The sequence below is a fragment of the Nocardia sp. NPDC055050 genome (genome assembly GCF_053608345.1).
Genome location: NZ_JBSGVG010000011.1, coordinates 1 through 56,791, shown reverse-complemented (window position 1 = coordinate 56,791; position 56,791 = coordinate 1). Strand labels below are relative to the sequence as shown.

Sequence of the window (56,791 nt, the reverse complement as noted above, 5' to 3'; positions counted from 1 at the left end):
CTGCGCCGGGAAGAAGTCGCCCTGTTGGCCGGGATCAGCGTCGACTACTACGCGCGCATGGAACGCGGCAACCTCACCGGTGTCTCCGACGAGATCGTCCACGCCCTTGCCCGGGCGCTGCAACTCGACGACGCCGAAACCCAGCACCTCCAAGACCTCACCCGCGCCGCCAAGCCGGCCCCCGCCACCACCCGACGACCCAAACGCACCTCCGACCAAACCGTGCGTCCGACCCTGCAACGGTTCCTCGACGCCATCACCGGCACGCCCACCTGGGTCCGCAACCGGCGCATGGACTACATCGCCGGCAACGCCCTTGCTCGCGCACTGCTGTCCCCGCTGCTGACCGACCCCTCCAACGAAGCCAACAATGCCCGCTTCGCCTTCCTCAACCCCGCCGCCCGCCTGTACTACCCGGAATGGGAACGCGGCGCCGACGACATCGTGGCCACCCTGCGCACTTACGCCACGCAGAACCCCCTCGACAAAGGACTCACCGACCTCATCGGCGAACTCGTCACCCGCAGCGACGCCTTCCGCCACCGCTGGTCGGCCCACAACGTCCGCTTCCACCGCACCGGCATCAAACGAATCCATCACCCCGACGTCGGCGACCTCGAATTCGCCTACGAAGCAATGGAACTGCCCGACACCCCTGGCTGGACCATGTTCGGATTCACCACCGAACCCGGCTCCCCCAGCGAAGAACGCATGAAACTGCTCGGCAGCCTCGCCGCCACCAACACGAGCCAGGATTCGTCATAGTCCCCGAAGTGGCCAGCTGGTCGATTACGAGCGGTGATCCTAGATCGCATCGAGACCGGCCTGTTCGGCGGCGACCTCGGCCCTAACCGCGACTCCGCAGGTGTGGCGCTCGAGAACGCTGGGGTCGTCCCGCGATGGCACGACCGGCGACAGCTCAGATCAGATCCAGTCGACTGAAATCGGTGCTGTACTTGCGGATTAGCGCGGCTGACATGTGGGGAAGGTCGAGTTCGGCGGACTGAACGGCGGCACGGAAGCGGTCGGTGGGGAATTCGGGGCGGACGAGGGTTTCGCGAGTGTTGCCGAACGCCTGGAGCAGCGGCAGCAGTGAGTGTCGTCGCCGGCTCTCCGGCATGGCGCGGACAGCGGTTTCGAAGCGGGTGAACCACTCGTCGTAGTCGTCGATTCGCGCGATGGGGTGACCGGCATCGATGAGCCAGTCGACGACCACGTCGAGTGAGACACTGCGCGGATCGAGGACGTTGTAGGTGCGATAGCCCGTCACGGTGTACTCACTGAGTGCGGCGATGGCCGCGGCGGTGAAGTCGACGGGAAGGCCACCGTGGTGGGCGCGCCCTGCGTCTTCGGTCGGATAGAACGATCGCGGCGCGATACCGGTGAAGATCAGACTGAGCAGCAGGCGGGTGAAGACATCGGGCACGTTCAGCTGCCCCGAGTATCTGCTGTGCGCGAGGATCATGTCCGACCGGAACACCGAAACCGGCAGACCGCACCGTTCGTGTGCCGCACGCAGGAGCACCTCGCTCGCCCATTTGCTCGTCGAGTAGCCGTTGGCGTAGGTCCCGTCGAGTTCGCGAACCGGGCTGGCGAGCCGGATATCGGCGTCCTCGTCGGCGGACGCTGTTCCCGTGGCGACCACCCCCATGGTCGAGACGTGGCTGACTCGTTTGATCCGCGCGGTGAGTGCCATCCGGATCAGCTCGGCGGTGCCGATGACGTTGGGGCCGAACAGCTCCGGATACGGCAGAACGTGGTTGACCAGTGCGGCCGGGTGGACGATCGAGTCGACGGTGTCGGCCAGCCGGTGCCATGTCGGCTCGTCCAGGCCGAGGCCGGGTGCGCTGACATCGCCCGCGAGGACCTCGAGACGGCCTGCGGCCAGATCGTTGAAGCGGCGGACCAGGTCGGGGTCGCCCCGATCGAAGGCCGCAGCGAGCCGCAGGCGTGCGGTGGCGGCCGTTTCGCCACGGACCAGACAGATCACGGTGCCGCTCGTGCGTGTCAGCAACTCCAGGCACAAGAACCGGCCCAGGTAGCCGTTCGCGCCGGTGAGCAGCACGGTGTTCGTCGCGCCGCTCGGTGGCGGTAGGGCCCGTGCCGCGTCGAGGGTCGCGGTGTCGATGAACTTGTCCAACGTGAGGTCACTGGCCCGGACTCGGGTGCTGCCGGTGCCGTGCACTGCCGCGAACGTCGGCTGTCGCGGCCCGCCGGCCACAACCGTCTCGATGTGTCGCGCCAGTTGTCGAAGGTTGTTCGCGGGGTTGAGGACGACGCTCACCGGCACCTCGATATCGAAGATCTCCCCGAGTAGGCCGGCCAAGGACAGCGCCGACAGGGAGTCGCCGCCCAGGTCGGTGAAACGCTCCTCGCCGAGCAATTCGCCGCTCTCACCACCCAGCAACGCCTGAGCGGCCCGCAGGACGGCGTCGGCCACCGGCTGGTTCCGGCCGCCGCGACGCAGTGCGCTCAGCTCACCGGTCTCCCGTTCCGCCAGCTCGGTGTACATCCGCTCCAGGCGCTCGCCGTAGTGGTCTTTCATCTTGGGGCGCAATGGTTTACGGACGTCGGAGAGCAGGCCGTTCGCCGTGCTGAACGGCTCGGTCTCGATCAGGAAGTCGCGCGGGATCTCGTAGCGCGGCAGGTCCGCGTTCTTCGCCACTTCCCGCAACGATTCGCCGATCAGCGGTTTCAGGTCCGCTACGGCCGCGCCGACGCGGTCGAGCGCCGCCGAGGTCGGCACCACGACCGCGAGCGGATACGCGCGCTCGCTGTTGCCGTACACGAAGATCTGCCCGACCAGCGGGCTGGTGACGAACAGCGCCTCCAACCGGGCGATGGCCACGAACTCGCCGTTGGACAGCTTGAGCACGTTCGTGCGGCGATCGAGGTAGACCAGCTCGTCCGGCCCGATCTCGGCCATGATGTCGCCGGTCCTGTAATAGCCGTCGCGGTCGAAGATCTCCGCGGTGGCCTCGGGACGCTTGTAGTACCCGGGAATGATGGCATCGGTCTTGACCAGCAACTCCCCGCGCGGATACGGCGAGTCGGTGCGCGAATAGCCCAGTTCGGGTACGTCGACCAGCTTGTAGTCACGCACCGGCGGTCGGCACACCTTCCCGTTGACCATGATTCGACCCGCTTCGGTCGAGCCGAAGCCGTCCTGCAGCGGAAGGTCGAGACAGGATTCGACGAAGGCGGCCATCTCCGGCGACATCGGCGCCGACCCGGTGCCGGCCCACACCACGCGGCCGCCGAGGAACCGTTCACGTAGTTCCTCGCGCACCCGCGCCGCGGCCGCGACCCGGTCGCCGCTCGCGTATCGGTCCAGTTCGCTGTGGTACCGCTGGAACAGCATGTCGCAGACGCGCGGAACCAGCCGCAGTGTCGTCGGCCGGACCAGGGCGATGTCCTCGAACAGCGTGGACAGGTCGCTCGTCGCTGTGAAGTATCCAATGCCGCCTGCCGCGAGGGTGCCGGAGAACGCGGCCCGTCCCGACACGTGACTCATGGGCAGGCAGTGCACGCCGATAATCGGCAGTTCATCTGTCCCCGGCCAGAACCCGCGCCACGCCGGGATGACCATGCGGTCGGTGTACATGGCGCCCTTGGGTGCCCCGGTGCTGCCCGATGTGTAGATGAGCATGGCCAGTCGGTCACTCGCCGGATCGGCCTCGAACAGTGGTATCGGCGGCAGGGTCGCTCCGCGCGCGAGCACGTCGGCCAGTGTGTCGAGCGCGATCGGGCTGTCGGCCAGGCGTCGGCACGCGGCTTCGACCAGCTCGCGGTGCTCATCGACGGCCGCCTGATAGTCGAAGACCAGCAGGCGGCGCACCGACGTGCTCGCCAACGCGCACTCGACGGCAGTGGTCAGCTGTTCGAGGCTGGTGGCCAGCACGCGTGGCCCGGTCTCGGCGATGAGAGGCGTCAGCTGGTCAGCGGCGGCGCCGGCCGGTAACGGCACCGACACCGCGCCGAGCCGGACACAGCCCAGCTCGATGGTGGTGTAGTCGGTACTGGTGAAACCGACGACGGCGACGAACTCGCCCGCGCGTAACGGCGACCCGGGATGGTGGTGCCATTCGGTCGCCACAGCGCCCGCCCGCGACCAGAGTTCGCCATAGCTGATGGTCTCGAAGGACGGCAGCAGGCGAAGTGTCGTACGGCCGGTCGCCGGGTCGATGCTCGTCTCCCGCGCGCGTTCTCCAACGGCGGGCCGATCCGCGTAGCCCTCCATGATCGTGGCCACGATCCGCCCCAGCGGCAGCCCCGGCTTCCGGATCGCCGCGGTGACTGCGGCATTCGGCACGGTATCGCGGAACTGTCGGTCGGCGGCGTGTAACTCGGCGATACGGCGTGCGCGCCGAGCGTCGAGATCGCTGGTCTCCGAGCGCGAAACCGTCACCACTGCCAGCCTCCGTAAGCAATTTCCGTGTTCGCACACGCGACCCCGGGATTGGGACTATACGGCGATCAATGGATGCACATTCGGTGGTGAAAGTCGATAAATCGCTTTCCTATCGACCGATTCGTATACCCGACCGGACCACACGAGATCGGCTCTCTTCCTTAAGGTTTCGAATCAATAGAGGACGAATCAAAGGATTTGACGTGAATGAACTCGGAGCAGTGGAGGAACTGGAGGCGGCGGCCGCCGGTCTCACCGGGCTCACCGACTTCGGTCCGTCGGAGTACCGGGAAGGGCTCGGGGTGCTCCTGTCCTCCTATCGGGAGGAGGCCGACCTGAGCCCGCAGGGCATCCAGGCGGTTCAGGGCGAGCTGACCGGCATCCTCGCGTCCCGCCTGATCAGTCAGGCCCAGTGGGCGGCGCGGCCCGAATACGCCGAGGTCGCGATCGAGCGGCCGGTGTTCATCGTCGGCATGCCGCGCACCGGGACGACGACTCTGCACCGGATGCTGACCGCCGACCCAGCGCACCAGGGCCTGCAAATGTGGCTCGGTTACGCGCCACAGCCCCGGCCGGCGCGCGCGGACTGGGCGGCCGACCCGGTCTTCCAGATGGTGCAGAAGGGCATCGACGGATTCGTCGAACAGGTTCCCGGCTACCTGGGAATTCACAACCGCAGAGCCGACGAGGTCGAGGAATGCTGGCTGCTGACCCGGCAGTCGATGCTCTCGGCGTATTTCGAGTTCACCGGGAACCTGCCGTCGTATTCCGCGTGGCTGGCTGAGCAGGATTTCACCGAGACCTACCAGCGGTACCGTCGCAACCTGCAATTGATCGGGCTGCCCGACACCGGCAAACGCTGGGTGCTCAAGTCGTCGAGCCATCTCGTCTGCCTGGACGCGCTGCTGGCGACGTTCCCGGACGCGCTGGTGATCCAGACCCATCGTCGGCCCGCCAGCGTGGTGCTCGGCTCGGCGTGCAGCATGGTGAACAAGATGGTCGCGGGCCGGTCGGCCAGCTTCCAGGGCGAGGCGATCGGCCCCATCCTGCTCGAGTTCGCCGTTCGCTCGCTCGAGCGCTACGCCACGGACCGGGCCGAATACGACAAAGCCCTTTTTCACGACGTCGAGTTCGACGAGTTCACGGCCGACCCGCTGGCCGTCGTCACCGACATCTACCGGCGACTCGGGCGCGAGATCACCGACGAGGTCCGCACCGCGATGCTCGCGGTGGTCGCCGAGGACGACCGCCTTCGCTCGCACACCTACGACCTGACCGACTACGGCATCACCGCCGACGAGGTCGACGCCCGACTCAGCACGCTGATCTGAGGGGAACGACCATGGCGACGCAGTCCTCGGTCTCGGTATTGGATCGCTGGGGGTTCTCCACCTGGCTCGAAAGCGCTCGCGGGAGCGGCGAATTCATCACGCTGCCCGAGCTCGACGGCAGCAACGACGCGGTCGTGAGCATCGACGGCAACAAGCTGGTCAACTTCTCCGGCATCGGTATCCTGGGCTGGCAGCACGACCCGCAGGTGCGCGAGGTCTTCGCCGAGACAGCGACGGACTACGGCCTTGTCGTCGGTGGCTCGCGGATCATCCAAGGCGTCTCCCGGCCGCACCTCGAGCTGGAGACGCTCGTCGCCGAGATCACCGGCAAGGAGCGCGCGCTCACCTTCGCCACCGGAATGCTGGCCAATCTCGGTTTCGTGAACGCGATGAGTTCCCGGTTCTCGTTCAACAACAACCACGGCGTCGACAACACCGACACCGTGCTCGTGCTGGACCGGGAATGCCACTGGAGCATGTGGAAGGCCGCCGAACGATTCAAGTTCGGCCGCAACCTGATCATGTTCGACCACAACGACACCGCCAGTCTTCGACGCGAGCTGGAGCAGCTGGCGGGACGCAAGATCATCGTCGGATTCGAGGCCGTGTACTCCGCCGACGGGTCGCTCGCCCCGGTCGCCGAGATCCTCGATCTGTGCGAGGAATTCGGCGCGATCAGCTTCGTCGACGACGCCAACGGGTTCATGGTCTACGGCAACGGCGGTCACCGGTTCGCCGCCGAGTACGCGGCGCTGCGCCGGGCAACCTTCCTGATGGTGTCCTTCGGCAAGGGCGTCGGGCTCAGCGGCGGCGCGCTCGCCGGACCGGCCGACGCCTTGGATGCGTTCCGGTTCCTTTCCGGCACAACAGTTTTCACTACCAACATTCAGCCGCCGACCGTCGGTGCCATCGTGCACGTGCTGCGCCGGATGCGACGTGACCCGTCGATCATGGAGAACTATCTCGACCGGGTCGACCGGTTGCGGGAGCGGCTGCTCCAGATCGGTTGCACGATCAACCCGACACCCACATACGTGACCTCGATCCTGGTGGGCGCGAACGACACCGCCGTGCGTGTGCGACAAGAGTTCATCGATCGCGGCTACCTGGTCCCGATGTTCGGCTACCCGGCGGTGCCGAAGGACCGCGCGGTGATCCGCCTACTGATGAACAACCGAATCTCCGACGAGCAGCTCGACGGGTTCATCGACACCCTCGCCGAACTCCGAGAGAAGTACAGGTTCTGATCATGACCGCCACACCGGCGATCTCACTGCCGCCGGGTTCCCGACTACCCCGCTCGGCCCAGGGACTTCTCTACCTCAGCGGTCGCCGCCGGATGATGCGGCGCTCACGCCGCCGGTTCGGCCCGGTGTTCACGCTGGATCTGCCGGTGATCGGACCGTCGGTCTTCGTCGGCGACCCGGCGCTGGCCCGTCAGGTGTTCACAGCCGGCCCCTCGGTCGCGGGGAAGGCCGAACCCAACCTCGGTGCGTTGCTCGGCCCCGGGTCGGTGTTCAGTCTCGACGACGATCCCCATCGCCGACGTCGCCGGCTGCTGTCCCCGCTCTTTCACGGCAAGCGGATGCGCGAGTACGAGGCGCTCATCGAACGGGAGTATGCGGCCGAGGCGGCGACGTGGTCGGAGAACACCGAATTCCCGATCCTGCCCGCGACCGTACGCATCACCCTCAACATCATTCTGCGCGCGGTATTCGGCGCGGAGGGCGAGGAGCTCGCCGCATTGCGCCGGCTGATGCCGGCCCTCGGCGACGTCGGCTCGCGGGTGGCGACCGGCCGTGGGATCGGGTTCGGTCGTGGTCGCTCCGCACGGACTCGACTCGACGAGCACCGCGCCGAATACGACGCGCTGATCGCGAAGCTGATCAGCCGCGCACTCGCTGATCCGTGTCTGCCCGACCGCGAGGACATCCTCGCGCTGCTGCTGCGCAACCACTACGAAGACGCAGAACCCATGTCGCACAGTGACATCGCCGACGAGTTGGCGACCTTGCTCACCGCCGGCAACGAGACCTCCGCCAACACCCTGGCCTGGACGCTGGAACGCCTGCGCCGGCACCCGGCCGCGCTGGCCCGGCTGGTGGCCGACCTGGACGCCGGAAAAGACGAAGTGCTCCAGCAGACGATCTGGGAGGTGCAGCGCGTTCGACCGGTGATCGGCACGGTTTCCCGGCAGGTGAAGGCGCCGAGCTTGGCGTTGGGCGAGTGGGTGATCCCGCGCGGCCATCGGGTCATCGTCTCGATGGCCCTCATCCACGGCGACGAAGCGGTCTATCCCGACCCTGATGTCTTCGAACCCGACCGGTTTCGTGGAAGCCGACCCGACCTCATGTCATGGCTTCCCTACGGTGGCGGGAATCGCCGCTGTGTCGGTTCCGACTTCGCCGATACCGAGATGAAGGTCGTCCTCCGTAGCCTGCTCCGGGATTTCGAGCTCTTGCCGACAACCGCGGCCGGGGAGCGGATGCGCGATCGCGGCATCGCCTACATGCCGGGGAAAGGCGGCCGGGTGGCCTTGCGCCGGCGACAGTTCAGTCGAGCGAGCGGCACTGTTCGATGAATCCGACCAGTTCGTCGAGCCGGTCCGAGCGCACGTCGACCGCGCGGTCGACCACCTTCACCAGGTGCGCGTAAGCGGCGGTGTGGTCGTAGTCGGCGACATCGGCGATGCGCAGGGCCCAGCGCCAGTAGCCACGCATGGTGTCGGCCAACGGCATCCGGAATCCCTCGATGACCTCACGGATCGGTTCGACCACCGCGTCGCCGTGCACCCGCAGGTACCGGCTCACGACGTCGGCCATGAAGGTGAAATGCCTGGCCTCGTCACGGGAAAGGCGAGTCAGGACGGCGCCGAGGACCGGATCGGCGACCACATCGCGTAGCTGCTGGTAGTAGATCTGGGTCGCCTTCTCCTGCACCAGCGCGTAGGCGAAGAACTGCACCGGATGCCGGTAGGGCAGGTCGAACGGCTTGCGACCCTCGACCGCGAGATCGGTACGCAGCCCCGCGCGGTCGGCCATCCCGGCGGCCTCCTGATAGCGCGCGAGCGCCCGCGCGTGGGTGTCCTCCTCTGCCGCCCAGCGCACGGTGAAGTGATACAGCTCGCGATTGTGGACGAAGGTCGCGGCGTCGACCGAGTCGTCCACGGGGAAATACCGGTGATAGACGTCGAAGTAGCCGGGCAGGTGATCCTCGATATAGGTGATGAACTGCACGGCCGATCGCTGGCCCTCGGTGAGTCGGCCCGCGTCGGCGCGGGCCCAGTCGAAGCCGGTTTCCACGTCCCAGGCGCGCGCGGCCGGGGAGGCGGCGAAGAATCCGTCAACGGCGGCGGCGATATCGCCGGCCGGGATCATCTCGGCTCCGACGCGCGGGCGTTCGGTCGAAAGGTGCTCGGGCATACGCTTCTCGGACATGGGGGCTCCTCGCGGTCAGCGGGCATTGCGGCAGGTCAGGGCGTAGTGCTTGGTGGTGTAACCCCAGCCGGCGTTGGCGATTTCCAGATACCGCCGCAGCTGGGCCGCCAGTCCTGGCCTGTGCGTGTCGATCCGCTCGGCGGCCGCGTCCACGTTGGCGATCCAGTCGTCGATGGTGCGGCGGTAGTCGTCGGTGAGATCGTCGATCGAGTCGATGGCGAATCCGGCGTTCTCGGCACCGGCCACCAGCTCGGACAGCGGGCGCAGCTCGCCGAATCCGAAGATGTCGGAGCGGATGAACCGGGTGCCGGTTCGATCGTCGAACGCGGTTCGCGCCCGGGCGCTGCGAAAGCAGCTCTCCGACACGTAGAGCATGCCGCCGCGTCGCAGCGTGCGCCGGGCGCGGGTGAACGCGGCGTCCAGGTCGGGCATGTGCACGATCGACCCGAGCATCGTCACCGCGTCGAATGTGCGAGCGGGCAGTTCCAACTGCTCGAAGTGCGCGACCTGGGTCCGCACACGGTCGGTCAGGCCACGGGCAGCGGCCTGACCGGCGATGTATTCGTGCTGGCGCGGCGCGGGGCTGACGCCGACCGTCTGACAGGCGAATTCCTCGGCCATGAACAGGACCAGCGACCCCCAGCCGCAGCCGGCGTCGAGCACCCGCTCACCGCCCGAGAGCCGAAGCCGCCCCGCGACGAAACGCAACTTGTGCCGCTGTGCCTGTTCGAGGGTGTCGGTATCGGTCAAGTACCGGCCGGAGCTGTATTTGCGCAGCGGGTCGAGGAATTCGCCGAAGACCTCGGGATCGAGATCGTAATGCTGGTTGGTGTCGGCGACCTCGGTCACGCGGGCACCTCCGTCAACGCCGTGTGCACTACGGCCGCCACGTCGGCGAGAGTGGACATGCCGAACACGTCCTGGTCGTCGAGCTCGATGTCGTAGACGCGCTCGATGCGGGCCACCATGCGCAGCACGCGGACCGAGTCGACGCCTGCCACACCGCGCAGGTCGATGTCGGACCCCAATTCGGCGGCGGGCACGCCGATCTCGGCGGTGGCTATCTCGGTGACAGTGCGCAGGATGTCGGCGACGGCAGGGGTGCTCATGGATGAACTCCGTTCTGGGTTGACATGGCGTGCTCGAGCCGAGCGACGTCGGCGTCGTCAAGGGTGAGCAGGTGGCGGACCTCGCCCAGGGCGAACGGCCGGTAGGTGGCCGAGGCGGACGCGCAGAGCTCGTCGTCCACGTCGTGAATCTCCGCGCTCGCCGTGATGACGGCGGAGTCCGTGCGGGAGATGGTCGCGGTGCAGTGGTAGTCGTGGTCGACCCGAAGCGGCGTCAGGTAGCGGGTGCGCATCGAGACGGTGAAGGCCGGCGTCCCACGCTCGAACATGATCACGTTGGCCATCACCTCGTCGCAGATCACGCCGACCAGGCCACCGTGCAGGACACCGGGATACGACTCGAAGGACCGAGTCGGCCGGAATCCGGCTCGTAGACCGCCGGGGTGGGCGGTGAAGCGCAGCCCGAGCCCCGCCGGGTTGTGCGGCGAGCAGCCGAAGCAGTGGTAGTCCGGCACCGCCTCCCAGGGCAGCCGGACCGCGAGGTCGGGGGTGGCCGCGCGGGCAGGCTCAGGGACGCGCATCCGGCTCAGGCGATCGCGTCGGCCAGGGCGCGCCGCACCCGGGCGTTGGTGGACAGGTCGAGTCCGGTGATGCCGGCGAACGTGCGCCGAACCTTGTCGTGCAGTACCTCGAGCTCGCCTTCAGCGGCGATCTGTTCCAAGAACAGCTCGAAGCCGGTGTCGATGGTCTCGTGCTCGCCGAGTTCGGTGAGGCCGGATTTGAAAGTACTCACCGGATGCTTGATCTTGGCCTCGGAACTGTAGACGTACAGCGTTTCCAGCACCGACGGCAACTCCTCGGGGCGCTGGGTGAGACGCTGGGTGGTGTAGTGGATGAATTCCCGAGCGTGGCCTGCCTCGTCGCGGCTCGCGTTCAACAGCAACCCCTTGAGTACCGGCTCCCCCACCCACTGCGACACCGCGCGGTAGACGTGGTTGACGGTGAGCTCGGAGATGATGTTGGTGGCCAGAGTTGCCGACGGCGTCGTGCCCGGCGCGTACGGCTGACGCATCGCCCCGACCGCCGTGTCGTCGACGCTCTCGCCGACCGCGGCCAGCCACGCCCGGAAGGCGTAGTGGTGCTGCACCTCCTGGTATCCCCACACCACGGCGAAGGTGGAGAAGTCGTAGTCGTCGAATTCGTTGAGGAATCCGTGCACGGCGGCGATGACATTGGATTCGCCCATCGTCGCGCTCTTGGCGAGAGTCACGTACTCGGGCCGGACCAGTGCGGGGTCGATGGTGTCGAGGTCGAGGTCGGCCAGCCGCCAGTGCTGGCGCTCGTAGTGGCGGAAGACGTCGTAGCTGTGCATGGTTGCTCCGAATCTGTTTCGGTGGCGATCAGTTCCCTGGCGGCCAGCCGCCGCAGTTTGCCGCTGCTGGTTCGGGGGATGCTGCGCGGCGCGACCAGATACACCCGCACAGCGGCCAGGCCGAGCCGGGCGGTGATCCGTCCGGCTATGGCGGCGGTGAGCTCGTCGCCGGCGCTGTCTGCGAGTTCGGTTTCGGCGATGACCGCGATGGTGTCGCCGCCGTCGGGGTCGGCTGCGGCGGTGCAGCGGCCCTTGTAGACGCCGTCGAGATCGCGCACGACAGCCTCGACGTCGTGCGCGTAGTAGTTGACTCCGCGCACGGTGATCATGTCCTTGCTGCGGCCGGTCACATACAGCTCGCCGTCGCGCTGGTAGCCCAGATCGCCGGTCCGCAACCAGCCCTCGCTGAACAGCTCGGCGGCGGCCTCGGGATCGGCGGTGAGATAGCCGTCGGTCACGGACTCGCCGCGAATGAGGATCTCGCCGACCTCACCGTCGGGCACGGTCATGCGCGAGTCGGGATCGACCACGCGCAGCAGCAGGCCGGCGACCGCCGTGCCGACGCCCGCGATCGCACGGGCCCCCTCGGCTTCGGGGGAAACCCGCTGTGCCCTAGCGGAATCCGACAGCGTCACGCGGTCGACCCAGTCGAAGACGGGCTCGCGGCCGAGCGGCGGGAAGGTGACCGCGAGGGTGGCCTCGGCCATCCCGTAGACCGCGAACATGGCCGCTGGGTCGAATCCGGCCGGCCGGAAACGCGCGCAGAACTCTCGCACCACGTTGTGGGCAATGGGTTCCGCCCCGTTGAAGGCGATCCGCCAGTGTCGCAGGTCGTAATCGGCCGCGCGGTCCGGCGGCACGGCGGCCAGCAGGGCCTCGTAGCCGAAGTTCGGCATCGCGGAGATGGTCGACCCGCTGGCGGCGAACTCGCGCAACCAACGCTCGGGGTCCTTGACGAACGCCGTCGGCGACCACAGATGCGACGGGATTCCGCGCAGGATCGCCGACAGCGTGCCGATCAAGCCCATATCGTGGAACAGCGGCAGCCAGAACCCGCCCTGGTCAGCCGGACCCAGGTCGATCCCGGTGCGGATGGCAGCAAGCCCGGCCAGCACCTGCCGGTGGGTGAGACGCACGCCCTTCGGTGCGGCGGTGCTTCCCGAGGTGAACTGCACGACCGCGACATCGTCCGGATCGACCCGGGGCAGCCCCGTTGCCACCGGTTCGGCGAACAGGGTTGCGGTATCGAGGAATTCGACGTCCATGGCCGCTCGCAATGGTTCGACGATGGCGGCGAACTGCGGCGACACCAAGATGGTCCGCATGCCGGCGGCGTCGGCAATTCCCGCCAAACGCGCTGGGTAGGAAGCTAATTGGCGGGCCCCGGCGGGCAGCGGCAACGGGGTGGCCGCACCGCCCGCGGTCGTGGTCGCGAACAGGCCGATGAGGAACTCCGGCGCGTTCGGGCACAGCAGGCCGACCGGCTCGCCGCGCGCGACGCCGCGCGCGACCAGCGCCGTAGCGGCTGCAACGGACCGTTCCCGGAGTTCGGCATAGGTGAGCGTCGACTGCGACAATGACCAGAACGTGGTGCGGACCTGCGGGTGCGCGGTCGCGACCTCGGCCAGCCGCTGGTGCAGCGTCAGGCCCGGAACGGACGATGTCATTGCTGTATGACAAAGGCCCCGGGTAGCCGAACCCTGAACGATCAGTTAAATGCAGGGCTGCGATAACACAGTCCGCTCCGACAATAACAATAACGCGAATTTCCCTAATAACTCGGCTGAAAAGGGAATTCGGGTTCCGGGCCCGGAGCAGTCGACAGGACGACGGCTGATCAGGGTTTGGCGCCGAGGACAAGGTCGCCTCTGTCGACTCTGGACCTCAGTGCAGTGACGGCACATACCGATGGGTACAGACTTTGCTTGCCGCCGCTGCGCAGCGACCTACATCACATGATTGCTCGATTGTGGTCCCAGTCACCTGTATCCGTCGTGCGCGGTCGATCAGATAGGACTTGTAGGAAATGCTTGCAATGAAGCAGCACATGCGCCGGTCCGCCGTGGCCGCAGCGCTCATCATGGGGGTTGCCGTCGGGCACGGACTCGGAGCGACATCTGCTGGCGCGGAGCCCGGCGTGACCTCGGACTCGCAGTCGCTCGCCGACGCGATCACCGATGGACTGAAGCCACAACCTGACCTGGAGGGCGAAACACTGTGAGCCCCCGATGATCAGCCACACCGAACTCGGGTCGCCCGCGCAACTCTCGCCGGCGACCGACCGGATCGCGCACAAGATCCTCGAAACCATCCCGCGTCGCAGCCGACGAGGAAACGTTCTGCGCGAGGAGATCAGCGCCATCGTTGCCGACTGTCTGGTACTGGTGTCCGACACAGCCCGGACACACCGCGGCCTCGGGACGCCGCGTCTTCGTCCGGTTGTTGCGCGGTGGGCGAGCATCGGCGTCCCGATCGACACTGTGCAGCACCATGTTCACGCAGGGTTCCGGCTACACATGGACGATCTCGAAGCCCGCTGCGCGCCCTTCGACGAAGTGCGCCGACTGATGGATGCGTTGAGCTCGGTGACCGCCACGATATCGACGATCTATCTGGAGGTCGCACCGCCCAGCGGCGATCGCGGTGGGTATGTGGCGCGCACTCTGCTCAGGGGCCGGCATACGACGAGAGCTACCCGTGAGCACGGGGCGCCACCCGATAAGCGGTACACCGTGCTCGCGGTGGCCGCGGATCGGTCCGCGCGCGACGCGGTATCACCGCGCGACTTCCGGGCGATGCTGTCGACAAGCTTCGGGCAGCCGGTGCCGGGTTTGGAGTCCCGGTTCGGCGCGACGATTCTGGTGCCGGAATCATTTCCCACCGCGAAGATCCGCGGCACGGTCGGACTGACCGCACTCACCGTGGTGGGGATCGTTGCCGACCGAGATCGGATTCCCTCGGCCGCCGAGGAGGCGCACGAACTCTTGGATGTGGCGACACGACTCCATCGCCCGCCGGGCATGTACGAGATCGGAGACCTCGCTGTCGAGTACCAACTGACTCGGCCAGGGCCTGGGCGGGATCGTCTCGCATCGTTTCTCGATCCGGTTGCCGAGTTTCCGGACCTGATCAGCACGCTGCGCGCACATCTCGGCAACGGTCTCAATCGCCGACTCACCTCACGTGAAACCCATATCCATATGAACACCGTCGACTACAGGCTCCGGCGTATCTACGACCTCGTGGGGCTCAGTGCCCATGATCCAAAGCTCATTTGGTTGCTTCAGTCCGCACTGATCGTGCGCGACTACCAGTCGGCGGACCAGTCCGACACGGTCGTCCGGTAATCGGCTTCGCGATCTGCCTGACAGACCCAGGGCAGCGCTTCCCAACCTCGGCCCCGGCTGCGGACGGGCGGCGACCCGCACACACCGTGTCGGCGCTGCTGTTATGGGCGCGGTTCGCAAGCAGCGAGGTCACTGCTGCCAGAAAGGATCAGGACAAATGACGGTTCCGCAGGGACACAGCGTTTAGATTTGGAGGAATACGACGAAGGTGCCCGAACACAGACGGAAAGGTGCTTGGGAGGACAGGCCGATATCCACGACAGGAAGGGAAAAGATGGGAAGCGACGACCCGAGTGTCAAGGAGCTTGCTGTCAACGAAAGCTGGGCGCTACTCCGTACCGAGGAAATAGGCCGCCTCGCCGTGTGGGTGGATGACCATCCGGATATCTTCCCCCTCAACTACGCGGTCGATCACGGAACCATTGTGTTCCGATCCGCGCGAGGTACGAAGGTGTCCGCCGCGTTGTCCGATGCGCGCGTCGCCTTGGAAGTCGACGGTTACCTCCCTGAGTCTCACGAAGCCTGGAGCGTCGTGATCAAGGGGCGAGCCGAAGGGATCCGTGAGATCGGTGACCTGATGGACACCGTGGATCTGCCCCTCTCTCCGTGGCAGCCCGGGGAGAAGAACTTCTTCATCCGACTCGTACCCACCCTGGTGACCGGTCGCCGGTTTCCTGTTGCCGACCCCGGAGCTTGGCAGACACCCCTGTCCGGCGTGCGACGATCTCCTCCGGAGTGAGGAAACTCTTGCTGCGGCAACACTCTCATCGTCATGCGGACATGAACTGCGGCCGGTCGCCGACGACCCGGCGAAATTTCACAGTCACGCTTGACTGTGAACCATCGAATGGGTCAGGCTGGTCCGACCACGCGCCGACCACCTCCCCGTGAGCTGCCGTCCGCCGAATCGCATCCGAAGGGACCGTCGATGTCCGAGAACCGACCTCACGCAGGCCATCGTCCCGCCGGCTGGTACGACAATTGGACCGAAGGTCCGGACTCCCCGTGGCAAGACCGACCCGCGCCCGACTACGACCACGAGTACTCGACTCTCACCTACGAGCGCGACGGACGCATCGCCCGCATCACTTTCAACCGCCCGGAAAAGGGCAATTCGATCACCCCCGACACCCCACGTGACCTCACCCACGCCGTCGAGCGCGCCGATCTGGACCCGCGCGTGCACGTGATCCTGGTCAGTGGCCGCGGGAAGGGCTTCTGCGGCGGCTACGACCTGGACATGTTCGCGGAGAAGAGCTTCCGAACCGCCGAAGGCCCGGACGATGTCAACGGCACTGTGCTCGACCCGGTGGTGAATGCGCTCAACCACAATCCGTGGGGTACCTGGGACCCGATGATCGACTACGCGATGATGAGCCGCTGTAACAAGGGCTTCGCCAGCCTGTTGCACGCCGACAAGCCCACCGTCGCGAAACTGCACGGCTTCGCCATCGCGGGCGGCACCGATATCGCCCTGTTCAGCGACCAGATCATCTGCGCCGACGACACCAAGATCGGCTACCCGCCCACCCGCACCTGGGGTATTCCCGCAGCCGGTATGTGGGCCCACCGTATCGGCGACGCCCGCGCCAAGCGGCTGCTCTTCACCGGTGACAGCATCAGCGGCAAACAAGCCGAAGAATGGGGTCTGGCGGTGGAATCGTGCCCGGCGGAGGAACTCGACGAACGCACCGAGGAACTGGTCGGCCGGATCGCCCGCATGCCGGTCAATCAGCTGATGATGGCCAAGCTCGCTCTCAACTCGGCACTGCTGTCACAAGGCGTGGCCAACTCCGGCATGGTCAGCACCGTCTTCGACGGCATCTCCCGTCACACCCGGGAAGGCTACGAATTCCAATTGCGCGCCGCCACAGTCGGTTTCCGGGAAGCAGTGCGCGAACGCGACGAACCCTTCGGCGACTACAAACGAGCCCGGTTCGACCGCAGCCACACCGAGCAGGAATGAATCATGCAACTGCATGGACGAACCGCGGTTGTCACCGGCGGAGACAGCGGAATCGGCGCGGTGCCCGGGTGGATGTCGAGCCCTATCCGTCGGCGTCGCTGACGTGACCCACCAGGATGCGAATTGTGTCAGCCCACTGCTCGAGCACGGCGCGGTTCGCCTGATCTGAGAGCTGTAGTGCACGCGTGCCGGCGAGCCCCCGCAGGATGGCGACGGTCAGGTCACGGACGGCCGGATAACGCGGATGCGCCACGATCCCCGCCCCGAACAGCCCATCGATCACCCGGTGCAGATCGCGGCCCGCCTTGCGCTCGGCCACCCGCAGTGCGGCGGCAAGATCGGGATCGGTGCCCGCCGCAGCCCACAGCTCGAACTCGGCACGCGCGGGCGGTTGCGTCATCGCCGAGTACAACGCGGTCAGCGCGCGCTCGACCGGGTCCACCGTGTCGCCCAATTTCACCGCCGCCGCCTGCGTCGCCGCTTCGTTGAGCACGACCAGATTCGCCACCAGCGCCTCGGACAGATCGCGCGCTGTCGGGAAATGGTGCAGGAGCGCACCGCGACTCAGGCCCGCCCGCTGCTGCACGCCCACGGTGGTCAAGGCCGAATAGCCGCGTTCGACCAGCAGCGAAGTCGCGGCGTCCAGAATGCGCGCCCGCGTCGCGTCCTTCTGTTCAGCGCGTGTCGCCATCAGCGGCCCTTTCGTCTGCCCGACGACAATTTAACAGTCACGGGTAACCCGGCCCCACGAAGCTGACCGCTGGTCGCCGGTAGGCTCGCCCGGTGAGGAAAGAGCTTCGAGTCGCCGCCTACGCGATATGCGTTCGGGAGTCCCGCGGAGCGATCGAGATCCTGCTCGCCAGATGGGTGTCACCCGACGGTGACAGGCAGTGGACGCTTCCGGGCGGCGGAATGGAACACGGCGAGGATCCGATCGCGACGGCCGTCCGTGAGGTCACCGAGGAGACCGGGTACACCGTCGAACTCGTCGAACTCCTCGGCATCGACTCGATCAACCGCCGATACCCGCGCCCGCGTGGCGAATTCGCCGACTTCCACGGCTTACGAATCGTGTACGAAGGCCACATTCGGGCCGGCGAACTCCGCAACGAAACCAACGGATCGACCGACCTCGCCGCCTGGCATCCGCTCACCGACATCGAGCACCTCGACCGAGTCGACCTCGTCGACATCGGAATCGAGCTGTGGCGAACCAAACCGGCCACCGGTCGCGTGCGCGGTTGACCGTGATGGTCGCGTGGGACGCTCCGATCGTGGTGTCCTCGGTGGCCGATTCGGCGAGCCGGGTCCGCCATCGGACCGCCGTGGATACTTCGTGGCACTCGCCCGTCGAGGTGAGCAGGGAAGTGGACTGGTAATCGAGCAGTCGCGTGTCGCACGCTCGCACCATCGCTGAGACTCCAGGAGGTGCGCGATGGTTCGCAGAGGTGAACACGCAGTGGTACTCGGCGCGAGCATGGCAGGTCTGCTCGCCGCCCGAGTGCTGTCCGATTCCTATGACCGGGTCACCGTGGTGGAACGAGACCGTCTCGACGGTCAGTACGCCCCGCGTCGTGGGGTACCGCAAGGCAAGCACGTGCACGCGTTGCTGCCCAGCGGATCCCAGGCGCTCGAGCGGCTGTTTCCCGGCCTGCTCGACGAGCTCGTCCGCGCCGGTACGAAGGTGATCGAGGACTACACCGACTTCTATTTCTCGATCGGGGGCAACCGGCTCTCGGCCGCCGTCCAACCGGATGTCACGACCTATCTGCCGACCAGGCCGCATCTGGAAGGTCGTGTGCGGGACCGTGTTCGGGTGTTGCCGAACCTGCGGTTCGCCGACGGCAACGATGTGGTCGGCCTGGTCGCGGATGAGGCCGCGGTCACCGGTGTCAGGATCATCTCCCGCACGGCAGGCAGTGCCGAGGAAGTACTCGCCGCTGATCTCGTCGTCGACGCCATGGGCCGTGGCACGCGCACGCCGGCCTGGGTGGCCGAGCTCGGCTTCGACATGCCCGCCGAGGAACGGGTTTCCGTGCACATCGGGTACTCGAGCGTGGCGCTGCGGCTGCGCCCGGGGAGCGAACCGGAGACGCTGGTACTGATCGGCCCCGCCCCCGACCGGCCGATCGGGATGGCGTTGTTCGCGACCGAGGACGACACGTGGTTGCTTACCGCGACCGGGTATCGAGACCATCACCCCGGCACGAGTTTCGACGAACTGGTCGAGTTCGTGGCGCCGTTCGCGCCTCCGCACGTGCTCGACGCGTTGCGCGCCGCGGAGGCGCTGTCCCCGGTGACGACCTACCGGTACGACGCCAACCGCCGTCGCCGCTACGACCTGGTCAGCCGCTTCCCCCGGGGACTGATAGCGCTCGGTGACGCTCTGTGCGGCTTCAATCCCATCTACGCACAGGGCATGTCGGTGGCCGCGTTGCAGGCCATGGCCTTGCGCGAGTGCCTGCACACCGGCGGGGACGACGTGGAACGCCGGTACTTCCGTGCCTCTGCGATTCCGGTGAACGTCGCCTGGCGACTCGCTGTCGGCGCCGACCTGACGCAACCGCTGGTGGAGGGCACCCGCACCCTCCAGATCCGGCTGGTCAATGCCTACGTGCGTCGGCTGCTCGAAGTGGGCAGGCACGACCCCGCGGTCGCCGCGCGATTCCTGCGTGTCTCGGCATTGCTGGACCCTCTCTCGTGGCTGATGCGGCCGAGTACCCTCGCGCGGGTATCGGTCGGGGTGCGCAGACGCGGCGACTCGGTGGCGCCACCACCGCGGGTGCTCGCCCGGTGACGATCGCCAGCGGGCACCGTGGATGAACGGAACTGAGAGATGACTGACGACGCGAGGACCGTCGCCGACCGGCTCCGATCGGCGCGCAGGCGGCGGTTCGTCGGGCGGGCGGGCGAAGTGGAACTGTTCCGCACCGCGCTCGACGCGGACGAACCACCGTTCACGGTGCTGTTCCTGCACGGGCCGGGCGGCATCGGCAAGTCCGCGCTGCTGGCCGAAATGCTCGAACTCGCCGAACGCGCGGGCGCGACGACGACGCGGGTCGACGGACGCACGGTCGAGCCGTCGCCCGAGTCGTTGCGCACCGCGCTGGGCCCCGCGATGTCCTCGGTGGTGTTCATCGACACGTTCGAACGGCTCGCGCCGCTGGAGGATTGGCTGCGCGAGACGTTTCTGCCGGTGTTGGCCACGACTGTTCTCGTGGTGATCGCCGGCCGTCATCCGCCTGCCCGCGCGTGGTCGGACGACCCCGGTTGGCGGGATCTGTTGCGCACGATCTCGTTGCGCAACCTCGCACCCGACGACGCCCGCGCCTATCTGCGGATCGCCGAGGTGCCCGAAGCCAAGCACGAGCGGATGCTGGCGCTCACCCACGGCCACCCGCTGGCGCTGTCGCTACTGGTCGACGTGCTCGCCCAGACCGCGGGCGAGTTGCCCGCCGCGCTGGTCGAGGCCCCCGACGCGGTGCGCGCCCTGCTCGCGCGGTTCGTCGATTCGGTGCCGAGCAAACGTCACCGGGCCGCACTGGAGGTGTGCGCGCACGTCCGGTTCACCACCGAGGCACTGCTGCGGGCCGCGCTCGGCGAATCCGACTGCGCCGACGTGTTCGAGTGGCTGCGCGAGCTGGCGATCATCGAGCCGGGGCCGCTCGGGCTCGCGCCGCACGAGATCGCCCGCGACGTTCTCGACGCCGACTTGCGCTGGCGCGATCCGGAGTCCTACCTCGACGTGCATCGCCGCGTGCGCGCGCACCTCATCGAGGTCCTCGACGCCACCGCGCAACAGAATCGCTGGCCGGTGGCCGACCTCGTCTTCCTCCACCGCCACAACCCGTCGATCTCGGCGTACTGGGACTGGTCGACCTTCGGCCGGGCCTTCCCCGACCGATACCGCGCGGAGTATCGGGAATCGATCCTGGCGATGACGAAGCGGCACCAGGGCCCCGAGCAAGCCGAGTTGGTGGACTTCTGGCTGGCTCGTCAGCCTGAGCAGTTCGTCGTGGTGCAAGGCTCGGGCAGCGCACCGATCGGCTATTTCTGTCGGCTGGCGCTGCACGACGCGACGGAGGCCGAGCTGGCCGCCGACCCCGGCACCCACGCCATGTGGGATTACGCGACCAGGTACGGCAGGCCACGGCCCGGCGAACCGGTGCACGCGGGACGGTTCCTCATCGACGCGGAGCTCAACCAGCGTCCGTCGCCGACCATCAATGTGGTGACGGCTTGCTCGACGCAGTTCTGGTTGTCGCGGCCGGATCTGACGTGGGACTTCATCGGCGCGTTCGAGGCCGCCGACGCCTGGGAACCCTTCATGACCCACATCGATTTCCATCGTGCCCACGATGCCGAATACGAGGTCGGTGGCCGGCGGTACGCGGTGTACGCCCACGACTGGCGCCGGGTGGGCATTCCCGAATGGCTCGACCTGACCAGTGATCGTGTCGTCGGCGGGGTCCCCGCGCGACCCGTGCCGCCCACGCCCGAACTCGTTCTGTCCCAGCCCGAATTCGCCGACGCCGTCCGCTCCGCGTTGCGCGGGATAGGACGGGCCGACGGCCTGGAACGCAATCCGCTGCTGCGCTCGAGAGTGGTCGCCGACCGACCGGGCCCCGCCACCGGTGCCGCGCTGCGCGATCTACTCACCACGATCGTCGAGTCGGTGCGCGAGGACTCGCGCGGTGAGAAGCTCTACCGCGTCCTCGACCGCACCTACCTGCGTCCGGCACCCACCCAGGAACGGGCCGCCGAACTACTCGGGCTGCCGTTCTCGACCTACCGACGCCACCTCACCCAGGGCATCGAGCGGGTGATCGCCAAGATGTGGCATATCGAGCTCTACGGAACCAGCTGATCAGGCCCTGCGGACCGGCGGAGGCGCCCATGTGCCATTGAGCGCTTCCGTACGAGGGGCATACAGCCGCATGGTGATACCGAGGGGCCCGCTCGGCGCGGGCAGCCAGTTCGATTCGCGCTCTGGTCCCGGGTTGGTGTGGGAGATGTAGATGTCGAGCGAGCCGTCGGAATTCTGCACCAGTGCGTCTCGGTCGCCGATGGCGAAGCGGTCGAGTTCGTTCGGCGCCTGGAACCCCTCGTCGTCGTACATGGTGACCGACCAGAACGCGGCCACCGGCGGCAGCTCGCCCGCGTCGAAGTGGATCACGTAGTCGGTATCGCCGTCGAGCGGCCGGCCGTCGGCGTCGGCGACCAGCAACGGGTAGATCGCGTCTTCGGGCGGGTTGGCGCCCAAGCCCGCCAACGTGATGGCCGAACGCCGGAAATAGTCGTTGCCGTACACCCCGATGTCGGCGAGCACGCTGATCCACCCGTTGATCGGTGGCGCCAGCTTTTTCGGCGCCGCCATCACCGCCGCTCGCGCGGCCTGCACACCGGCTTCGATGTCGGCGAGCTCATCGGTGGAGAATCGGGTGGCGTCGAAGTCCCGGCCGGGAACGATACCCAGCCGGGCGATGCGCGCGAGCTGGGAGAAGTCGGTGCCGTGTGGCGGGTCGACCTGCAACGCCGCAGCGGCACGGACGAAGAACTCCGTCGCCGACATCGCGTTGACCTGGCGCAGCGGTTCGGTCTCGCTCGCCGAACTCGGATCGGCCACGAACGGTCCCGGTGCGGCCAACTCGGTGATCTCGAGTCCGGCCTGGAATTTGTTGACCGCCACGTAGTCGGCGGGCCCGTTGGTCTGGGTGCGCCCGATCACCCACACATGATGAGTCGGCGCGTGGATCACGGGCAGGTCAGCCGGAAGATCACCGGTGTAGCCGGGGCCGACGACGACGAAGTCCAGTTCGCCGGTGCCGGTGGTGCGCTTGCCTGGATTGGCGAAAACATCCGTCCACGCGTCCAACATCGGGAGCATGTAATAGCGGTCGCCACTGTCGGGAACATGGATCTGCACGGGACCGCGGGTCAGATCGAGCCAGGCCGAGGAGTAGAGCGTGTCGAAATTCGGGCGAACCACCGCCCGAAAATGGACATCAGGGAACTCGTGGATGTGGTGGAACTGGTTCGGGGGCCCGAAACCCGGAGTCGAGTCCGCCGGGGAGTTGGTCTGCTGCTCGCGAGTGACGTCCATCGTGACGAGGGAGTACAGGTAGACATACGCTTCGTAGCTCAAGGTCTTCAGATCGCTGGACAATACGCTCACAACGCCTCCCTCGCATATGGCCTCGCCTGGCAAATTCCTATCCTGCACCTGCCGGTGCACCGTGAAAAGATCCGACCCATATCGAAATATTCTTGTGTCGCCGGATTCGGGCCGTTTCGTCCCCGTATTCGAGCGTGCACACAGTGGCGAACCGGTGTACCGGCGGATGAACGGGCGAACAAGAAGCCGCATCGGTCGGGACACGCGCCCGCGTGACGACAGGGAAACGGCGGCCGATTCACTAGTGTCCGGGGTCATGTTGCGAATCATCCGGAGAGTGAGTTACGCCGTCTCAGCGCTGGCCATTCTGTCGCAGCCGACCGCGCATGCCGATACCGTCAATCTGCCACCGCACGAGAAGACTTTCGAGTCGAGTATGGGCAGTTTTACCGTCGGCACGCACGACGAAGTCATCAATCGAATCGCGCCGTTGAACAGCACCCCCACCAGCCGTGAAGCCTTGGTCTCCACGGTCGCCTACGGACGGCTCGACGGGCAGGCCGAGGGCGTGCTCAAGACCGGATACTCCGTGGGCTGTCCGGCCAGGATCGGTGCCGTGCTCCCCGGCATCGATCCCACCACCGAATTCGGGCTCGAGGGGCCGCAGCAGAACTCCGCGACGGAACAGGTACAGCGGCAGGCGACCGAGCAAGCGCAGTCGCAGACTGTCGAGCAGTCGAGTTCCGGCGAATCGGTGCAGTCCCAGACCCAGGAGTCCGGTCAAGTACAAGAGTTCGAATCGGGACAGGTGCAGGAGTTCAGCGGCATCCTGCCCTCCATCGCGATAGACCCGGGTCTCTTCCTGGAATTGGACCTGCAACCCGGCGACATCACCAACGTCGACATCGGGGACGGCAAACCACTCATCCCGGGCAAGACCGTGCAGATCGTGACCCGCGACTTCCATATCAAAGTCGACAACTGCATCGGCCCGGCCACCATCCGCCAATACACCTACGTGCTGACCAAAACACCCGAAGTCGACGACAGCGGAGCGGTGTTCGGCGAGCCCACCACCCTGTAGTGAGCCCCGCGACCGCGCGTGGCGGTCCTCTTTCGATCCCGCCGAGTGAAAACGTCTACCGGGCAGCCGAATCATGATTGCGTAGCCTCAACCGCGCGCGACGGTCCCCCGGCCCGCTCGCATTCGGCGATACCGCTCGAACCGATCGATATGGAGGAGCGCACCATGACTGCCGAAGATTGGCGGCACAACGGTGTCCGGGTGATCAAGGCCGATCAGCTCGATTCGAACACCGCGCAGACACCCGGAATGGAGCGGGCGGCCGCGATCGATTTCGCCCGTGTCGGCGCGCAAAAGATCTGGGCCGGGACCGTCACGATCCATCCGGACGCCAAGACCGGCGCACACCATCACGGCGCACTCGAAAGTGTCATCTACGTGATCCGCGGCCGCGCCCGGATGCGATGGGGCGAGCGGCTGGAATTCGTCGCAGAGGCCGGGCCCGGCGACTTCATCTTCGTGCCACCGTATGTCCCGCACCAGGAAATCAACGCCAGCACCTACGAACCCCTGGAATGCGTGCTGGTGCGCAGCGACAGCGAAGCCGTCGTGGTCAATCTCGACATCGAGCCGATCGAGAAGCCCGACGCCGTCCATTGGATCGACCCCATCCACCACCATCTGTAGCCCTTGATTCCGGCGAAAGTGTGAAGGTCGGTGCGGTGATTCACCGTCGCCGACGTCAGCCGGCCACAGTCGCTGATCAGTGGTGCACCAGCGGACTCAAGGCCTTGCCTGCCAATTCGAGGATGCCCGGCTCATGACCGTTGGCGACCATGTTCACGATGATGCCGTCGACCCCGTGATCCAGGATGCGGCGCTGGATCTGCTCCGCCACATCGTCGGGGGCTCCGGCGAACACGCTGTCCGCCGAGATCACCACCACGACATCGCGCTGCATGAACTCCTGCGCCAGCTTGCGAGCCCTGTCGCCGTTCTCGTCGATGACGACGACAGCGCGGTAGCTGGTCTCCAGGGTCTGTGGGTCACGCCCGGCCTCCTCGCAGCGCTGCCGCAGGGTGGCCAATTTCTGGGGCAGGTCGCTGGTGTGGCACAGGATGTTCAAGTGGTCGGCGTAGCGCGCGGCCAGGCCGAAGGTCTTCTTCTCACCGCCGCCACCGAGCAGGATCGGCAGGTCGTCGCGCACCTGCGGCTCGTTGATCGCGTTCTCGGCGCGGTACCACGTGCCCTGGAAGGTGGGCCGCTGCCCGCGCAGCATCGGCGAGATGATCTGCAGCGCCTCGTCCAGCCGCTGGAACCGCTCGGTGAAGCTGCCGTAGTCGAAGCCGTAGCCGCGGTGCTCGAGCTCGAACCAGCCCGCGCCGATGCCGAGGGCCGCGCGGCCGCCGCTGATCACGTCCAGCGTCGTGACGATCTTGGCCAGCAGCGCCGGATTGCGGTAGGTGTTGCAGGTCATCAGGGTGGCCAGCTGGATTCGCTCGGTGACGGTGGCCAGCCCGGCCAGGGCCGTGTAGGCCTCCAGCATCCAATCGTCGGGCTGCCCATAGACCTGATAGAAGTGGTCCATGAAGAGCACGGCATCGAACCCGGCTGCCTCCGCCTCCTGCGCCTGCGCGATGACCTTCGGGAACAGTTCGCGCGCAGAGCCCGCGTAGCCGAAGTAGGGCATCTGATATCCGAGACGAATGCTCATGTTCGACGACCCTACGGTCGTTTTCCTCGTCGACCCGCAGCGATAATCCATGGCAATCAACCGCGCGTCACACGGCAATGGCCGGAAGTTCACCGATTGCCGTCCCGCGCCGCAGTACGATGAGTGGGCGAACTGATACTCGATCAGGTCGAGGCCTGGGTCGGCGCCCCGCTGCCCTCGCACACCGGAGTCGCGGCATGAATGTCGTCGTTTGGATCGTTTCCGGCCTGCTGGCCGCAGTCTTTCTCCTGGCCGGTGCGATGAAACTCGCCAAATCCAAAGAACAGCTCGTCGCGGACCCGAAAATGGGCTGGGCCGAGCCCTTTCCGGAAGGCCTGATCAAGTTCATCGGCGCGGCAGAAGTCGCCGGCGCACTCGGCCTGATCCTGCCCGGCGTGTTCGGTATCGCCACCTGGCTGGTGCCCGCGGCCGCCATCGGTCTGGCGGTGATCATGGTCGGCGCGATCGTCACGCACGGGCGTCGCGGCGAATGGTCGAATGTCGTGATGACCGTGGTGCTGCTGGCATTGACGGTCTTCGTCGCGGTGGAACGGATCGGCCCGCAAGCGTTCTGACGTCGGTCCCGGTGGGCGGGACTGTACCGGTCAATTGTCCAATTCGCTGGATGTCGTCGGCGCTCGGCAATTACGGTGCCGCGCATGTCTCGCACTCACCGCATACTCGCAGCCGCGGCCCTGGCCGCTGTCCCCTTCGCCACGGCAGCGCCGGCACCCGCGGCTCCGGTCGTGAACAAGGTCGTGGTCATCGGCATCGACGGCACCCTGTGGAGTGAGGTGACGGCGGCCGATGCCCCCAACCTCGACCGCCTGGCCGCGCAGGGCACCCTGGCACGCACCTCCATCGCCCCGCACACCACCATGTCGTGCGTTTCGTGGGCCACGGCGCTGACCGGCGTATGGGATACCAAGCACGGGATTCAGGACAATGGATCCACCTGCAACGCAGGACCTTTCGCACAATATCCGACGGTGTTCACACAGGTGGAGCGGGAGCGGCCGGCGCTGTCGACGGCCTCCATCGGGACCTGGGACAAGATCGGCATGATCGCGCGCACCGGCAGCCCGCAGGCCGATCGGGTGACCGTCACGCAGATCGATCCCACCGGCGCGGGCGTTTGTGAGACCACCGCCGATTCCGCGGCCACCGCGCAGGTTGTCTCGGCCATCACCGAGCAGGGAACCGACCTGCTGTTCACGCACCTCGATCAGGTGGACATCGTCGGACACACGCTGCGCGGAATCTGGCCGCAGGCCTATCGCGATGCCATCGGCCGCGTGGACAGCCTGGTCGGGCAGATCACCGCCGCGGTGGACGCGCGGGCGGCGGCGCATTCGAACGAGCGGTGGACGATCCTGGTCACCACCGACCACGGACACAAGCCGGATGGGGGGCACGGCGGTCAGAGCGCCTACGAGACAGCCAGTTTCGTGATCGCGCGGGGAGCGGGGTTCGCGGCGGGCACAGAGAACAACGGCTACACCCTCGCCGACATCACACCGACCGTGCTGGATCTGCTCGACGTCCCGGCGCCCGCGAACCTCGACGGCGAGTCGATGATGACGGGCGGTTCGGGCAACCCGGCACTACCCGCGCCGAACACGCCACCGGTCGACTCCGGGATCACCGGTTCGTCGTCCGGTTCGGCACAGGCGGCGATGGTGGCGAATCCGTTGTGCCTGCTGGGAAGTGGATCGGCGAGCGGTTCGTCCGAGCGCTAGTTCCCGCCGGTCACCGAGGTGCGATCCGGAACAACCCGCTCATCGTGCCCTGATAGAGGGTGCGGTCAGGGGCGATGGTGCCGACCATCTGCAGGGTGTTGTGCACGGCAGTGGCCCCGATGACCTTCTCCGTGTCGACGCGCCCGGTAGCGGCGTCGATCACGGTGTAGCGGAAGGTATCGGTCAACCCGGCGCTGCCGGTCGAAATGATGCTGTGGCGGGCGACGGTGTAGATCTTGCCGTCGGCCACCGACAGACGTGGAACCGCCGCGGACAGAACATCATTGGTCCACTTCACCTGACAGCCGGAACCACTGACGTCTACGCGGACCATGCCCCCGGTGAACGAAGCATGCGCCGGGTCACTGTCGCCCGCCCCCTCCGGCACCGCGGGATACGGATACCCGTAGGTGCTGGCGACGAAAAGGCTGTTGCCGGAACCGATCGGCGAGTTCTCGGTGCCCTTGACCGTCGGCACCGAGCACACCGGATTGCCGCCGGCGGTGTCGAACACGAGCAGATTCTCCTTCGGCACGGCGTTGTCGGTGATCGCCACGTACTCGGTGCCGCTACCGGGGCCGAAGAAGGTGGGAGTGGCACCGGTCCCCCAGGAGAGCTGACCGGGCTTGCGGGCCGGACCGCGGTCATAGGCCTGGCGCCACACGATGCGGGGACCGCCGGTCTCGTCGATATCGACCAGGTACAGCGCGTGGGTGGTGGCGATCGAGACGCCCTCGGGCGCGGTGGAAATGCTGTTGGCGACCTTCTCCCCCGGACCGAGCACGATCGACCGGGCCGCGCCGGTCGCCGGATCGGAGTAGCCCGCCACCGCGTTGTCGGTGGCGAACCACACCCGGCCGTCGAAGTCGGGCATCACCGAACTCACAGCGTCGCAGTCGCTACCACCGCAGTGGCCCGTGACGGCTTGCGCTATATCGGTTCTCGTCTCGACGAACAGCTTCCAGTCGTCGCCGTCCTTGCGGTGGCCGATCCGTAGCAGCTGACCGCTGCCGTCGACGGTGACCATGCGGTCGTCGCTGTCGAGATAGGCGTACACACCACCGAGGAGGCTGCCCTTGGCCAAATCGAGGGAGGCCAGCGGCTGCCCGCTGCCGGGGTCGAGCAGGAACACCTTCGGGGCCCGGTCGATGATCTTGGTGCACAGCGCCTGCGGAATCCCGTCCGCGCCTTGCAGAATGGTCGGACACGCAGCAGCGAGTTCGCGGAAGTCGCTGTCGATGCTTCCGGTTCCTGGACCCGCGAAAGGCGTGGCGTCGGACGACTCGGCGTCCCCGTGCATCGTCGCGGTTCCCGGCGGGCCCAGGTGCGGATTCGCGGGCGGTAGCGAACCGAACTCCGCGGCGGCGGTTCCGGTGGTGACCATGAGCGACACGGTCAGACACAGCGCGGCGGTCGCGGCGATGCGACCCATTCTTGCGAACACGGGCGACTCCCTGATTCCTGCCATCGACGCGCTCGCTCGCCAGAGCGAACCCGCCTCGAAACAAATACTCGAACTCAGCCTTTCGAATACTCGTACAGCTCGCAGAGTAGGGGACCGCAGTCGCGACGGCAAGATCCGTCGGCGACCGTCGCGCACCCCGGTCGGCACCACTGGTTCCGGGTTGCGGGTGCCTCGGTTCCGATCCGCGACCGCCGACTCGAGCGACGCCGGCACCACGAGCACAACGGCATTCCACGATCTTGGGGAACACTCGATGTCATGGAACCACTCGTGTCTGACGCGACCGACACCGAACCGATGTTGGTGACCACCCTCGATGCCTGGCGGTCGGGAGGTGATCAGCTGCCCGTCGACGACGACCGGACCGCCTGGGCGGCAGACGACGAGTCGGCGCTTCTGGTTGCCGATGCGCTGGCGCCGACCGCGCAGATCCTCGTCGTCACCCCGCGCGCGGCATCGCCGACCGCGGGACACCTACCCGCCGGGAAGGTGCGGTGGGCCCGGCGCGGCCCGGCAGGCCGCCATACCGAACTGCTGCACCGACCCTCGACCGCGGAGACCCTCGACCTGCTGCCGCATCCCGAAGGCGGCTGGTTTCGCGAAACTTGGCGCAGTGCGCACACTTTCGCGCCGACTGACTATCCGGGCCCACGCGCCGCGGCGACCGGCATCCTGTTCCTGCTCCCCGAGCACGAACAGTCGATCTGGCATGCCGTGCGCTCCGACGAACTGTGGATGTGGCATCGAGGCGGACCACTGGAACTCCTGCTGGGCGGCGACAGCGACACTCCCACCACAACCGAGACCGTGATCCTCGGCCCAGCCATCGAGTCGGGGCACCGCGTGCAGCAACTCGTCCCAGCGGGTAATTGGCAGGCGGCCCGGCCGTGCGGTGGTGCGGAGGTACTGGTGAGCTGCGTCGTCGCACCGGGCTTCGATTTCGAGGATTTCCGGAGCTGAACCCACCCTCGATCGCCGGAAATGGCGAGCTCTCGGCTCGCCATTCCACTGTTACCGGGTTGCTGATTGATTCCTCGGCGCGCAGGGAGCAGAGTTGCGATACACAGCGCGACATCACCCCTTCGAGCACACGCTGATCGGAGAATCATGGGACACCGGACGAGTTTCGCAGTGTTTGTCGCGACCGCGAGTTTGTTCATTGCCACGGGCTGCGCGACATCGTCGGATTCCGGCGGCGATGCCACCAGCACGTCGGCCGGCGCGCAGGCCCAGCCCGCCTACGCCACCACCCTCAGGCCGGTGATCACCCAGCTCATGAAGGACAACGTCATTCCCGGTGCTGTCGTGGTCGTCAAATCGCCGAAGCAAGGCGATTGGACCGAGACATTCGGCACCCGGGTCATCGGGGCCGACGACCCCATGTCGGTGGACGACTATTTCCGCATCGCCAGCAACACCAAAACCATGACGTCGACCGTCATTCTGCAGTTGGTGCAGGAGGGAAAACTCGCACTCGAGGACCCGATTGCCAAATATTGGCCGGATGTGCCGAACGGCGACGAGATCACCATCGCCCAGCTCTCCGAAATGCGAAGCGGGCTCTACAGTTACACGTTCGACCCACAGTTCAATGCCATGCTCGACAGTGACCCGAACAAGGTGTGGACGCCCGAGGAGTTGCTCGCCATCGCCTTCTCCCATCCGGTCAATTTCGCGCCGGGGGAGAAATTCGACTACAGCAATACCAACATCATCCTGCTCGGCCTGGTCATCGAGAAGATCACGAAGATGACGGCCGCCGAGAATTTCCAGCAGCGGATCTTCGAACCACTCGGCCTGAAGCACACCTCGCTGCCCGCGGCGGCGGACCACTCGATCCCCGATCCGCACCCGCAGGGGTACGCGTTCGGCACCAATGTCTCCACCATCGACACCTTCGCCCTGCCGCCCGAGCAGCAGGCCGCCGCGCTCGCGGGCACGCTGCAACCCAACAACGCGACCGACGAGAGCCCGTCGTGGACGTGGACCGCGGGTGCCGCGATCTCGACGGTCGGTGATGTGGCCACGTACGTGCGGGCACTCGTCGAGGGCGATCTGCTGGACGAGCAGATGCAGCGAGTGCGGATGGACAGCATCCAGCCGATCGATCCGGCCGCGCCCGATGTCGCCGGATACGGTCTCGGCATCGTCCGATTCGGCTTGCATCTGTTCGGACACGACGGTCAGATTCCGGGATACATGACCTTCATGGGCCATGACCCGGAGTCCGACCTCACGATCGTGGTCGCCACGAACCTCGCGACGGTGCCGTCGGGCGAGGGGTCGGCACTGGTCCTGGTCAAGGGCATGCTGCCGACCTTCTACGGGAACGAGGCGGTGCCGGGCAGCCCGGCCGCGCCGAACACCGGCGCGACGACCGCGCCCACCAGCCCTGCTCCACCGACCACCACCGGCCGGTGACGACCCCGCGAGCCCGCCACCCGAACGGATGTCCGCTGCACACGATGACGCCCGGCTGATCCGATGTTCGCATGCGGTGAGGCGATCCTTGCTTTACTGCTCGAAGGAGATATCGGAGTCTACGGAGGTGTCATCGACGGTGCCCGCTCGACGATTCGCCCGGCGATGGGCCGCGCACCTGGCTGCGGTGAACATCCCGGTACGCGGCGAAGACGAGCTCGTCGACGTCCTCGAAGATCTCCTGGCCCGAGTGCTGGTCGCGCTGGCCAACCCCGCGTGGGATCCCGCCGTCGGCGAAAACCTCGGGATCGCCGTCGCCGATCTCGGTTTCCGCTCCCCCGCTGTCATCGATGCCTCGCTGCCGACCCTGCGTGAGGTCTGCCGGCACGCCGGAGCGCCACCCGAGGTTCTGACGAGCCTGGCCTCGCGGTTCGGCCTCGGCGTCGGGCGCAGTCTCACCTCCGAGTCGGTGACCGCGCACGCCGCCGACGGCTTCGAGATCGCGTTCCGCCACGCGTCGGTGGCCATGTCCATCGGCGACGCCCGAGGCCGCATCATCGACGCCAATCCGGCCTTCGAACGCCTGGTGGGGTACTCGCTCGACCAGCTACGGGGACTCGACGGCTTCGACCTGGCCGGCGACACCGCCGACGTCGAGCGCCGGCGCATCTTCGCCGAACTCGCCGGCAACGACTCGGGGGCCGTGCGGTTCGAAAGCGAACAGCCTCGCCCGGACGGAACTACCAGGTGGGTCGGCTGGACGATCACCCAGTGTGTCTCGGCCGACGGCGAACGGGCTTATCTGCTCGGCTTCGGCCAGGACCTCACCGAACAGCACACCGCCGCGCAACGGCTGCACTGGCAGGCCCACCACGACCCGCTCACCGGCCTGACCAACCGGCGCGGCCTGCACACCGAGCTGCACTCGCTCGTCGGCGACGCCCACCCCGGACAGTGCGCGGCGGTGTGCGCACTCGACGTCGACGGGTTCAAAGCGGTCAACGACACCTACGGACATGCCGTGGGCGATCAGATCCTCGTCGAGCTCGCCGAACGCCTGCGGCGATGCTTGAGCACCGATGAGGAACTGCTCGCTCGCCTCGGCGGGGACGAGTTCATCGTGGTACTCCCCCCGTCCGCGGTCGACCGAGCGCGCAAGACCATCGATCTGCTCCACGCCGCGGTGATCGATCCGTTCGCCCTGCCCGACGGGCCGATATCGGTATCGGTCAGCATCGGCGCGGTGGTGACGCCTCTGACCGGTAGACGCGTTTCCGAACTGCTCGCCGAGGCCGACGACTGCCTCTACCAGGCCAAAGCGCTGGGCAAGAATCGGTGGATTCTGCGCGAGCGGTGAGTCAGCGGGCGATTCCGTCGAACATCAGCCGCTGTATCGCGATACTGAGCTCTCGTTGCTGTTCGGGCGGCCCACTGTCGTCCGCGCTGCCCCGTTCCCCGGCATCTCTGGCGCACGCGATGACCCCGGCCAGCAGCATGCCCATCACAGCCTGCGCCGTGTGGTCGACATCGAGATCGGCGCGCAGGTACCCGCGTTCGATCCCGTGTTCGAGATAGCCGGCCGTGAGCGCGTTGGCGGAGTCGAGCACGCTGAACATTCGTTTGTTCAGCTCGGCGTCGACACCGACCGTCCCGGTGAACAGGAACCGGGGAATGCGCGGGTCGGAGTACAGGATGCCGGTCAGTCCGTCGGCGATGCGGCCGACCTGGGCGCGGTAGTCGTCGAGGGTTTCCGCGGCGGCGGGGGCGTTGTCGGTCGCCAGGGCTTCCAGCACGCGACCGAACAGGTCGTCCACGACGTGGTCGATGATGTCGCGCTTGTTCTGGAAATACCGGTAGAAGGTGCCGTGGCCGATCCCCAGCCGCGTGGCGATGTCGGCGATCGAGGTGTCGTGGTAGCCGCTCGTCGCGAAACAGTCGAAGGCGGCGTCGATGATGTCGCGGCGTGTTTCCTCGCGCATGCGTTCCGCTCGCTGAGCGCGTCTGTCTCCGAGTGCCTCTGGTCCGACCACGCCTGTGATGATAGCCTCCGTCAAAGTTGAGTGACACTTCATTCCGTAAGTAGAATGATGTGTCAGTCCAGGCATGGAGACAGAACAAGGGAGTTCGTCATGCGTGACCCGAAGATCGTCATCATCGGCGCCGGCGTCGCCGGGATCACCGCCGGCGTGATCTTCAAGCAGGCCGGCTTCGAGAACTTCGTGATCGTGGAGAAGGGCTCCGATGTCGGCGGGGTCTGGCATTGGAACCGCTACCCCGGACTGACCTGCGATGTTCCGTCGCAGATCTATCAGTTCGGCTTCGCACCCAAACCCGACTGGTCACAGATCTGGGCCACCGGTGGCGAGATCCAGCGCTACCACCGCGATGTGGTCGAGCAGTTCGGTCTGACCGATCATCTCGCACTGAACAGTGAGGTCACCGAGGCCGTTCACGGCGCCGACGGGTGGACCGTCACCCTCGCGGGCGGCCGAGAGATCACGGCGGACTTCGTCATCGCCGCCACCGGCGTGCTGCACCACCCCTTCACCCCCGATATCCCGGGAATCGACCGGTTCACCGGTGCGGTGGTCCATACCGCCCGGTGGGACGACGCGATCGAGACCGCAGGCAAGCGCATCGCGGTGATCGGCAGCGGGTCCACCGGCGTTCAGGTGGTCTCCGCGCTGCAACCGCGAGCCGCGAAGTTGACCCAGTTCGCCCGCACACCCCAATGGGTGCTCTGGGCTCCGATGGGTCTGCCCCAGCCGCGACTGCTGGCCGAGCTGCTCGCCGCCGCGCCCGCCGCGCACCAGCGCCTCTACTCCACGCTGTTGTGGAGCTCGGGCATCCTCGCCGATATCGCGTTGAAACCGACATGGCGACGCCGCGCCGCGCAGCAGTTCGCCCGGTGGTCGCTGACCACCCAGGTGCGCGATCCACAGCTACGAGCGGCGTTGACTCCCGACTACGAGCCGTTCTGCAAACGGCAGGTCCTCTCCGGCACCTATCACCGCGCGATCGGCGCCGGCAACGCGGCGTTGGTGACCGACGCGATCAGCGAGATCACCGAAACCGGAATCCGCACCGCCGACGGCACCCACCACGACCTCGACGTGATCGTCTTCGCGACCGGCTTCCACCCACACAACTACATGCGCCCGATGAACCTGCGTGGCCGCGACGGACTGAGCATCGACGAGGCCTGGGCGAAGGGGCCACGCGCCTACCGGATGACCGCGATCCCCGGTTTCCCGAACTTGTTCACCGTGCTCGGCCCGAACTCGCCCACCGGATCGATCTCGCTGCAGTACTCCGCGGAACTGACTGCCCGCTACATCACGCAGTGGCTGAAACGCTTCCGCGACAACGAGTTCGACACCGTGGAGGTGACCGAGGAGGCCACCGTCCGGTTCAACGACTCCGTCGCCGACGCCATGGGCCCGACCGTGTGGAACACCGGTTGCAACTCCTGGTACTTCACCGAGGAAAACACCATCGACCTGTGGCCTTTCGACCGCAAGACGATGACCACCCTGCTCACCGAACCCGACGACCGCGACTACCTGATCGCTCACCAGGATGGAACTCTGTCATGACGACACGACACGTCGACGTACTGATCATCGGCGCCGGCCTCTCCGGCATCGGCACTGCCTGTCAGCTCGTTCGCGAGCGGACCGGCCGCAGCTTCGCGATCATCGAACGTCGCGACAACGTCGGCGGTACCTGGGATCTGTTCAAGTATCCGGGCATCCGGTCCGACTCGGACATGCTGACCTTCGGTTTCGGGTTCCGCCCGTGGATCGGCACCAAGATCCTGGCCGACGGGCCGAGCATCCGGAACTACATCGAAGACACCGCCCGCGAATACGGCGTGCTGGAACATATCCACTTCGGCCGCAGAGGAATTCGCGCCTCCTTCGACAGCACCACCGGACTGTGGACGGGCGAAGTCCGCAACGAGCGCACCGGCGAGATCGAGATCTGGTCGGCGAACTTCCTGGTCGGCGCCACCGGCTACTACGACTACGACAAGGGCTATCAGCCGGCGTTCCCCGGCGTCGCGGACTTCACCGGCCAGATCGTGCACCCGCAGCATTGGCCCGAGGACCTCGACTACCAGGGCAAGAAGGTGGTGGTGATCGGTTCGGGTGCCACCGCGATCACCCTGATCCCCGCGATGGCCGACGCCGTCGAGCACATCACCATGCTGCAGCGCTCGCCCACCTACATCCAGACGCTGCCCTCGAATGATCCCGTCGCGATCACGATGCGCAAAGCCCGTGTGCCGGAGAAGATCGCCTATCGGATCGGCCGTGCCCGCAATATCGCGTTGCAGCGCGCCAGTTTCCAGCTCTCGCGCACCAATCCCGAGCTGGCGAAGAAGGTGTTCTTGAACCAGGTCAGACTGCAAGTGGGCGACAAGATCGACATGCGGCACTTCACGCCCGGTTACAACCCGTGGGATCAGCGTCTGTGCGTGGTGCCCAACGGTGACCTGTTCAAGGCGCTGAAAAGCGGCAAGGCCGATATCGTCACCGACCGCATCGCGAAGTTCACCGAGAAGGGCGTGCTGACCGAGTCGGGCCAGGAGCTCGAGGCCGACATCATCGTCACCGCCACCGGCCTGAACGTGCAGATCGTCGGCGGCGCCGAACTCGTAGTGGACGGCGTACCGGTGGACCCCCACGGTTCGGTGCTCTACAAGGGTGTCCTGATCTCCGGGGTCCCCAATGCCATGATCATTCTCGGCTACACCAACGCGTCGTGGACGCTCAAGGCCGACCTCGCCGCCACCTATTTCTGCCGGGTCCTCAACACCATGCGCGACAGCGGATTCTCCCGGTTCTCGGTGCGAGCGGGTGCCGACGACATCGCCGAAGAGTCCGTGATGGGTGGTGACCTGACCTCCGGCTACATCCAGCGCGGCGACGGTGTCATGCCGCGACAGGGGCGGCGCTCTCCCTGGAAGGTGGTCAACAACTACTACCGCGATCGCGCCCTACTCGGCAAAGGCGAACTCCTAGACGGCGTACTGACGTTCGACCGGATCGCCGCACCCCACGGCACGGGGTTGATCCGATGATGTCGTGCCGGCGCACAAGGTTTTATCAGCCCCTCCCGGAATCGACCGTCAGCAGAGCCGCCGCCGGGGAAATTCTGCGAATCAGACCGATGACCGCACGGATCGCCCCGGGAATCACGGTGCGGGCCGACGCGTATCGCGTGTTGTACCGTTCCACCGACCTTGCCGGAAAGCCGATCACGGTCTCGGGAGCAATTCTGATTCCTCGCGATATCTCGGGACCGCTGCCACTGGTCGGGTTCGCTCCGGGCACGCAGGGAATGGCACGTTCGGCAGCGGTGTCGCGGCTACTCGAACGCGGGCTGGAATACGAAGGAGTGTTCATCGCCGCCGCGTTGGCCCGCGGCTGGGTGGTGGCGGTCACGGACTACCCCGGGCTGGGAACCGAGGGAACTCATCCCTATGTGATCGGTCCGGCCAACAGCCGCGCCTTGCTCGACGTCATGCGTGCCGCGCGGTACCTGCTCACCACCCGATCGACGCAGATCAGCCAGTACGGGATCTACGGCTACTCCGAGGGCGGCAACACCGCCGCCTGGGCCGCGCAGATCCAGTCGCTCTACGCTCCGGATCTGCCGTTGGCCGGTGTCGCTGTCGGCGCGCCACCCGCCGACCTCGCCGAAATGGGTGCGAGCCTCGATCGCACCGCGGGCTTGTTCTTGCTGGTGTACTCGGCGATGGGGCTGGAAGCCAGTTTCGACGACCTGGATCTGCGCCGAAATCTCAACGCCGCGGGCAAGTTCACGCTGCCGGTGATTCGTCGACTGCATCCGCTGGCGCTCGCCGCGGTCGGGTTCGTCATCCCGAAGTCGCGGACCGTCTATCTCCGCACCGACCCGTTCGAGGATCCGGTGTGGCTCGAGCGAATGCGTGAGGTCAGCCTCGGATACCTACCGCCGACAGCGCCGGTGCTCGTCGGGCACGGCCCCCGCGACCGGGTGGTTCCCTACCGACAGACCGAGCTGCTCACCCAGCGGTGGCGCGAACTCGGTGTCGAGGTCAGCGAACATCGGATCCGATTCGGTGGCCACTTCACCGCGGCACCGCAATTCGCCCGGGCCGGATTCGCGTTCCTCGCCGACTGCTTCGCCGAGCAGGACCGGACGGCGACCCCGACCGCCTCCTGAGCGATTCCGCCGGAGTCCGCCGGACGTCGCGGCGCAGTACTGCCGGTGCCGACCGACACCCGCGCCACCCGGATCGCCGAGATCGTCACCGAGCTCGCCGGTGACGCCGCGAAGCAACGCATTCACCTCTGGCACAACGGAAATGCAGCGCCGGATGGCGGATTTCCTCGCCGACGACGGGGCGGGTGCGGTGCTGCCCGATATGGCCGTCATCGGGGATCGTCCTAAGGGAAGGTTAGGAACCGCCCGTGCCGCTTCCTTTCGGCATGTGAGCGCCGACACAGTGGTCTCCGACGGCGCAATGCCGCGCCGATAGAGGAGGGTCCAAGGTGACAACGACACAGGCCGGTGGTGAACGGCGAGTCGTGGCGAACGTGCTGCGCGGCTCGATCGGCAACCTCGTCGAGTGGTACGACTGGTACGTCTACGCCGCGTTCAGCGTGTACTTCGCGAAGGCGTTCTTCCCGGACGGCGACCCCACGGCGCAACTGCTGTCGACGGCGGCGGTATTCGCGGTCGGGTTCATCATGCGCCCGATCGGCGGCTGGGCGCTCGGGCGCTACGCCGACCGGTTCGGCCGGCGCGCCGCCCTCACTCTGTCGGTGACGGTGATGGCCGCGGGTTCGCTGATGATCGCGGTGACGCCCGGATTCCAGACCATCGGTATCGCGGCGCCGGTGTTGCTGCTCATGGCGCGACTGCTGCAAGGTCTGTCGGTCGGCGGTGAATACGCCACCAGCGCAACGTATCTGTCCGAGGTCGCGTCCCCGGGCCGGCGCGGGTTCTACTCGAGCTTCCAGTACGTGACACTGGTCGCGGGCCAGCTCGTCGCCCTGGGCGTGCAGATCATCCTGCAGCAGATGCTCTCGTCCGAGCAGATGTACAGCTGGGGCTGGCGCATCCCGTTCCTGATCGGTTCCGGTGGCGCGATCGTGGTGATGCTGCTGCGACGCGGCATGGACGAGTCGGACTCGTTCAAGGCGATGGAGAAGACGGCCGAGACCGGCAAGGCGGCCGCGAGCAGCTCGCGCGGTTCGCTGCGGGTCCTGCTGCAGTACCCCCGCGAATGCCTGCTGGTAGTCGGCCTGACGCTGGGCGGCACGGTGGCGTTCTACACCTACACGACCTACATGCAGAAGTTCATGATCAATACCTCGGGCATCTCCAAGGACACCGTGGCCTGGATCAACTTCGTCGCGCTCCTGGTCTTCGTGGTGCTCCAGCCGATCGCGGGCGGTCTGTCCGACCGGATCGGCCGCCGCAAACTGCTCATCTTCTTCGGTGTCGCCGGCACGGTGCTGACGGTGCCGATCATGACGGCGCTCGCGCACACCTCCAACCCACTCGCGGCCTTCGGCCTGATGATGACCGCGCTGGTGATCGTCACCGGCTACACCTCGATCAATTCGATCGTGAAGGCCGAGCTGTTCCCCACCAAGATCCGCGCGCTCGGCGTCGGGCTGCCGTACGCGCTGACCGTCGCGATCTTCGGTGGTACCGCGGAGATGATCGCGCTGGCGTTGAAGAAGGCAGGCCTCGAGTCGCTCTACTTCTTCTACGTCGCCGGATGTATCGCGATCTCGCTGATCACCTACTACTTCATGCGGGAAACGTCGGCCGAGTCGACCATCGACGCCGACGACGTCGTCGATGCCGATGCGGTCGAGCCGGAACGGGCGATGGCCGCCGTGCGTGGCTGACCGTCCGGAACACGCGCCGGTCCTGCCGCTATGGGAGGATCGGCGCGTGCGGCTTGCGGTGGTCGAGGACGACGACGGGGTGGGCGACGCCCTGGTAGAGGCGCTCACCGCGCGCGGCTACCGGGCCGAGCGCATGCGCCGTGGCGCCGACCTGCTCATCGCCCACCGCGATTTCGACGCCGTGCTCCTCGACCTCGGGCTGCCCGATGCCGACGGGTTGCAGGTCCTGCGTCAGCTGCGTGAGGTCAGCACGATCCCGGTATTGATCCTGACCGCCCGCAGCGACGAACGCTCCATCGTGCGCGGCTTGCGTGGCGGAGCGGACGACTACGTGGTCAAGCCCCCGCGGATCGCCGAACTGATGGCGCGGCTCGAGACCGTACTGCGCCGGGCCGCGGCCGTCGCCACGCGGGCCAGGACCGAAGTCGTCACCGGTGATGTCCGGGTGGATCTGCATGCGCGGGTCGTCGAGGTGGCCGGTGCTCCGATCGCGCTCACCCAGAAGGAATTCGAGCTCGTCGAGGTTCTGGTGGAACGGCCGGGCGCCGCGGTGAGCAGGCAGCAGCTGATGGACCGCATCTGGGGCGATGCGTTCGTCGCGGTCTCGCGCTCGCTCGATGTCCACATGACCGGGCTGCGCGCCAAACTGAACCGGCCCGGGCTGATCACCACCATTCGCGGCTACGGGTATCGGTGGGGCGAGTGAGTGCCCGAGGACCGGCATGCGCCGCAGACTGCTGATCGCGCTCACCGTCTTCGCGGCGCTCGCGGTGCTGGCGTTCGCGATTCCGCTGTCGCTGACCGCCGCCACCAGCCGAACCCAGGAGCTGGTGCTCGGCCGATCCGGTGACGCCGACCGCTTCGCGACCCTCGCCGACGCGGCGGGGTCGGCGGGCGGGGTGCAGGCACTCGCCGACGAGGTCGGCCGCTATCACGAGCTGTACGGGGAGAACGTGCTGGTCGTGGATGCTCGCGGGGCACCGATCGTCAACGCCGGGGTCGAGGTGAGCGATGTGCGGATCCGGGCCGCGGTGGCCGCGGCTCGCCGCAACCAGCGACCGCAGCAGGTGGATCGGCTGACGCCGTGGAGCGCCCCGGTCATGCTCATCGCCCGGCCCGTCGGCACCGGTGTGCAGGTCAACGGGGCCGTCGTGATCGAGGCGTCGACCGCCGCGGCGCGCGCGACGATCGCCCGGGTGTGGGCGGTGATCGCGGTGGGCGCGCTCGGCGCGATGGTGGTCTTCGTGCTGTTGGCACTGGTCCTGAGCCGATGGGTGCTGCGCCCGCTGGCCGCGATGTCGGACGCGGTCGCCGAACTCACCGCGACACTGCCGAAACCACGCGGCCGCGCCCCGATCACCAGAAATTACGGTGGCCCACCGGAGGTCCGTGATCTCGCCGAATCCGTCGACGCCATGGCCACCGCCGTCGCCGATTCCGCCGACGCGCAACACCAGCTCGTCGCCGATACCGCGCATGCCATGCGAAACCCGCTCGCCGCCTTGATGATTCGTCTCGACTCGCTGGAGTACGCCGTCCCCGGCCAGGCGTCGGCGACTTTCCGCGGTGCGACCGCGGAAGTGGAACGGCTGACCGCGCTCCTCGACGATCTGCTGGAGCTGGCCGTGGCACAAGCACCCGCGTCCTTCGGCACTGCGGCATCCACCGACGAGCGGTGCGATCCGGCACAGGTCGTGGCCGACCGAATCGACGCATGGGGGTCGGCGTTCGACGACGCGGGGATGCGGTTGACCACGGCACGCCGACCCGACGGATCGGTCAGCCCTGCGCCGCCGGACGGCGGTGAGGATTCCGGCAGCCACAGCGCGGCGGCGATCAGCTCGGCGGCGCTGGCCCAGATTCTCGATGTGGCACTGAGCAATTCGTGCCGGTACGCGGGATCCGGCGCGCACACGGTCGTCGGGGTGAGCGACGAACCGGGCTGGGTGAGGGTCCAGGTCGCCGACGACGGGCCGGGCGTCGCGCCGGACGAACTCGACAAACTCACGGCGCGGTTCTTCCGCGGTTCCGCCGCGGCCGCGGGCGGAACGGGGCTGGGGCTGTCGATCGCGCAGGCACTGGCCACGGCGTGGGGCGCGAGGTTGACGGTCGAGGCGGTGCACCCGCACGGGCTCGCCGTGACGGTCCGGATACCCGAGGTGGCGCGATGAGTGGTGGATCGCCGATGTCACGTCGCCGAATGTTGGCCTTGGCCGCACTTGTGTCGGCGGGCGTGGCCGGGTGCGGCACGAACGACCGGACAACGGTGCGGCTGGCCTCGGGCGAGGACGGGGGCTTCTACTACGCCTTCGGGCGACTGCTGGCCGCCGCGGCCGCTGACGACACCGACACTCTCCGCATCGAACCGGTGGAAACCGCTGGGTCGCAACAGAATCTGCGGATGGTCGCCGACGGCGACGTCGACACCGCACTGGCGCTGGCGGACTCGGCGAGCGATTTCGGCGGGCGTGTGGTGGCGCTCGGTCGCGTCTACGAGAACTATCTCCAGCTGGCGGTCCGCACCGGCGATCCGATCAACGAGGTCGCCGACCTGCGCGAACGCCGAGTCAATCTCGGTGCCGCGGGCTCGGGCGCCGCGGTCACCGGTCAGCGACTGCTGACCACCGCCGGGCTGGATCCGAGCGTCGACGTCGTGGTCGAGCATCGACCGCTGCGCGAAGCCGCGCAACGATTGACCGACGGCGACATCGACGCGTTGCTGTGGGCCGGTGGGGTGCCCACCGCCGCACTCGCCGTGCCCGATCCCCTGCGCCTGATCGACCTCGGCGCCCTCGCCGCTCCCCTGCGCGAGCGATACGGCCCCGTCTACGACCGGGTCGCCATTCCCGCCGACGCCTATCCGGGTAGCCCGGCGGTGCACACGATCGGCGTCGCCAACCTTCTCCTGGCCGCCGCGACCCTGCCCGACGAGACAGCGGCCGCCATCGTCGACCTGCTCGTCCGCCACGCGGACGCACTCGTCCCCGCCGAGGCCGCGGGCACCCAGTTCCTCGACGGCCGATTCCTGATCGGCACCGGGACGGTCCCGCTGCACCCGGGCGCCGTCGAGGTCTACCGCCGCTGGCACGGCTGAATCCACCCGTCGATAGTAAGGTTTGCCTTGCCTTATTGAGTATGGTCTAGTGATCGCGAACCGATTGCCACGTGCGGAGGAGAATCGTGATCGCGAACCAGGATCGACCCGACCGTGCCCTCACCCGGCGCCGATTCTTTGCGGTAGCGGGGGCGGTCGGGGTGAGCGCGAGTCTTGCGGCCTGCGGGGGGAACGCCGACAACGGACGCGACAGCACCGGGAGCTGGCAGTTTCCCGATGGCCGTGGCGGCACCGTGCGCACGGAGGGGACGCCGCGCCGGGTGGTCGCGTTCACCGGCTCGGCGGGCGCGCTGGTCGACTACGGGGTACGCGAGTCCATCGTGGGCATTTTCGGCGAGGCACATGCCCGCGACATGCTGGGCGACCTCGATCCGGACTCGGTGACCGTCGTCGGTGACGCCTGGGGGCAGTTCGACATCGAGAAGTACGCCACGCTCGAGCCCGATCTGCTCGTCACCGATTCCTATGTGCCGGGCCGACTCTGGTATGTCCCCGACGACAACCTGTCCAAGATCGAGTCGGCGAACCCGAATGTGGTCGCCGTGCAGATCGCCGGTCAGCGGCTCCCCGACATCATCGCGCGCTATCGCGCCCTGGCCGCGGCGCTCGGCGCCGAGACCGCCACCCCGGCGGTCGCGGCCGCGGAGCAGCGCTTCGCCGCCGCGTCCCAGGCGGTGCGCGACGCCGTGGCGGTGCGCCCCGGCCTGCGCGTGCTCGCCGCCTCGGCAACCCCCGAACTCTTCTACGCCTCCGACCCGCGCGCCTCGGCCGATCTGAGCTACTTCACCGAACTCGGGGTCGAATTCGTCGTTCCCGACCAGGTCGATCCCGGCGGCTACTTCCAATCACTGAGCTGGGAGACGGCCGACCGCTATCGCGCCGACCTGATCCTGCTCGACGACCGAACCTCCGGCCTGCAGCCGGCCGCGCTCGCCGACCGGCCGGTCTGGCGCAGCCTGCCCGCGGTGCTGGCCGGCCAGGTCGCGCCCTGGTCGCCGATCTTCCGCTTCTCCCATGCCGCCACCGCTCCCCTGCTGGAACGCCTGGCGACCACGATCCGGGACGCGCAGCGAGTCCGCTGACCGACCTTTTTGCCGAACCCGCAATTTCGCGTGCCAGATCGTGGTGGCCTCAGCGAAACTGGGCGCGCCTGCTCATCCACCGCAGCGCCTGACGTTTCGCGACGAAGGAAGGTGACCACCGTGCCCAGCACACCGCGTCGCGCCCGCCGCCGAGACACCCCGCCCCCACGGACGGGAAGCGCGGAGATCGAGGTCCTGCGCGGATTCCTCGATTATCTGCGGACTTCGATCGTCGCGAAGGTGGACGGCGCGCCCGAACCTCGAGTACGCACGGCCGCGGTGGCATCGGGCACCAACCTGCTCGGCCTGCTCGAGCACCTCACCTTCGTCGAACGCTCGATGTTCCTCGGGGACACCGTGACCGACTGGCAGGCGACCTTCCACGCCCCGGCGTCTGCCACTGTGACCGACGTCGTCGCCCGCTACCGGGCCGCGGTCGAGCAAGCGAACGAGATACTCGACGGCTGCACCGATCTCGGTGCCCCGCTGCCTCGACCACGACCGGGACGCCGCGCTCCCAGCGTGCGCTGGGCACTCGCCCACATGATCGAGGAAACCGGGCGCCACGCAGGCCACGCCGACATCCTCCGCGAACTGATCGACGGCGCCACCGGCCGCTGATCTCACCCGGACAAGGAACAGATGATCGCCACCTCCCGACCACACAGCGTCGGTCGATCCGCCTGCGCGGCAGCGGCTTTCGCGCTCGCATTCCTGCTCACGATGTGTGCCGCAGCCTGTTCCCCGGCCGCCTCCGACATCGCACCCCACGCCGCCGCGACGGCGGGCGACCCCGTGTTCGACAAGACATTCCGGCACGAGTTCGCCGACATCGACGGTGTCCGGATGCACTACGTGACCGGCGGCAGCGGCACACCGGTGGTGCTGATCCACGGTTGGCCACAGACCTGGTACGGCTGGTGGCCGATCATGCCCGCCCTCGCCGAGAACCACACCGTCTACGCCGTCGACCTGCCCGGACTCGGTGACAGCACCGGTTCACCGACCACCTACGACAAGGCCACGCTGGCGCGGTATGTGCACACCCTCATCGCCGACCGGCTCGGCGTGCGGGATGCGCGCGTGGTCGGACACGACTTCGGCGCCGCCGTCGCCTTCGCGTACGCCGCCCAGTTCCCCGCCGATACCGACCGCCTCGGCTACCTCGATCTCCCGCTGCCCGGGCCCGCGATCGACGCACCGACCTACCGCACACTGAGCTGGCACATCGCGTTGCACTCCCAGCGGCGAGTACCCGAAGCTGTTGTCGGCGACAACGTTCGCGAGTACCTGGCGCTGTTCTACCCGCAGGTCTCCTTCGGCGGCACGGCGTTCGGCGGCACCTCGGATCGGTCCCCGTTCACCGACGCCGAGGTCGACGAGTTCGCCCGCACCTACCGCAAGCCCGAGGCTCTCGCGGGCGGCTTCGAGCTCTACCGCGCCCTCGACCAGGACGTCCGCGACACTGTGGCGACCGCGCCGACTCCAGTCCCGACTCTGCTCATGACCGCCGAGGGGCAGCTCGAGGCGATCCGCGCCACCGTTTCCCCGCGCCTGAGCAACATCGTGCGGGCGGTCGACGTGCCGCACGCCGGACATTGGCTCGTCGAGGAGAACCCTCGATTCGTCACCGAGGAACTCCAGCGCTTCCTCGCCTGACGCTGCCGCGCCGACACTGTCGCCTCGATATGCCATCATGAACTGTAACGAGTTCTAGAAATGCCCGAGGAGGCCACCGTGGGTGCTGCGCGATCGGTGCGGACAGGGCCGTTCGTCGTGCCCGCCGTGGACGAGATCCCCGGTGGGCGGATGCTCGACCTTCCCGGACGTGGCCGGACCTATGTCGTCGACCTCCCCGGACCACCCGGCGCACCGGTGCTGATCCTGCTGCACGGCACCGCGTGCACGGCGGCACTGAACTGGTTTCCCGCGTTGGAGTCGCTGAGCGCCCACTATCGCGTGGTGCTGTTCGATCAGCGCTGGCACGGGCGCGGGATCCAGTCGGCCCAGTTCCGGATCGACGACTGCGCCGACGATGTGGTCGCGGTCGCCGACGCGCTGGGTCTGGATCGCTTTGTCTGCGTCGGCTATTCGCTCGGCGGTATCGTCTCGCTGCTCACGGCACGCCGGTACCCGGACCGGGTGGCGGGACTGGTCCTGTGCGCGACTCCGTATCGCTTCCAGGAGAAGTGGCGCGAGCGAGCGTTCCATCGCGGTTTCGCTTCCGTCGCCGAGGCACTGGGCGACTATCCGTATCGCCGCGCCCGGCGCTTCACGCGGACCCTGCCGGATCTGCCGCCCGCCTTGGTGCCGGGGCAGCTCCGCCGCTGGGCGGTGGCCGAATTCCGCAGTACGAGTGGCTGGGCGCTAGCCCCCGTGCTGGCCGAGATCGGGACCTTCGACGCCACCGAGTGGCTACCCGAGCTGCGGATGCCGACCGCGGTGGTCATCACGACCAGAGACCGGGCGATCCCGGTGTACCGCCAGATCGAACTCGCGGCCGCCGTCCCGGGGTCGAGTATTCATCCGCTCGCGGCGGGTCACGCGGCGTGCGCCGTCGCGCCGGACCGGTTCGTCGCGGCGCTGACCGACGCGTGCCGGGCAGTGGCGGCACGGCTGTAGGTGACGACCCTGTTCGACGCCGGTGGCGAACAGGGCGATCGGCCCGAGCGGGTGATCAGCCCTTGGCTCGCGCCGCGGCGAGCAGGTCTTCGATCACGGCGGGCACGGCTTCGGCCAGTGCGTCGACATCGGGAACCAGGTCGCGGCAGGCGATGAAGCCGAAATCGAGATCGCCGCAGTTCGACAGCACGGTGACGGTGAGCCCGGCACCGTGGAAGACCGGACCGAACGGAAACATCCCGTCCACCCGGACGCCGAGGAAGTACAGCGGCATCGGCGGGCCCGGCACATTCGAGACCACCAGGTTGTGCACCACCGGGTGCCGTTCGGCCAGCTTCAGCGACGAGTACACGCGCGAGGCGAGCCGAAACGTGTTGGGCGGGGCGTACTTCGACCAGTCCTGCAGGAAGTCGGCGCCGATCATGTCGTGTTCGGCCTTGGCTTCGCGGTTCGCGACGGCCAGCACCCGCAGCCGCTCGACCGGATCGGCGACATCGGTGCCGAGGCGGCAGAACAGCGTCGAGACCTTGTTGATCCCCTCGGTGTGCCGGGTGGATTCGTGCACCGAGACCGGCACCGACGCGATCAGGGAGCGATCGGGCAGCTCGCCTCGTTCTTCCAGGTAGCGGCGCAGCACGCCGCCGACGACGGCCAGCACCACATCGTTGACCTTCACCCCGAACGCGGCCTTGATCTCCTTGATCGCGCCGAGGTCGGTCTTGGTGAACGAGACCGACCGCGCCGCGGTGACGGCCTGGTTGAACGGGGTGCGTGGCGCGGAGAACGGAAGTTCCATCCCCGCTTGATTGTTGCGGCGCCGCCGGGCGAAGCCCGCGACCATCCCGAGGGTCTTGGGGACCATGCCGAGCATGCCGGCCCTGGCGGGCAAGCGGACCGCGGCCCGCGCCGCCAGTTCCAGATCGCCGGGCACCGGTTCCGGTTGCCACGGCTCGGGTTCCGGGCGGCTGGTCCCCGGCTCCAGATCGCACAGGTGCATCATCATGTTCGTGCCGGTGATGCCGTCGACGGCCGAGTGATGGTACTTGCAGACGACGGCCACCTTGCCGTCGTCGAGACCCTCCACCACCGACATCTCCCACAGCGGCCGATTCCGGTCCATCGGGCGACTGGCGATGGCGCCGATCAGCGCGGCCAGACCGCCCGTCTCCGGCAATTCCACGCGCCGGATGTGGTTGTCGATGTCGAAGTCGGCGTCGTCGACCCACAGCGGATGATCGAGGTTGAACGGCACCGAGTGGATTCGGCGGCGCATATGCGGGATGAGGGGCAACCGCTTGCGGAGCTCGTCGCGGAGATTGCCGAAGGAGTAGGGCCCGTCGGCCGGGTCGAGGATCAACAGTGCGCAGACGTGGAGATGCTGGGTGTCGGTCTCCAGATAGAGGAAACTGGCATCCAGTCCGGTGAGTTGTTCCATAGCAGAAGCCTACTAGAACACGTTCTAGTTTTGCCGTCACCCGTGCCGAATTTTGACGACGATCACAAGTGGTACGCCGGTGCAGACAACACCTCCGACCGGGCTGCATGCCCGGCCGGATGTGTTGTCGCACAGATCAACTCAGCGCGGCGCCATCCGGATGGCGCCGTCGAGGCGAATGGTCTCGCCGTTGAGCATCGGGTTCTCCACGATGTGGCGGGCCAACGCGGCGAACTCGGTGGGCTGCCCCAGGCGCGAGGGGTGCGGCACCTGCGCGCCGAGGGACTGCAGCGCCTCCTCGGGCAGCGTCTCGAACAGCGGCGTGCGGAACAGGCCGGGCGCGATCGTGACGACGCGGATCTTGAAGCTCGCCAGGTCACGCGCGATCGGCAGGGTCAGGCCGACGATGCCGCCCTTGGACGCGGCGTAGGCGGCCTGGCCGATCTGTCCGTCGTAGGCGGCGACGGAGGCGGTGTTGATGATGACGCCGCGCTCCTCACCGACCGGGTCGGTGCCCGACATGCGCTCGGCGGCCAGCCGGATCACGTTGAACGTGCCGACGAGGTTGACGTTGATCACCTTGGTGAAATCGGCGAGCGGGAACGCGCCCTTCTTGCCGACCGTCTTGATCGCGTTGCCGATACCGGCGCAGTTCACGGCGATCCGCAGCGGCGCCAGCGACTCGGCGACGTCGAGGGCCGCGGCTACCGCCGATTCGTCGGTCACGTCCGCGGCCGCGAACGCCGCGCCCTCGCCCAGTTCCTTGGCGATGGCCGCACCGTTGGACGAGGGGAGGTCGACGATGACGACCTTGGCGCCCTTGGCGTGCAGTTCCTGCACGGTCGCCAAGCCGAGACCCGACGCACCGCCGGTGACGATCGCGGACGAGTTGACGAAATCCATACTGTTTCTCCTGTTTTCGGTGAGGTCTCACTGAATATTGACACACTTCGCCAAAACTGTTTGGCTTTCGCGGTGACCCAGCCAGCTCCCCGCCGCCCCGGCCGCCCCTCCGTGCTGGACACCAGGGCCGTGTCGGTCGGCGCACTGCGCTTGTGGACCGACCGCGGTTTCGCCACCACCAGCTGGAGCGATCTCGCCGAGGCCACCGGAATCAGCACGCGCACCCTGCTGCGACACTTCTCGTCCCGAGCCGAGATCGCCTGGATCGGGGTCGCGCCCGCGACGGAGCGGCTACGAGACGCGCTCGCCGGCGCCGCACCCGAGGAGCCGCCCGCGGTGGTCGTGCGGTCCGCGATCGTCGAGTCGGTGTCGCGCGATCCGCAGATCCAGGAGCTGGCGCCGGACTGGCTGCGGCTGATCTCCTCCGAACCCGAGCTGGCCGCGACCGCTCCCCGGATCTACCGCCCGTGGATCGATACGCTGTCGGACTACCTCGCCGGTCGACTGCCCGGCTCCCCCGCTCCCATCTGCCGGGCCATCGCCACCGCGTACCAGTCCGCCACCTTCGCCGCGCTGATCGAGTGGGCCGAGTCCGGCGCGCAGGGCGACTGCGCGGATTCGGTCGACCGGATGCTGCGCTGGATGGATCCGCACCTGCCGGGCTCCGCGCCGGACCGAGCGCCACTCGATCGCGGCTAGGCTCGCACGCGCCGCCGCGATCGGGCCTCGCCGGTCTCCGGCGCGAACGAGGTGAGGCCGACCTCCCGGTATCGCCCGGCCAGGCGTTCGTACTTGCGCCGATTGCGGGCCATCGGGGAGTCGGTGACCGCGGCCGGGAGCCGGGTGTAGGCGACGCGCAGGACGGTCGTGAGGATTCGGAAGTGCCGGTCGTGGCGAGCGGTCCAGGTGATCGGCATCTTGGCGCGCACCTCGGGGTGCATGATCCCGCAGCCGAGAACCATCGCGATATAGCCGAACGTGGGCGCGCTCACCCACCAGAACGGGGCGGTGACGGCGGGCAGGAAGTCCGGGCGCGGTGCACGGCGAACCGTTGTGGTAGCCGCTTCCAGCGCCGGGGTCGCGCGCAGTTCGGTGATCATCTGGTCGTAGTGGACGGCCAGGTCCGCGTAGTTCGCGATCGGCTGCGAGTTACCCGGCAGGTGCAGGCCGCGCGTTTTGGTGCGGTAGTGGTCCCAGATGGCCTGGTCGGCGGCCGGCGACGGGGTGTCGCCGGTCAATGCGAGGTAGGCGCCGCGCTGGACGAAGAAAGTCGAGTAGAGGATCCAGTTCCAGGCGTGCGGGTTGAGCGCCGAATAGCGTTCACCGTCCGGGCCGACGCCTTTGACGTCGCGATGCAGGACCATGAGCCGCTGCGACTCGGCGTCCCGGTCAGCGTCTTCGCCGTGATAGATCAGCTGGTCGGCCGCCGCGGTGCGCACTGCCCGCGCCCACGGCTGATATCGCGCCCGGCCGGTGGCCTCGAGCGCGGCCGAGACGGGGGGCAGCATCGGCTGGTCGAACAGGCCGACCCCGAACAAACCGAACAGCACCGAGCCGCCGACACGTTCGAATCGTGCGACGGCGCTGTGGGATTCGCGCGAGGACGCCGGGCTGACGTCGGCCGAGCGGGTTTCCTGATGTGGCACAGGACAGGTCATCGGTGAACTCCTTTGTTCCGCCGACAGTTCTGGTGCAGGACGACACCATAAACTAGTCTGGTGTCAGAGTGCACCAGAATTGAGGGAGGGTCAAGAGTTCCGGGTGGACTATTCTGGCGCCCGAGGAAGAGGAAGGGCGGCCATGCGCAACGACACCGACGACGCGGCGACATCACGCGTCTACGGCGGTGTAGCCGCGGACGAACGCCGATCCCGCCGTCGCGGCGCGCTGTTCGACGCCGCGCTCGACCTGCTCGCCGAGGGCGGAGCTCCGGCGGTCACCAAACGGGCCGTCTGCGTGCGAGCCCGGCTCAACGATCGCTACTTCTACGAGCAGTTCGCCGACCGCGACGCCCTGCTCACCGCGCTGGTCGAGGAGCACACCGCCCTCGGCATCGCCGCGGTGGTCACCGCCACCCACGACGCCGACGCCGACGTCCACAGCCAGGTGCGCGCGGCGGCGGACGCCGCGCTGGGCTTCCTGCTCGCCGACACCCGCCGATCGGCCCTGCTGCTCAACGCGCAGAGCACCGAGGCACTGCAGGCCGCGCGACTGACCACCCAGCACGCGATCGCGCGCGCGATGTCGGCGGTGGGTCGCGAGATCCTCGCCGAACCCGCCGATCCGCTCGACGCCGACATGACCGCCTACAGCGTGGTCAGCGGCGCACTGGAGCTGGTCGCGGCCTGGATGCGCGGCGAATTCGACACCACCCGGGAACATCTCACCGACCTCATCGCCCGGCTGCTGCTCAGCTCCGACAGCACGCAGCACGTCACCGCGACGAAGTCGGCGCAATAGCGCGAGCCGCCCAGGCACGAAAAGTCTCCCACTCCCCGGTCGTCCAGTGGTGTCGCCGGAGCTCGGCGTGGGACGCTCAGAGATCGAGACTGTCGATCGAGGAGGCCACCGCCCGATGCGGGGAATCAACCACATCGTTCTGTTCGTCGCGGATCTGCCGCGCAGCATCGCGTTCTACGAGGACGTGCTCGGATTCGAGCGGCTCGCCGAAGGATTCCCCGGCGGCGCGTTTCTGCGTCACCCCGGCTCGGCCAACGATCACGACCTCGGCCTCTTCCAGGCCAGGATGCCCACGGCGGGCCCGGCGGGCTCGGTCGGGCTCTATCACGTCGCCTGGGAAGTGGACACGTTGTCCGAGCTCGTCGCCGTCCGGGACCGCTTGACGGCGGCTCGCGCACTGACCGGTGCCGGCGATCACGGGTCGACCAAGGCGCTCTACGCCCGCGACCCCGACGGCATCGAGTTCGAGGTGTGCTGGCTGGTGCCCGATGAGCAGGTGGAGGACGCGCTCGCTCCCGGCACCTCACTGACCGCGCCACTCGACATCGACGCCCAGATCCGGCGGTACGGCGCGACCACCACCGGCGGCCCACGCACCGATCCCCAGGTATGGGCGCGCGTGGCGGCACGTCGGGCGGCGACGTCGTAACCCGCGCCGGTGTCGGCTAGCGGTTACCAGCTGATATCGGCCGTCGACTCGAGCGGGCTGCGCTGGGCCACCGACTCCTGGGTCACGAAAGTGTCGGCGATGTGGAGCGCGGCCGGGAATCGGCAGTGCGCTCGCTGTTCGATCTCGGCCACGGCGACCTGGAAAACGCGGAACTCGTCGAGGGCGAGCGCTTCGAGTTCGTCGAGGTGCTGGGTCAGCAGAAACGCCTTGCACCGCAGTCGGTTTCCCTCGGCGAAGCAGATCACCTTCCAGTACTCCCGCGGCAGGGCCACCCCACGATGCACCTGGTCGTCCGCGCGGAAGGCGGGCCCGCCGAGCACGCTCACCCTCAGGTTGTCGACCTCGACGTCGGCGAAGACCGCGTCTTCGAGTTGGCCCCACACCCCGGCGCGACTGCTCTGGTTGAAGTCGTCCATCTGCGGGGTGATGTTGGTGTAGAAGAACGAGTCGACATTGGCCTGCTCGGCTTCGGCCTCACTGCCCCACAGCAGATCCGCGCGCCGCGCCAGGTGGCCGCGATCGAGCCGATTCTGTCGGTAGAGTTCGTTTCCCACCTGTGCCTCGGCCGGGACGCGTGGGTCTTTCACGAAGTCGATGCCGGTGCGGGAAAGTTTGCGCATCGCGGCGCCGTCGATGTTCCAGGCCACCCAGAACGCGAACCGCCGTGGCCTGCTCAGCGCCAACGAGAAGTGGGTGTAGCTGATCACGTCGGAGCCGTCGAGGCGAACCGCATCGCCGCGCACGGCCGCATCCAGTTCCGGAACCTCGACCCGCGACCCGAGAAAGTCCGGGTCGTACCCGGCCCGCGGCGCGTCGCTCTCGAATCCGGTTGTCGACGGAGAATCCACGTGGACGGTCATCGCAGGCCCCTTCCCGAAGGGTGGACAAGGTGTGTCGGCAGTTGCGTACACACGATCGTCGTCGCCACCGCAGCCATCCTCACGAGTAGTCGACTACCCGTTGTCCGCGCCCGCGGGCGAGGAGAGGTCCGCTCCCCTAGCGCGGGTTCGGGGTCCCGTCGCCGGTCACGGCGAAGGTGGCCCACGCACGGACGACCACGGTGCCCGCGGCGTCGGCGCCGCACAGGCTCACATCGACCCGGGATTCGCCGTCCTGCACGTAGCTCTGGGTCACCCGCCCCGAACACGACATGACATCGCCGGGCGGCAGTGGTCGCACCGACCTGGTGCGGAAGCGGCGGATCGCCTCGGCCCCGAGCCAGTCGGTGGCGTAGGTCGCCAGCAGCGCCGCCGCCTGCGGTGACACCTGCTCGCCCGCGAAGGCTTCCGCCGCCGCCCACGACTCGGCGACCAGACCGCCCGTGCGGTCGAAGTATCGGGTGAGCGACTCCGCGGCGCCGACGGCGGGTTGGCCGGGGGCGCCCGCGCGGATCGCGGTCAGCTGGTCACCCGCGCGCGGCGGCGGACCGAAGAACCGGTGATCGGTTTCGACTCGCTCCCCTGCGATGGATCCGTCGGCGGGCAGGAAGGTCGGCGGCACCACGGGCCGATCGGCGAGCCGGTAGGCCGGATTGTCCGAGCGCGCCGCCTGTGCGAACAGCCGGATGGCATCGGTGTCCAGTACCACCGCGACGTTACCCATGATTCACTCCTGCTCGTCGAAACCGATGCCCGTCACGGTAGGGCGGTCCGCCTCCTGTGATCGGTTCCTCTCCCGGTCATCGGGACAGCGGCCGACCGGGACGAAAACATGTCCGCTGACCGGGAACACCACGACCCGCCGACCCCCGCGCGGCGCGACCATCGGCGCAGCTCATCCCCACTCCGTCCGAACATGGAGGTTTCGATGCCGGAGAACTCGCCGAACGGCCGATCGCAGGACACCACCGCCGACTACCGGCAGATCGAGGCCGCCGCGGCGCCGACTCGGTTCGCCCGCGGCTGGCACTGCCTCGGCCTGCTCTCGTCGTTCCGCGACGGCAACCCGCACGAGGTGAAGGCCTTCGGCACCATGCTCGTGGTGTTCCAGTCCGAATCCGACGGCGCGTTGCACGTGCTCGACGGCTACTGCCGCCACATGGGCGGCAACCTCGCGCGCGGCACCATCAAGGGCGACTCGATCGCCTGCCCGTTCCACGACTGGCGCTGGGGCGGCAACGGCAAGTGCACGGCCATTCCGTACGCGCGCCGGGTACCGCCGCTGGCCAAGACCCGCACCTGGCCGACGCTGGAGCGCAACGGCCAGCTCTACGTCTGGCACGACCCGCAAGGCAGCAAGCCCACCGATGACGTGACCATTCCCGAGATCGAGGGGTACGGCACGCCGGAGTGGACCGACCTGACCTGGAATTCGATTCTGATCGAGGGCTCGCACTGCCGCGAGATCGTCGACAATGTCGTCGACATGGCGCACTTCTTCTACGTGCACTACTCGTTCCCGCGCTACTTCAAGAACGTCTTCGAGGGCCACGTCGCCACCCAGTACATGCGCTCGACCCCGCGCCACGACGTCACTGTCGGCACCAGCTACGACGACCCGGATTCCGCGCTGCGCTCGGACGCTTCGTATTTCGGTCCGTCGTACATGCTCGATTGGCTGTGGAGCGAATCGAACGGGATGACAATCGAGACGGTGCTCGTCAACTGCCACTACCCGGTCGACGAGAACTCGTTCGTGCTGCAGTACGGCGCGATGGTCAAGAAGCCCGAGGGCATGTCCGACGAGGACGCCAACGCGATGGCGGCACAGTTCGCGCAGGGCGTGGAGTACGGCTTCGAGCAGGACGTCGAGATCTGGAAGAACAAGGCGCCCATCGACAATCCGCTGCTCTCGGAGGAAGACGGCCCGGTGTATCAGCTGCGCCGTTGGTACAAGCAGTTCTATGTCGACGTCGACGACGTCACCGAGGACATGACCAAGCGGTTCGAGTTCGAGATCGATACCGATCGCGCGGTGACGAGCTGGGAGGCCGAGGTGGCCGACAACATCGCCCGCGGCGCCGTCATCGACACCATGTCCTGATCCGCCACCCCACTACGAACAGAAAGCATCACCGGAGATGACCAGAGTTCTCGACAATATCGCCGCCATCGCAGACCAGCTGCGTGAGCAGGCACCGGAGGCGGAGCGGCTCGGGCAGCTGCCCGATGCCACAGCCCAGCTGCTGAAGACAGCGGGCCCGATCCGCCTGCTGCAGCCGAAGAAGTACAGCGGCTACGAGGCGCACCCGCGCGAGTTCGCCGAGACGGTGATGGCCACCGCCGCGCTCGACCCGGCCAGCGGCTGGATCGCCGGCATCGTCGGCGTGCACCCGTGGCAGCTGGCCTTCGCCGACCCGAAGGTGCAGGACGAGGTGTGGGCCGACGACCACGACACCTGGATGGCCTCGCCCTACGCGCCGACCGGCATCGCCCGTCCGGTCGACGGCGGCTACATCTTCAACGGCCGCTGGCAGTTCAGCTCCGGCACCGACCACTGTGACTGGATCTTCCTGGGCGCCATGCTCGGTGATGCCGAGGGCAAGATGGCGCTGCCGCCGACGATGCTGCACATGATCCTGCCGCGCCAGGATTACCAGATCGTCGAGGACTCCTGGAATGTGGTGGGCCTCAAGGGGACCGGATCCAAGGACATCATCGTCAAGGACGCGTTCGTGCCCGACTACCGGGTGATGAACGGCGACCACGTCATCGACGGCACCGCGCAGAAGGAGTACGGGGTCACCGAGACGCTGTACAAGATGCCGTGGTCGACGATGTTCCCGCTGGGCATCAGCTCCGCGGTGGTCGGCATCGCCGAAGGCGCGCTGGCCGCGCACCTGGACTACCAGCGCGACCGGGTCGGCGCGCAGGGCACCGCGGTCAAAGACGATCCGTACGTGCTGTTCGCCATCGGCGAGGCCGCCGCCGACATCAACGCCGCGCGCCAGGAACTCCTCGCCAACGCCGACAAGATCTTCGACGCCGTCGACGCGGGCAAGGAGATCGGCTTCGCCGAGCGGGCCGCGGTCCGGCGCACCCAGGTCCGCGCGGCCTGGCGCGCGGTCACCGCCGTGGACCAGATCTTCGCCCGCTCCGGCGGCAACGCCATGCGGATCGACAAGCCGCTGCAGCGCTACTGGCGCGACGCGCACGTCGGCCTCGCCCACGCCATCCACGTGCCGAGCACGGTGTATCACGCCTCGGCCGTCAGCTCCCTCGGTCTCGAGCCCGCGGACAACCTGCGCTCGATGATCTGACCCGAACACCACGAAGGACAACGGAAATGACAGACATCAAAGGCCTCGGCTACGTCAAGATCCAGACCGCCGACATGGACCGGTGGCGCAAGTTCGCGTTCGAGGTGCTCGGCTTCGCCCAGGGCAGCGGGCCCGACGAGGACGCGCTGTACCTGCGGATGGACGAGCGCGCGGCGCGGATCACGATCGTGCCGGGCGACAGCGACGCCATCGTCACGATCGGCTGGGAAGTCCGCGACCACGCGGCACTGGTCCGCGTGCAGGAAGCCGTGACGGCGGCCGGGATCGCGGTGAAACCGCTGTCGGTCGAAGAGGCCGACGCGCGCCGGGTCGAGGAGGTCATCACCTTCCAGGACCCGACCGGCGCCACCCTCGAGATCTTCCACGGCGCGGTGCTCGACCACACCCCGGTGATCACCCCCTTCGGCGCGCGATTCGTCACCGGCGCACAGGGTCTGGGCCATGTCGTGCTGCCGACCATGGACCCCAACGGCGCGTTCGGCTTCTACACCGACGTGCTCGGGTTCCTGCCGCGCGGCGCGTTCCGGATCCCGGCGCCGCCGGAGTACGGCCCGATGCGGGTGCGGTTCCTCGGTGTCAACGAACGCCATCACAGCCTGGCGCTGTGCCCTGCCCCGCACGGTGGCGCGCCGGGCCTGGTGCACATCATGGTGGAGGTCGACTCCCTCGATGCCGTCGGCCAGGCCCTCGATCGGGTGACCAAGGACGGCTTCTCGGTGTCCTCGACGCTGGGCAGGCACACCAACGACAAGATGGTGTCGTTCTATGTCCGCGCGCCCGGCGGCTGGGATATCGAGTTCGGTACCGAAGGCATGCGGGTCGACGAGACGTACTACAGCGCCGAGGAGATCACCGCGGACAGCTACTGGGGCCACGACTGGTCCGGAAGTGAGCCGCTCGCGGCGATGTAATTCCGCAGGTAGTCCCACGACGGCCCCTGGCCCGAGCTCCTCGCTCGGGCCA

The 56,791-nt window shown here is 67.5% G+C and carries 52 protein-coding genes (1 of these 52 cut by a window edge); 35 read left to right on the top strand and 17 right to left on the bottom strand.

Going from position 1 to position 56,791, the window contains the following annotated elements; all coding sequences use genetic code 11:
* Positions 1-765: the 3' portion of a helix-turn-helix transcriptional regulator gene (locus ACWGCN_RS13935; protein WP_452457260.1), read on the top strand. It extends 108 nt beyond the left edge of the window; 765 of the gene's 873 nt are visible here — the last part of the coding sequence; its start codon lies off the left edge, out of view; it ends in the stop codon at positions 763-765.
* Between the two features lie 154 nt (positions 766-919).
* Here the strand turns inward: ACWGCN_RS13935 and car are convergent, their stop codons facing one another.
* Positions 920-4,408, bottom strand: coding sequence for a carboxylic acid reductase (car, locus tag ACWGCN_RS13930; protein WP_452457261.1), 3,489 nt, complete (start codon positions 4,406-4,408; stop codon positions 920-922).
* Between the two features lie 206 nt (positions 4,409-4,614).
* On the opposite strand from car, the gene ACWGCN_RS13925 reads away from it, so the two are divergent.
* From ACWGCN_RS13925 to ACWGCN_RS13915, 3 genes are read left to right on the top strand one after another with little or no spacing between them, the layout of a single operon-like run.
* Positions 4,615-5,742: a sulfotransferase family protein gene (locus tag ACWGCN_RS13925; protein ID WP_452457262.1), complete on the top strand. Its 1,128-nt coding sequence runs from the start codon at positions 4,615-4,617 to the stop codon at positions 5,740-5,742.
* Between the two features lie 11 nt (positions 5,743-5,753).
* Positions 5,754-6,989, top strand: a complete 1,236-nt coding sequence (locus ACWGCN_RS13920) for an aminotransferase class I/II-fold pyridoxal phosphate-dependent enzyme (protein WP_452457263.1) — start codon at positions 5,754-5,756, stop codon at positions 6,987-6,989.
* A 2-nt stretch (positions 6,990-6,991) separates the two neighbouring features.
* The gene (locus ACWGCN_RS13915) at positions 6,992-8,323 is read left to right on the top strand and encodes a cytochrome P450 (RefSeq protein WP_452457264.1); all 1,332 of its coding nucleotides are present in this window, start codon (positions 6,992-6,994) and stop codon (positions 8,321-8,323) included.
* Here the strand turns inward: ACWGCN_RS13915 and ACWGCN_RS13910 are convergent.
* The 6 genes from ACWGCN_RS13910 to ACWGCN_RS13885 are packed head-to-tail and all read right to left on the bottom strand — an operon-like array spanning position 8,295 to position 13,285.
* Complete coding sequence (locus tag ACWGCN_RS13910; protein WP_452457265.1) at positions 8,295-9,179, bottom strand: acyl-ACP desaturase; 885 nt, start codon at positions 9,177-9,179, stop codon at positions 8,295-8,297. The genes ACWGCN_RS13915 and ACWGCN_RS13910 overlap by 29 nt on opposite strands.
* Before the next feature lie 15 nt (positions 9,180-9,194).
* On the bottom strand, positions 9,195-10,028 hold the full coding sequence (locus ACWGCN_RS13905) for an SAM-dependent methyltransferase (RefSeq protein ID WP_452457266.1): 834 nt from the start codon (positions 10,026-10,028) through the stop codon (positions 9,195-9,197).
* Positions 10,025-10,288, bottom strand: coding sequence for an acyl carrier protein (locus ACWGCN_RS13900; protein WP_452457267.1), 264 nt, complete (start codon positions 10,286-10,288; stop codon positions 10,025-10,027). The genes ACWGCN_RS13905 and ACWGCN_RS13900 overlap by 4 nt, the downstream gene beginning before the upstream one ends.
* Complete coding sequence (locus tag ACWGCN_RS13895; protein WP_452457268.1) at positions 10,285-10,827, bottom strand: PaaI family thioesterase; 543 nt, start codon at positions 10,825-10,827, stop codon at positions 10,285-10,287. The genes ACWGCN_RS13900 and ACWGCN_RS13895 overlap by 4 nt, the downstream gene beginning before the upstream one ends.
* Positions 10,828-10,832: 5 nt before the next feature.
* On the bottom strand, positions 10,833-11,618 hold the full coding sequence (locus ACWGCN_RS13890) for a ferritin-like domain-containing protein (protein ID WP_378987549.1): 786 nt from the start codon (positions 11,616-11,618) through the stop codon (positions 10,833-10,835).
* Positions 11,513-13,285 carry an AMP-binding protein gene (locus ACWGCN_RS13885; protein ID WP_452457269.1) on the bottom strand — a complete coding sequence of 591 codons (1,773 nt, stop codon included), beginning with the start codon at positions 13,283-13,285 and terminating at the stop codon, positions 11,513-11,515. Before ACWGCN_RS13885 ends, ACWGCN_RS13890 begins: the two co-directional genes overlap by 106 nt.
* A gap of 368 nt (positions 13,286-13,653) precedes the next feature.
* Between ACWGCN_RS13885 and ACWGCN_RS13880 the strand changes: the two genes are divergently transcribed.
* From ACWGCN_RS13880 to ACWGCN_RS13865, 4 genes are all read left to right on the top strand, one after another.
* On the top strand, positions 13,654-13,839 hold the full coding sequence (locus ACWGCN_RS13880; RefSeq protein ID WP_452449048.1) for a hypothetical protein: 186 nt from the start codon (positions 13,654-13,656) through the stop codon (positions 13,837-13,839).
* A 7-nt stretch (positions 13,840-13,846) separates the two neighbouring features.
* Positions 13,847-14,965, top strand: coding sequence for a PucR family transcriptional regulator (locus ACWGCN_RS13875; protein WP_452457270.1), 1,119 nt, complete (start codon positions 13,847-13,849; stop codon positions 14,963-14,965).
* 274 nt (positions 14,966-15,239) lie between these two features.
* A complete protein-coding gene (locus tag ACWGCN_RS13870; RefSeq protein WP_387443581.1) occupies positions 15,240-15,704 on the top strand; it encodes a pyridoxamine 5'-phosphate oxidase family protein in 465 nt (154 codons plus the stop codon).
* 189 nt (positions 15,705-15,893) lie between these two features.
* Entirely contained in the window at positions 15,894-16,931 is a 1,038-nt protein-coding gene (locus ACWGCN_RS13865; protein WP_452457271.1) for a crotonase/enoyl-CoA hydratase family protein, read from the top strand.
* An 82-nt stretch (positions 16,932-17,013) separates the two neighbouring features.
* Here the strand turns inward: ACWGCN_RS13865 and ACWGCN_RS13860 are convergent, their stop codons facing one another.
* A complete protein-coding gene (locus ACWGCN_RS13860; RefSeq protein WP_452449052.1) occupies positions 17,014-17,622 on the bottom strand; it encodes a TetR/AcrR family transcriptional regulator in 609 nt (202 codons plus the stop codon).
* Positions 17,623-17,714: 92 nt separating this feature from the next.
* Here ACWGCN_RS13860 and ACWGCN_RS13855 point away from each other — a divergent pair, with 92 nt between their 5' ends.
* The 3 genes from ACWGCN_RS13855 to ACWGCN_RS13845 all read left to right on the top strand — a co-directional run bounded on the left by ACWGCN_RS13855 (position 17,715) and on the right by ACWGCN_RS13845 (position 21,798).
* Entirely contained in the window at positions 17,715-18,176 is a 462-nt protein-coding gene (locus ACWGCN_RS13855) for an NUDIX hydrolase (RefSeq protein ID WP_378987570.1), read from the top strand.
* Between the two features lie 190 nt (positions 18,177-18,366).
* Complete coding sequence (locus tag ACWGCN_RS13850; protein ID WP_452457272.1) at positions 18,367-19,728, top strand: FAD-dependent oxidoreductase; 1,362 nt, start codon at positions 18,367-18,369, stop codon at positions 19,726-19,728.
* A gap of 39 nt (positions 19,729-19,767) precedes the next feature.
* On the top strand, positions 19,768-21,798 hold the full coding sequence (locus ACWGCN_RS13845) for an ATP-binding protein (protein ID WP_452457273.1): 2,031 nt from the start codon (positions 19,768-19,770) through the stop codon (positions 21,796-21,798).
* Here ACWGCN_RS13845 and ACWGCN_RS13840 read toward each other — a convergent pair whose 3' ends face one another.
* Positions 21,799-23,106: a DUF1254 domain-containing protein gene (locus ACWGCN_RS13840; RefSeq protein WP_452457274.1), complete on the bottom strand. Its 1,308-nt coding sequence runs from the start codon at positions 23,104-23,106 to the stop codon at positions 21,799-21,801.
* 277 nt (positions 23,107-23,383) lie between these two features.
* Between ACWGCN_RS13840 and ACWGCN_RS13835 the strand changes: the two genes are divergently transcribed.
* Positions 23,384-24,130: an MspA family porin gene (locus tag ACWGCN_RS13835; protein WP_378987582.1), complete on the top strand. Its 747-nt coding sequence runs from the start codon at positions 23,384-23,386 to the stop codon at positions 24,128-24,130.
* Between the two features lie 165 nt (positions 24,131-24,295).
* The gene (locus ACWGCN_RS13830) at positions 24,296-24,757 is read left to right on the top strand and encodes a cupin domain-containing protein (RefSeq protein WP_452457275.1); all 462 of its coding nucleotides are present in this window, start codon (positions 24,296-24,298) and stop codon (positions 24,755-24,757) included.
* Positions 24,758-24,833: 76 nt separating this feature from the next.
* On the opposite strand, the gene ACWGCN_RS13825 is transcribed toward ACWGCN_RS13830, so the two are convergent.
* On the bottom strand, positions 24,834-25,784 hold the full coding sequence (locus tag ACWGCN_RS13825; RefSeq protein ID WP_452457276.1) for a TIGR03560 family F420-dependent LLM class oxidoreductase: 951 nt from the start codon (positions 25,782-25,784) through the stop codon (positions 24,834-24,836).
* Positions 25,785-25,981: 197 nt separating this feature from the next.
* Here ACWGCN_RS13825 and ACWGCN_RS13820 point away from each other — a divergent pair, with 197 nt between their 5' ends.
* A complete protein-coding gene (locus tag ACWGCN_RS13820) occupies positions 25,982-26,359 on the top strand; it encodes a DoxX family protein (RefSeq protein WP_452457277.1) in 378 nt (125 codons plus the stop codon).
* 84 nt (positions 26,360-26,443) lie between these two features.
* Positions 26,444-27,523: an alkaline phosphatase family protein gene (locus ACWGCN_RS13815; RefSeq protein ID WP_449965167.1), complete on the top strand. Its 1,080-nt coding sequence runs from the start codon at positions 26,444-26,446 to the stop codon at positions 27,521-27,523.
* Positions 27,524-27,533: 10 nt separating this feature from the next.
* Here ACWGCN_RS13815 and ACWGCN_RS13810 read toward each other — a convergent pair whose 3' ends face one another.
* Positions 27,534-28,955: a hypothetical protein gene (locus ACWGCN_RS13810; protein WP_452457295.1), complete on the bottom strand. Its 1,422-nt coding sequence runs from the start codon at positions 28,953-28,955 to the stop codon at positions 27,534-27,536.
* Between the two features lie 303 nt (positions 28,956-29,258).
* On the opposite strand from ACWGCN_RS13810, the gene ACWGCN_RS13805 reads away from it, so the two are divergent.
* From ACWGCN_RS13805 to ACWGCN_RS13795, 3 genes are all read left to right on the top strand, one after another.
* Positions 29,259-29,948 carry a cupin domain-containing protein gene (locus tag ACWGCN_RS13805; protein WP_449965170.1) on the top strand — a complete coding sequence of 230 codons (690 nt, stop codon included), beginning with the start codon at positions 29,259-29,261 and terminating at the stop codon, positions 29,946-29,948.
* Positions 29,949-30,119: 171 nt separating this feature from the next.
* Positions 30,120-31,409, top strand: a complete 1,290-nt coding sequence (locus ACWGCN_RS13800) for a serine hydrolase domain-containing protein (protein ID WP_452457278.1) — start codon at positions 30,120-30,122, stop codon at positions 31,407-31,409.
* 139 nt (positions 31,410-31,548) lie between these two features.
* Positions 31,549-32,766 carry a diguanylate cyclase domain-containing protein gene (locus tag ACWGCN_RS13795; RefSeq protein WP_378987603.1) on the top strand — a complete coding sequence of 406 codons (1,218 nt, stop codon included), beginning with the start codon at positions 31,549-31,551 and terminating at the stop codon, positions 32,764-32,766.
* A gap of 1 nt (position 32,767) precedes the next feature.
* On the opposite strand, the gene ACWGCN_RS13790 is transcribed toward ACWGCN_RS13795, so the two are convergent.
* Positions 32,768-33,388, bottom strand: a complete 621-nt coding sequence (locus ACWGCN_RS13790) for a TetR/AcrR family transcriptional regulator (RefSeq protein WP_378987606.1) — start codon at positions 33,386-33,388, stop codon at positions 32,768-32,770.
* Between the two features lie 150 nt (positions 33,389-33,538).
* On the opposite strand from ACWGCN_RS13790, the gene ACWGCN_RS13785 reads away from it, so the two are divergent.
* The 11 genes from ACWGCN_RS13785 to ACWGCN_RS13735 all read left to right on the top strand — a co-directional run bounded on the left by ACWGCN_RS13785 (position 33,539) and on the right by ACWGCN_RS13735 (position 46,141).
* Positions 33,539-35,005 carry a flavin-containing monooxygenase gene (locus ACWGCN_RS13785; RefSeq protein ID WP_379316767.1) on the top strand — a complete coding sequence of 489 codons (1,467 nt, stop codon included), beginning with the start codon at positions 33,539-33,541 and terminating at the stop codon, positions 35,003-35,005.
* On the top strand, positions 35,002-36,495 hold the full coding sequence (locus ACWGCN_RS13780; protein ID WP_452457279.1) for a flavin-containing monooxygenase: 1,494 nt from the start codon (positions 35,002-35,004) through the stop codon (positions 36,493-36,495). The genes ACWGCN_RS13785 and ACWGCN_RS13780 overlap by 4 nt, the downstream gene beginning before the upstream one ends.
* Before the next feature lie 89 nt (positions 36,496-36,584).
* The gene (locus ACWGCN_RS13775) at positions 36,585-37,622 is read left to right on the top strand and encodes a lipase family protein (RefSeq protein ID WP_452457280.1); all 1,038 of its coding nucleotides are present in this window, start codon (positions 36,585-36,587) and stop codon (positions 37,620-37,622) included.
* 329 nt (positions 37,623-37,951) lie between these two features.
* Positions 37,952-39,322, top strand: coding sequence for an MFS transporter (locus tag ACWGCN_RS13770; protein ID WP_378987618.1), 1,371 nt, complete (start codon positions 37,952-37,954; stop codon positions 39,320-39,322).
* A 46-nt stretch (positions 39,323-39,368) separates the two neighbouring features.
* Positions 39,369-40,028 carry a response regulator transcription factor gene (locus ACWGCN_RS13765; protein WP_378987621.1) on the top strand — a complete coding sequence of 220 codons (660 nt, stop codon included), beginning with the start codon at positions 39,369-39,371 and terminating at the stop codon, positions 40,026-40,028.
* Positions 40,029-40,044: 16 nt separating this feature from the next.
* Positions 40,045-41,493, top strand: a complete 1,449-nt coding sequence (locus tag ACWGCN_RS13760) for a sensor histidine kinase (RefSeq protein WP_452449064.1) — start codon at positions 40,045-40,047, stop codon at positions 41,491-41,493.
* The gene (locus ACWGCN_RS13755; protein ID WP_452457281.1) at positions 41,490-42,416 is read left to right on the top strand and encodes a TAXI family TRAP transporter solute-binding subunit; all 927 of its coding nucleotides are present in this window, start codon (positions 41,490-41,492) and stop codon (positions 42,414-42,416) included. The genes ACWGCN_RS13760 and ACWGCN_RS13755 overlap by 4 nt, the downstream gene beginning before the upstream one ends.
* 86 nt (positions 42,417-42,502) lie before the next feature.
* Positions 42,503-43,519: an ABC transporter substrate-binding protein gene (locus ACWGCN_RS13750; protein ID WP_452457282.1), complete on the top strand. Its 1,017-nt coding sequence runs from the start codon at positions 42,503-42,505 to the stop codon at positions 43,517-43,519.
* Between the two features lie 120 nt (positions 43,520-43,639).
* The gene (locus ACWGCN_RS13745) at positions 43,640-44,140 is read left to right on the top strand and encodes a DinB family protein (protein ID WP_452457283.1); all 501 of its coding nucleotides are present in this window, start codon (positions 43,640-43,642) and stop codon (positions 44,138-44,140) included.
* Positions 44,141-44,161: 21 nt separating this feature from the next.
* On the top strand, positions 44,162-45,178 hold the full coding sequence (locus ACWGCN_RS13740) for an alpha/beta fold hydrolase (RefSeq protein ID WP_452457284.1): 1,017 nt from the start codon (positions 44,162-44,164) through the stop codon (positions 45,176-45,178).
* A 78-nt stretch (positions 45,179-45,256) separates the two neighbouring features.
* Positions 45,257-46,141: an alpha/beta fold hydrolase gene (locus tag ACWGCN_RS13735; RefSeq protein WP_378987639.1), complete on the top strand. Its 885-nt coding sequence runs from the start codon at positions 45,257-45,259 to the stop codon at positions 46,139-46,141.
* A 55-nt stretch (positions 46,142-46,196) separates the two neighbouring features.
* Here the strand turns inward: ACWGCN_RS13735 and ACWGCN_RS13730 are convergent, their stop codons facing one another.
* Positions 46,197-47,576: a WS/DGAT/MGAT family O-acyltransferase gene (locus tag ACWGCN_RS13730; RefSeq protein ID WP_452457285.1), complete on the bottom strand. Its 1,380-nt coding sequence runs from the start codon at positions 47,574-47,576 to the stop codon at positions 46,197-46,199.
* 141 nt (positions 47,577-47,717) lie between these two features.
* Positions 47,718-48,479 carry a 3-hydroxyacyl-CoA dehydrogenase gene (locus tag ACWGCN_RS13725; protein WP_378987645.1) on the bottom strand — a complete coding sequence of 254 codons (762 nt, stop codon included), beginning with the start codon at positions 48,477-48,479 and terminating at the stop codon, positions 47,718-47,720.
* Positions 48,480-48,551: 72 nt separating this feature from the next.
* Here ACWGCN_RS13725 and ACWGCN_RS13720 point away from each other — a divergent pair, with 72 nt between their 5' ends.
* Entirely contained in the window at positions 48,552-49,178 is a 627-nt protein-coding gene (locus tag ACWGCN_RS13720; protein ID WP_387443532.1) for a TetR/AcrR family transcriptional regulator, read from the top strand.
* Here the strand turns inward: ACWGCN_RS13720 and ACWGCN_RS13715 are convergent.
* The gene (locus ACWGCN_RS13715) at positions 49,175-50,137 is read right to left on the bottom strand and encodes an oxygenase MpaB family protein (protein WP_452457286.1); all 963 of its coding nucleotides are present in this window, start codon (positions 50,135-50,137) and stop codon (positions 49,175-49,177) included. The genes ACWGCN_RS13720 and ACWGCN_RS13715 overlap by 4 nt on opposite strands.
* A gap of 142 nt (positions 50,138-50,279) precedes the next feature.
* Between ACWGCN_RS13715 and ACWGCN_RS13710 the strand changes: the two genes are divergently transcribed.
* Positions 50,280-50,939 carry a TetR family transcriptional regulator gene (locus tag ACWGCN_RS13710; protein WP_452457287.1) on the top strand — a complete coding sequence of 220 codons (660 nt, stop codon included), beginning with the start codon at positions 50,280-50,282 and terminating at the stop codon, positions 50,937-50,939.
* Positions 50,940-51,054: 115 nt separating this feature from the next.
* The gene (locus tag ACWGCN_RS13705) at positions 51,055-51,588 is read left to right on the top strand and encodes a VOC family protein (protein ID WP_452457288.1); all 534 of its coding nucleotides are present in this window, start codon (positions 51,055-51,057) and stop codon (positions 51,586-51,588) included.
* 23 nt (positions 51,589-51,611) lie between these two features.
* Here ACWGCN_RS13705 and ACWGCN_RS13700 read toward each other — a convergent pair whose 3' ends face one another.
* Together ACWGCN_RS13700 and ACWGCN_RS13695 are read right to left on the bottom strand one after the other, a co-directional pair.
* Entirely contained in the window at positions 51,612-52,469 is an 858-nt protein-coding gene (locus ACWGCN_RS13700; protein WP_452457289.1) for a DNA/RNA non-specific endonuclease, read from the bottom strand.
* Between the two features lie 136 nt (positions 52,470-52,605).
* A complete protein-coding gene (locus tag ACWGCN_RS13695) occupies positions 52,606-53,211 on the bottom strand; it encodes a hypothetical protein (RefSeq protein ID WP_452457290.1) in 606 nt (201 codons plus the stop codon).
* 204 nt (positions 53,212-53,415) lie between these two features.
* Here ACWGCN_RS13695 and ACWGCN_RS13690 point away from each other — a divergent pair, with 204 nt between their 5' ends.
* From ACWGCN_RS13690 to bphC, 3 genes are read left to right on the top strand one after another with little or no spacing between them, the layout of a single operon-like run.
* Positions 53,416-54,591, top strand: a complete 1,176-nt coding sequence (locus ACWGCN_RS13690) for a Rieske 2Fe-2S domain-containing protein (protein ID WP_378627736.1) — start codon at positions 53,416-53,418, stop codon at positions 54,589-54,591.
* A gap of 37 nt (positions 54,592-54,628) precedes the next feature.
* On the top strand, positions 54,629-55,807 hold the full coding sequence (locus tag ACWGCN_RS13685) for an acyl-CoA dehydrogenase family protein (RefSeq protein ID WP_378987669.1): 1,179 nt from the start codon (positions 54,629-54,631) through the stop codon (positions 55,805-55,807).
* Between the two features lie 26 nt (positions 55,808-55,833).
* Positions 55,834-56,739 carry a biphenyl-2,3-diol 1,2-dioxygenase gene (bphC, locus tag ACWGCN_RS13680; protein WP_449965217.1) on the top strand — a complete coding sequence of 302 codons (906 nt, stop codon included), beginning with the start codon at positions 55,834-55,836 and terminating at the stop codon, positions 56,737-56,739.
* Positions 56,740-56,791 lie beyond the last annotated feature (52 nt).

What these genes read in the sequence shown, in the direction of transcription:
- ACWGCN_RS13920 (WP_452457263.1), top strand. Translation starts at nt 5,754, where the DNA reads ATGGCGACGCAGTCCTCGGTCTCGGTATTGGATCGCTGGGGGTTCTCC.
- ACWGCN_RS13915 (WP_452457264.1), top strand. Translation starts at nt 6,992, where the DNA reads ATGACCGCCACACCGGCGATCTCACTGCCGCCGGGTTCCCGACTACCC.
- ACWGCN_RS13910 (WP_452457265.1), bottom strand. Translation starts at nt 9,179, where the DNA reads ATGTCCGAGAAGCGTATGCCCGAGCACCTTTCGACCGAACGCCCGCGC.
- ACWGCN_RS13900 (WP_452457267.1), bottom strand. Translation starts at nt 10,288, where the DNA reads ATGAGCACCCCTGCCGTCGCCGACATCCTGCGCACTGTCACCGAGATA.
- ACWGCN_RS13895 (WP_452457268.1), bottom strand. Translation starts at nt 10,827, where the DNA reads ATGCGCGTCCCTGAGCCTGCCCGCGCGGCCACCCCCGACCTCGCGGTC.
- ACWGCN_RS13890 (WP_378987549.1), bottom strand. Translation starts at nt 11,618, where the DNA reads ATGCACAGCTACGACGTCTTCCGCCACTACGAGCGCCAGCACTGGCGG.
- ACWGCN_RS13885 (WP_452457269.1), bottom strand. Translation starts at nt 13,285, where the DNA reads ATGACATCGTCCGTTCCGGGCCTGACGCTGCACCAGCGGCTGGCCGAG.
- ACWGCN_RS13880 (WP_452449048.1), top strand. Translation starts at nt 13,654, where the DNA reads ATGAAGCAGCACATGCGCCGGTCCGCCGTGGCCGCAGCGCTCATCATG.
- ACWGCN_RS13875 (WP_452457270.1), top strand. Translation starts at nt 13,847, where the DNA reads ATGATCAGCCACACCGAACTCGGGTCGCCCGCGCAACTCTCGCCGGCG.
- ACWGCN_RS13870 (WP_387443581.1), top strand. Translation starts at nt 15,240, where the DNA reads ATGGGAAGCGACGACCCGAGTGTCAAGGAGCTTGCTGTCAACGAAAGC.
- ACWGCN_RS13865 (WP_452457271.1), top strand. Translation starts at nt 15,894, where the DNA reads ATGTCCGAGAACCGACCTCACGCAGGCCATCGTCCCGCCGGCTGGTAC.
- ACWGCN_RS13860 (WP_452449052.1), bottom strand. Translation starts at nt 17,622, where the DNA reads ATGGCGACACGCGCTGAACAGAAGGACGCGACGCGGGCGCGCATTCTG.
- ACWGCN_RS13850 (WP_452457272.1), top strand. Translation starts at nt 18,367, where the DNA reads ATGGTTCGCAGAGGTGAACACGCAGTGGTACTCGGCGCGAGCATGGCA.
- ACWGCN_RS13845 (WP_452457273.1), top strand. Translation starts at nt 19,768, where the DNA reads ATGACTGACGACGCGAGGACCGTCGCCGACCGGCTCCGATCGGCGCGC.
- ACWGCN_RS13830 (WP_452457275.1), top strand. Translation starts at nt 24,296, where the DNA reads ATGACTGCCGAAGATTGGCGGCACAACGGTGTCCGGGTGATCAAGGCC.
- ACWGCN_RS13825 (WP_452457276.1), bottom strand. Translation starts at nt 25,784, where the DNA reads ATGAGCATTCGTCTCGGATATCAGATGCCCTACTTCGGCTACGCGGGC.
- ACWGCN_RS13820 (WP_452457277.1), top strand. Translation starts at nt 25,982, where the DNA reads ATGAATGTCGTCGTTTGGATCGTTTCCGGCCTGCTGGCCGCAGTCTTT.
- ACWGCN_RS13815 (WP_449965167.1), top strand. Translation starts at nt 26,444, where the DNA reads ATGTCTCGCACTCACCGCATACTCGCAGCCGCGGCCCTGGCCGCTGTC.
- ACWGCN_RS13810 (WP_452457295.1), bottom strand. Translation starts at nt 28,955, where the DNA reads ATGGGTCGCATCGCCGCGACCGCCGCGCTGTGTCTGACCGTGTCGCTC.
- ACWGCN_RS13790 (WP_378987606.1), bottom strand. Translation starts at nt 33,388, where the DNA reads ATGCGCGAGGAAACACGCCGCGACATCATCGACGCCGCCTTCGACTGT.
- ACWGCN_RS13785 (WP_379316767.1), top strand. Translation starts at nt 33,539, where the DNA reads ATGCGTGACCCGAAGATCGTCATCATCGGCGCCGGCGTCGCCGGGATC.
- ACWGCN_RS13780 (WP_452457279.1), top strand. Translation starts at nt 35,002, where the DNA reads ATGACGACACGACACGTCGACGTACTGATCATCGGCGCCGGCCTCTCC.
- ACWGCN_RS13775 (WP_452457280.1), top strand. Translation starts at nt 36,585, where the DNA reads ATGACCGCACGGATCGCCCCGGGAATCACGGTGCGGGCCGACGCGTAT.
- ACWGCN_RS13760 (WP_452449064.1), top strand. Translation starts at nt 40,045, where the DNA reads ATGCGCCGCAGACTGCTGATCGCGCTCACCGTCTTCGCGGCGCTCGCG.
- ACWGCN_RS13755 (WP_452457281.1), top strand. Translation starts at nt 41,490, where the DNA reads ATGAGTGGTGGATCGCCGATGTCACGTCGCCGAATGTTGGCCTTGGCC.
- ACWGCN_RS13740 (WP_452457284.1), top strand. Translation starts at nt 44,162, where the DNA reads ATGATCGCCACCTCCCGACCACACAGCGTCGGTCGATCCGCCTGCGCG.
- ACWGCN_RS13730 (WP_452457285.1), bottom strand. Translation starts at nt 47,576, where the DNA reads ATGGAACAACTCACCGGACTGGATGCCAGTTTCCTCTATCTGGAGACC.
- ACWGCN_RS13725 (WP_378987645.1), bottom strand. Translation starts at nt 48,479, where the DNA reads ATGGATTTCGTCAACTCGTCCGCGATCGTCACCGGCGGTGCGTCGGGT.
- ACWGCN_RS13715 (WP_452457286.1), bottom strand. Translation starts at nt 50,137, where the DNA reads ATGACCTGTCCTGTGCCACATCAGGAAACCCGCTCGGCCGACGTCAGC.
- ACWGCN_RS13710 (WP_452457287.1), top strand. Translation starts at nt 50,280, where the DNA reads ATGCGCAACGACACCGACGACGCGGCGACATCACGCGTCTACGGCGGT.
- ACWGCN_RS13705 (WP_452457288.1), top strand. Translation starts at nt 51,055, where the DNA reads ATGCGGGGAATCAACCACATCGTTCTGTTCGTCGCGGATCTGCCGCGC.
- ACWGCN_RS13700 (WP_452457289.1), bottom strand. Translation starts at nt 52,469, where the DNA reads ATGACCGTCCACGTGGATTCTCCGTCGACAACCGGATTCGAGAGCGAC.
- ACWGCN_RS13695 (WP_452457290.1), bottom strand. Translation starts at nt 53,211, where the DNA reads ATGGGTAACGTCGCGGTGGTACTGGACACCGATGCCATCCGGCTGTTC.
- ACWGCN_RS13690 (WP_378627736.1), top strand. Translation starts at nt 53,416, where the DNA reads ATGCCGGAGAACTCGCCGAACGGCCGATCGCAGGACACCACCGCCGAC.
- ACWGCN_RS13685 (WP_378987669.1), top strand. Translation starts at nt 54,629, where the DNA reads ATGACCAGAGTTCTCGACAATATCGCCGCCATCGCAGACCAGCTGCGT.
- bphC (WP_449965217.1), top strand. Translation starts at nt 55,834, where the DNA reads ATGACAGACATCAAAGGCCTCGGCTACGTCAAGATCCAGACCGCCGAC.